This is a genomic window from Priestia sp. FW507-14D1A, assembly GCF_058781295.1.
This window is the reverse complement of sequence record NZ_JBYSWQ010000005.1, coordinates 38,996-96,666: the sequence shown is the minus strand read 5'-3', so window position 1 is coordinate 96,666 and position 57,671 is coordinate 38,996. Positions and strand designations below refer to the sequence as shown.

The 57,671-nt window shown below is 37.7% G+C and carries 58 protein-coding genes (1 of these 58 cut by a window edge); 12 read left to right on the top strand and 46 right to left on the bottom strand.

Translation table 11 applies throughout. The annotated features are described in order from the left end of the window. Positions 1 to 78 carry the 3' end of a hypothetical protein gene (locus AC3WJG_RS18070; protein WP_013056795.1) on the top strand. The gene continues 135 nt to the left of window position 1, outside the view, so 78 of the gene's 213 nt are visible here — the last part of the coding sequence; its start codon lies off the left edge, out of view; it ends in the stop codon at positions 76 to 78. 60 nt (positions 79 to 138) lie between these two features. On the opposite strand, the gene AC3WJG_RS18065 is transcribed toward AC3WJG_RS18070, so the two are convergent. The 4 genes from AC3WJG_RS18065 to AC3WJG_RS18050 all read right to left on the bottom strand — a co-directional run bounded on the left by AC3WJG_RS18065 (position 139) and on the right by AC3WJG_RS18050 (position 2,652). Further along, entirely contained in the window at positions 139 to 573 is a 435-nt protein-coding gene (locus AC3WJG_RS18065; protein WP_013056794.1) for a MerR family transcriptional regulator, read from the bottom strand. 523 nt (positions 574 to 1,096) lie between these two features. Further along, positions 1,097 to 1,705: a class I SAM-dependent methyltransferase gene (locus AC3WJG_RS18060; RefSeq protein ID WP_098333280.1), complete on the bottom strand. Its 609-nt coding sequence runs from the start codon at positions 1,703 to 1,705 to the stop codon at positions 1,097 to 1,099. A gap of 60 nt (positions 1,706 to 1,765) precedes the next feature. After that, entirely contained in the window at positions 1,766 to 1,942 is a 177-nt protein-coding gene (locus AC3WJG_RS18055) for a hypothetical protein (protein WP_169305171.1), read from the bottom strand. A gap of 95 nt (positions 1,943 to 2,037) precedes the next feature. Then, positions 2,038 to 2,652, bottom strand: a complete 615-nt coding sequence (locus AC3WJG_RS18050; RefSeq protein WP_028408728.1) for a poly-gamma-glutamate hydrolase family protein — start codon at positions 2,650 to 2,652, stop codon at positions 2,038 to 2,040. A gap of 391 nt (positions 2,653 to 3,043) precedes the next feature. On the opposite strand from AC3WJG_RS18050, the gene cyoE reads away from it, so the two are divergent. Beyond that, positions 3,044 to 3,961, top strand: a complete 918-nt coding sequence (cyoE, locus tag AC3WJG_RS18045) for a heme o synthase (RefSeq protein WP_013056789.1) — start codon at positions 3,044 to 3,046, stop codon at positions 3,959 to 3,961. A gap of 24 nt (positions 3,962 to 3,985) precedes the next feature. Here cyoE and AC3WJG_RS18040 read toward each other — a convergent pair whose 3' ends face one another. Continuing rightward, complete coding sequence (locus tag AC3WJG_RS18040; protein ID WP_337134040.1) at positions 3,986 to 4,924, bottom strand: carbohydrate kinase family protein; 939 nt, start codon at positions 4,922 to 4,924, stop codon at positions 3,986 to 3,988. A gap of 1 nt (position 4,925) precedes the next feature. Beyond that, positions 4,926 to 5,135 (bottom strand): cysteine-rich CWC family protein, encoded by a 210-nt coding sequence (locus tag AC3WJG_RS18035; protein ID WP_337134041.1) that lies wholly within the window; start codon positions 5,133 to 5,135, stop codon positions 4,926 to 4,928. A gap of 162 nt (positions 5,136 to 5,297) precedes the next feature. On the opposite strand from AC3WJG_RS18035, the gene dsdA reads away from it, so the two are divergent. Beyond that, positions 5,298 to 6,656 (top strand): D-serine ammonia-lyase, encoded by a 1,359-nt coding sequence (gene dsdA / locus AC3WJG_RS18030; protein WP_098658461.1) that lies wholly within the window; start codon positions 5,298 to 5,300, stop codon positions 6,654 to 6,656. A gap of 31 nt (positions 6,657 to 6,687) precedes the next feature. Here the strand turns inward: dsdA and AC3WJG_RS18025 are convergent, their stop codons facing one another. The 3 genes from AC3WJG_RS18025 to AC3WJG_RS18015 all read right to left on the bottom strand — a co-directional run bounded on the left by AC3WJG_RS18025 (position 6,688) and on the right by AC3WJG_RS18015 (position 10,019). Next, positions 6,688 to 8,070, bottom strand: coding sequence for a PH domain-containing protein (locus AC3WJG_RS18025; protein WP_251626176.1), 1,383 nt, complete (start codon positions 8,068 to 8,070; stop codon positions 6,688 to 6,690). Further along, on the bottom strand, positions 8,063 to 8,545 hold the full coding sequence (locus AC3WJG_RS18020; RefSeq protein WP_013056785.1) for a PH domain-containing protein: 483 nt from the start codon (positions 8,543 to 8,545) through the stop codon (positions 8,063 to 8,065). Before AC3WJG_RS18020 ends, AC3WJG_RS18025 begins: the two co-directional genes overlap by 8 nt. Before the next feature lie 142 nt (positions 8,546 to 8,687). Further along, a complete protein-coding gene (locus AC3WJG_RS18015; protein ID WP_014460373.1) occupies positions 8,688 to 10,019 on the bottom strand; it encodes an NAD-dependent malic enzyme in 1,332 nt (443 codons plus the stop codon). Between the two features lie 309 nt (positions 10,020 to 10,328). On the opposite strand from AC3WJG_RS18015, the gene AC3WJG_RS18010 reads away from it, so the two are divergent. Further along, the gene (locus AC3WJG_RS18010; RefSeq protein ID WP_028408734.1) at positions 10,329 to 10,907 is read left to right on the top strand and encodes an LOG family protein; all 579 of its coding nucleotides are present in this window, start codon (positions 10,329 to 10,331) and stop codon (positions 10,905 to 10,907) included. 29 nt (positions 10,908 to 10,936) lie between these two features. Here AC3WJG_RS18010 and AC3WJG_RS18005 read toward each other — a convergent pair whose 3' ends face one another. Then, positions 10,937 to 12,148 carry a cytochrome P450 gene (locus AC3WJG_RS18005; protein ID WP_098658462.1) on the bottom strand — a complete coding sequence of 404 codons (1,212 nt, stop codon included), beginning with the start codon at positions 12,146 to 12,148 and terminating at the stop codon, positions 10,937 to 10,939. A 285-nt stretch (positions 12,149 to 12,433) separates the two neighbouring features. Here AC3WJG_RS18005 and AC3WJG_RS18000 point away from each other — a divergent pair, with 285 nt between their 5' ends. Next, positions 12,434 to 13,165 carry a ZIP family metal transporter gene (locus AC3WJG_RS18000; protein WP_028408736.1) on the top strand — a complete coding sequence of 244 codons (732 nt, stop codon included), beginning with the start codon at positions 12,434 to 12,436 and terminating at the stop codon, positions 13,163 to 13,165. Positions 13,166 to 13,248: 83 nt separating this feature from the next. Next, a complete protein-coding gene (locus AC3WJG_RS17995) occupies positions 13,249 to 13,797 on the top strand; it encodes a DUF4825 domain-containing protein (RefSeq protein WP_028408737.1) in 549 nt (182 codons plus the stop codon). A 20-nt stretch (positions 13,798 to 13,817) separates the two neighbouring features. Here the strand turns inward: AC3WJG_RS17995 and AC3WJG_RS17990 are convergent, their stop codons facing one another. The 12 genes from AC3WJG_RS17990 to AC3WJG_RS17935 all read right to left on the bottom strand — a co-directional run bounded on the left by AC3WJG_RS17990 (position 13,818) and on the right by AC3WJG_RS17935 (position 25,786). Continuing rightward, entirely contained in the window at positions 13,818 to 14,720 is a 903-nt protein-coding gene (locus AC3WJG_RS17990; RefSeq protein WP_098658463.1) for a GNAT family N-acetyltransferase, read from the bottom strand. 149 nt (positions 14,721 to 14,869) lie between these two features. Then, complete coding sequence (fucP, locus tag AC3WJG_RS17985) at positions 14,870 to 16,219, bottom strand: L-fucose:H+ symporter permease (protein ID WP_098658464.1); 1,350 nt, start codon at positions 16,217 to 16,219, stop codon at positions 14,870 to 14,872. Positions 16,220 to 16,307: 88 nt separating this feature from the next. Next, entirely contained in the window at positions 16,308 to 16,754 is a 447-nt protein-coding gene (locus AC3WJG_RS17980; protein WP_492588488.1) for a glucosamine-6-phosphate deaminase, read from the bottom strand. A gap of 12 nt (positions 16,755 to 16,766) precedes the next feature. After that, entirely contained in the window at positions 16,767 to 17,033 is a 267-nt protein-coding gene (locus tag AC3WJG_RS17975; RefSeq protein WP_492588452.1) for a hypothetical protein, read from the bottom strand. 108 nt (positions 17,034 to 17,141) lie between these two features. After that, complete coding sequence (locus AC3WJG_RS17970) at positions 17,142 to 18,101, bottom strand: shikimate dehydrogenase family protein (RefSeq protein WP_098525134.1); 960 nt, start codon at positions 18,099 to 18,101, stop codon at positions 17,142 to 17,144. Positions 18,102 to 18,120: 19 nt separating this feature from the next. Continuing rightward, complete coding sequence (locus tag AC3WJG_RS17965) at positions 18,121 to 19,074, bottom strand: phosphotriesterase family protein (protein ID WP_098525135.1); 954 nt, start codon at positions 19,072 to 19,074, stop codon at positions 18,121 to 18,123. Continuing rightward, positions 19,074 to 19,736 (bottom strand): bifunctional 4-hydroxy-2-oxoglutarate aldolase/2-dehydro-3-deoxy-phosphogluconate aldolase, encoded by a 663-nt coding sequence (locus AC3WJG_RS17960; protein WP_098525136.1) that lies wholly within the window; start codon positions 19,734 to 19,736, stop codon positions 19,074 to 19,076. The genes AC3WJG_RS17965 and AC3WJG_RS17960 overlap by 1 nt, the downstream gene beginning before the upstream one ends. Next, on the bottom strand, positions 19,720 to 20,685 hold the full coding sequence (locus AC3WJG_RS17955; RefSeq protein ID WP_098525137.1) for a phosphoglycerate dehydrogenase: 966 nt from the start codon (positions 20,683 to 20,685) through the stop codon (positions 19,720 to 19,722). Before AC3WJG_RS17955 ends, AC3WJG_RS17960 begins: the two co-directional genes overlap by 17 nt. 19 nt (positions 20,686 to 20,704) lie before the next feature. Next, positions 20,705 to 21,289 (bottom strand): glucose-6-phosphate isomerase family protein, encoded by a 585-nt coding sequence (locus tag AC3WJG_RS17950; RefSeq protein WP_098525138.1) that lies wholly within the window; start codon positions 21,287 to 21,289, stop codon positions 20,705 to 20,707. Positions 21,290 to 21,311: 22 nt separating this feature from the next. Further along, positions 21,312 to 22,820: a xylulokinase gene (xylB, locus tag AC3WJG_RS17945; protein ID WP_337134042.1), complete on the bottom strand. Its 1,509-nt coding sequence runs from the start codon at positions 22,818 to 22,820 to the stop codon at positions 21,312 to 21,314. 107 nt (positions 22,821 to 22,927) lie between these two features. After that, on the bottom strand, positions 22,928 to 23,686 hold the full coding sequence (locus AC3WJG_RS17940) for a GntR family transcriptional regulator (RefSeq protein WP_098658466.1): 759 nt from the start codon (positions 23,684 to 23,686) through the stop codon (positions 22,928 to 22,930). 240 nt (positions 23,687 to 23,926) lie between these two features. Continuing rightward, the gene (locus AC3WJG_RS17935; RefSeq protein WP_221840424.1) at positions 23,927 to 25,786 is read right to left on the bottom strand and encodes an N-acetylmuramoyl-L-alanine amidase; all 1,860 of its coding nucleotides are present in this window, start codon (positions 25,784 to 25,786) and stop codon (positions 23,927 to 23,929) included. A 472-nt stretch (positions 25,787 to 26,258) separates the two neighbouring features. On the opposite strand from AC3WJG_RS17935, the gene AC3WJG_RS17930 reads away from it, so the two are divergent. Then, positions 26,259 to 26,639, top strand: coding sequence for a plasmid mobilization protein (locus AC3WJG_RS17930; RefSeq protein WP_028408740.1), 381 nt, complete (start codon positions 26,259 to 26,261; stop codon positions 26,637 to 26,639). A 56-nt stretch (positions 26,640 to 26,695) separates the two neighbouring features. On the opposite strand, the gene AC3WJG_RS17925 is transcribed toward AC3WJG_RS17930, so the two are convergent. From AC3WJG_RS17925 to AC3WJG_RS17870, 12 genes are all read right to left on the bottom strand, one after another. Beyond that, entirely contained in the window at positions 26,696 to 26,875 is a 180-nt protein-coding gene (locus AC3WJG_RS17925) for a DUF8096 family protein (RefSeq protein ID WP_025752091.1), read from the bottom strand. 99 nt (positions 26,876 to 26,974) lie between these two features. Further along, complete coding sequence (locus tag AC3WJG_RS17920) at positions 26,975 to 27,973, bottom strand: N-acetylmuramoyl-L-alanine amidase family protein (protein WP_337134043.1); 999 nt, start codon at positions 27,971 to 27,973, stop codon at positions 26,975 to 26,977. Between the two features lie 96 nt (positions 27,974 to 28,069). After that, positions 28,070 to 28,606: a hypothetical protein gene (locus AC3WJG_RS17915; protein ID WP_337134044.1), complete on the bottom strand. Its 537-nt coding sequence runs from the start codon at positions 28,604 to 28,606 to the stop codon at positions 28,070 to 28,072. A 136-nt stretch (positions 28,607 to 28,742) separates the two neighbouring features. Continuing rightward, positions 28,743 to 30,065, bottom strand: a complete 1,323-nt coding sequence (locus tag AC3WJG_RS17910; RefSeq protein WP_098249864.1) for an LLM class flavin-dependent oxidoreductase — start codon at positions 30,063 to 30,065, stop codon at positions 28,743 to 28,745. A 1-nt stretch (position 30,066) separates the two neighbouring features. After that, on the bottom strand, positions 30,067 to 30,789 hold the full coding sequence (locus AC3WJG_RS17905; protein WP_034275907.1) for a riboflavin kinase: 723 nt from the start codon (positions 30,787 to 30,789) through the stop codon (positions 30,067 to 30,069). 165 nt (positions 30,790 to 30,954) lie between these two features. Then, positions 30,955 to 31,728, bottom strand: coding sequence for an amino acid ABC transporter ATP-binding protein (locus AC3WJG_RS17900; protein ID WP_337134045.1), 774 nt, complete (start codon positions 31,726 to 31,728; stop codon positions 30,955 to 30,957). Further along, a complete protein-coding gene (locus tag AC3WJG_RS17895) occupies positions 31,725 to 32,435 on the bottom strand; it encodes an amino acid ABC transporter permease (protein WP_028408745.1) in 711 nt (236 codons plus the stop codon). The genes AC3WJG_RS17900 and AC3WJG_RS17895 overlap by 4 nt, the downstream gene beginning before the upstream one ends. Positions 32,436 to 32,462: 27 nt before the next feature. Continuing rightward, entirely contained in the window at positions 32,463 to 33,161 is a 699-nt protein-coding gene (locus tag AC3WJG_RS17890; RefSeq protein ID WP_337134046.1) for an amino acid ABC transporter permease, read from the bottom strand. Between the two features lie 74 nt (positions 33,162 to 33,235). After that, the gene (locus AC3WJG_RS17885) at positions 33,236 to 34,057 is read right to left on the bottom strand and encodes an amino acid ABC transporter substrate-binding protein (protein WP_098249866.1); all 822 of its coding nucleotides are present in this window, start codon (positions 34,055 to 34,057) and stop codon (positions 33,236 to 33,238) included. Between the two features lie 73 nt (positions 34,058 to 34,130). Continuing rightward, complete coding sequence (locus AC3WJG_RS17880; protein ID WP_025752083.1) at positions 34,131 to 34,397, bottom strand: glutaredoxin family protein; 267 nt, start codon at positions 34,395 to 34,397, stop codon at positions 34,131 to 34,133. Between the two features lie 26 nt (positions 34,398 to 34,423). Further along, positions 34,424 to 34,948 carry a GNAT family N-acetyltransferase gene (locus tag AC3WJG_RS17875; protein WP_098249867.1) on the bottom strand — a complete coding sequence of 175 codons (525 nt, stop codon included), beginning with the start codon at positions 34,946 to 34,948 and terminating at the stop codon, positions 34,424 to 34,426. 10 nt (positions 34,949 to 34,958) lie between these two features. Next, positions 34,959 to 35,489 carry a hypothetical protein gene (locus tag AC3WJG_RS17870; RefSeq protein WP_028408749.1) on the bottom strand — a complete coding sequence of 177 codons (531 nt, stop codon included), beginning with the start codon at positions 35,487 to 35,489 and terminating at the stop codon, positions 34,959 to 34,961. A 327-nt stretch (positions 35,490 to 35,816) separates the two neighbouring features. Between AC3WJG_RS17870 and AC3WJG_RS17865 the strand changes: the two genes are divergently transcribed. Further along, positions 35,817 to 36,842: an LLM class flavin-dependent oxidoreductase gene (locus AC3WJG_RS17865; protein ID WP_098249868.1), complete on the top strand. Its 1,026-nt coding sequence runs from the start codon at positions 35,817 to 35,819 to the stop codon at positions 36,840 to 36,842. 398 nt (positions 36,843 to 37,240) lie between these two features. Then, positions 37,241 to 38,062: a Cof-type HAD-IIB family hydrolase gene (locus AC3WJG_RS17860; protein WP_028408751.1), complete on the top strand. Its 822-nt coding sequence runs from the start codon at positions 37,241 to 37,243 to the stop codon at positions 38,060 to 38,062. A gap of 47 nt (positions 38,063 to 38,109) precedes the next feature. Here the strand turns inward: AC3WJG_RS17860 and AC3WJG_RS17855 are convergent, their stop codons facing one another. Further along, positions 38,110 to 39,453, bottom strand: a complete 1,344-nt coding sequence (locus AC3WJG_RS17855) for a 2-hydroxycarboxylate transporter family protein (protein WP_492588449.1) — start codon at positions 39,451 to 39,453, stop codon at positions 38,110 to 38,112. A gap of 143 nt (positions 39,454 to 39,596) precedes the next feature. Continuing rightward, positions 39,597 to 41,306 (bottom strand): NAD-dependent malic enzyme, encoded by a 1,710-nt coding sequence (locus AC3WJG_RS17850; RefSeq protein WP_098249869.1) that lies wholly within the window; start codon positions 41,304 to 41,306, stop codon positions 39,597 to 39,599. 496 nt (positions 41,307 to 41,802) lie between these two features. Here AC3WJG_RS17850 and AC3WJG_RS17845 point away from each other — a divergent pair, with 496 nt between their 5' ends. Further along, complete coding sequence (locus AC3WJG_RS17845; protein WP_337134048.1) at positions 41,803 to 42,207, top strand: hypothetical protein; 405 nt, start codon at positions 41,803 to 41,805, stop codon at positions 42,205 to 42,207. A gap of 27 nt (positions 42,208 to 42,234) precedes the next feature. Here AC3WJG_RS17845 and AC3WJG_RS17840 read toward each other — a convergent pair whose 3' ends face one another. The 7 genes from AC3WJG_RS17840 to AC3WJG_RS17810 all read right to left on the bottom strand — a co-directional run bounded on the left by AC3WJG_RS17840 (position 42,235) and on the right by AC3WJG_RS17810 (position 52,163). Continuing rightward, entirely contained in the window at positions 42,235 to 43,725 is a 1,491-nt protein-coding gene (locus AC3WJG_RS17840) for a peptide MFS transporter (RefSeq protein ID WP_028413598.1), read from the bottom strand. A gap of 528 nt (positions 43,726 to 44,253) precedes the next feature. Then, on the bottom strand, positions 44,254 to 45,618 hold the full coding sequence (locus AC3WJG_RS17835; protein ID WP_098249871.1) for an allantoinase: 1,365 nt from the start codon (positions 45,616 to 45,618) through the stop codon (positions 44,254 to 44,256). Positions 45,619 to 46,141: 523 nt separating this feature from the next. Then, positions 46,142 to 47,569: a sensor histidine kinase gene (locus AC3WJG_RS17830; RefSeq protein WP_098249872.1), complete on the bottom strand. Its 1,428-nt coding sequence runs from the start codon at positions 47,567 to 47,569 to the stop codon at positions 46,142 to 46,144. Continuing rightward, positions 47,559 to 48,233: a response regulator transcription factor gene (locus AC3WJG_RS17825; protein ID WP_028413601.1), complete on the bottom strand. Its 675-nt coding sequence runs from the start codon at positions 48,231 to 48,233 to the stop codon at positions 47,559 to 47,561. Before AC3WJG_RS17825 ends, AC3WJG_RS17830 begins: the two co-directional genes overlap by 11 nt. A 318-nt stretch (positions 48,234 to 48,551) precedes the next feature. Further along, entirely contained in the window at positions 48,552 to 49,427 is an 876-nt protein-coding gene (locus AC3WJG_RS17820) for a peptidylprolyl isomerase (protein WP_098249873.1), read from the bottom strand. Between the two features lie 25 nt (positions 49,428 to 49,452). After that, complete coding sequence (locus AC3WJG_RS17815; protein WP_028408758.1) at positions 49,453 to 50,454, bottom strand: acyltransferase family protein; 1,002 nt, start codon at positions 50,452 to 50,454, stop codon at positions 49,453 to 49,455. A gap of 296 nt (positions 50,455 to 50,750) precedes the next feature. Beyond that, a complete protein-coding gene (locus tag AC3WJG_RS17810) occupies positions 50,751 to 52,163 on the bottom strand; it encodes an amino acid permease (RefSeq protein ID WP_050689988.1) in 1,413 nt (470 codons plus the stop codon). A 361-nt stretch (positions 52,164 to 52,524) separates the two neighbouring features. Between AC3WJG_RS17810 and AC3WJG_RS17805 the strand changes: the two genes are divergently transcribed. Next, on the top strand, positions 52,525 to 53,178 hold the full coding sequence (locus AC3WJG_RS17805; protein ID WP_098249874.1) for a GntR family transcriptional regulator: 654 nt from the start codon (positions 52,525 to 52,527) through the stop codon (positions 53,176 to 53,178). A 179-nt stretch (positions 53,179 to 53,357) separates the two neighbouring features. On the opposite strand, the gene nhaC is transcribed toward AC3WJG_RS17805, so the two are convergent. Next, positions 53,358 to 54,764, bottom strand: a complete 1,407-nt coding sequence (gene nhaC / locus AC3WJG_RS17800; protein WP_060747390.1) for a Na+/H+ antiporter NhaC — start codon at positions 54,762 to 54,764, stop codon at positions 53,358 to 53,360. A 328-nt stretch (positions 54,765 to 55,092) separates the two neighbouring features. On the opposite strand from nhaC, the gene msrA reads away from it, so the two are divergent. Then, positions 55,093 to 55,998, top strand: coding sequence for a peptide-methionine (S)-S-oxide reductase MsrA (gene msrA / locus AC3WJG_RS17795; RefSeq protein WP_337134049.1), 906 nt, complete (start codon positions 55,093 to 55,095; stop codon positions 55,996 to 55,998). A gap of 3 nt (positions 55,999 to 56,001) precedes the next feature. On the opposite strand, the gene AC3WJG_RS17790 is transcribed toward msrA, so the two are convergent. Together AC3WJG_RS17790 and AC3WJG_RS17785 are read right to left on the bottom strand one after the other, a co-directional pair. Further along, positions 56,002 to 56,697, bottom strand: coding sequence for a YqjF family protein (locus tag AC3WJG_RS17790; protein ID WP_098967240.1), 696 nt, complete (start codon positions 56,695 to 56,697; stop codon positions 56,002 to 56,004). Between the two features lie 19 nt (positions 56,698 to 56,716). Then, a partial coding sequence (locus AC3WJG_RS17785; protein ID WP_217598776.1) for an NAD(P)/FAD-dependent oxidoreductase occupies positions 56,717 to 57,671 on the bottom strand: 955 nt, incomplete at its 5' end.

Genomic DNA, 57,671 nt, shown 5'->3' with positions numbered 1-57,671 from the left:
AGTGGAAAAGCCGATGGGATACAGGCTATTTTACTTCTTTTAGGGGTACAGCTAGAAGAAAACACTTCACAATCGTAAATCAATGCCCTATAAAAACCGTAAAAGCAGACGCACTCTTCTGGTGAATGCGCCTGCTTTTTATGATTCTTCCTGCTCAAATTTTACAATTGCAGTCTTAGCACGATCTCTCAGTGACAGAAGGTCAGACTCTACTTTTAAGATGTTTTTCTTTTTCTGTTCAATCAGCTTGAGCTGCTCTTCTACCGTATGTAATACTTGCTCTAACTTTTCTTTTTGTTGACTTGTTCCTTTCACTTGCCTATAATCCATCTTTTGTATTTCAAGAGTATCACTTAAAGCAAGAAATTCCTGTAATTCTTGAAGTGAAAAACCCATGACTTCTTTGGCATTCGTAATTTTCTTTAAAAATTCTACATGTTCTTCGGTGTACAGACGAAATCCACCTTCACTTCTTGGAGGTGCTGGCATCAGTCCGATTTGTTCATAATAACGAATTGTACGTTTTGTTAAACCGCTTTGCTTCGCTACATCATCTATTTTTAGTTCACTCATTTTTAAATCCCCTTTAATCAATTCACAATGTCAACTTTTCATACTTGTTACTATTATACACTAACGTTAGATATCTCAAAACAAATCTGAACAGCTGGGCACTTATTTAAAAATAAATAAGCAATTTCTTTACCCTTTTTTAGAGTAAAAAAATTGCTTATACAGTATATGCTGGGTTCTTTTCTCTAAAACCTTATCATAAATGCTGTTCTTGTTAATTTACGATTTAGCATACAAATTAATAAATTTGTTTTTGAGAGTTCTTATTTCTATCCACTAAATGTTTATTAACTTGTATGTAGCCTTCTCTTTCTGTACTAGCCCCGCCTGCGCTGAGTACACCGATAGCCACGCATGCTATCCAACCTAATTTCATTATAACAGAAAGCGCTTACATAATAAAGTGTTATGCTTTAATTTCTAAAAAGTTATAAATAAAATCAGCAGGTATTTTTCCACCTCCTGCTGATTTGTTCAATAGAACCGTCAAGATACAGCTTTATCAAACAGTAAATAGTTCGTCTTAATAAGCTACTTTATAAATCAAAAACCGTTCATATGGGTTTTTACGATCCAACTCTGGCAGCATTACCTCTTCTTTTAAAATGAAAGAAGGGTGTTTTTCGAGGTGATGAAGATAATCCTCCGAACTATAATATAAAATCAAATCAATCTCGCGTTTATTCTCTTCCCACGAAAGCAAAATATTGTTCACTACTTGGATAAAAATTTGAACTGAAAAAGGATTAAAAAAATAAAAGCAGTTGTCTAGCGGATGAATCTTATATTCCTGGGCTAAACAACACTGAAAATGAATAGGATGTTTGCGACCCTTGGCTTTTTTTAAATAGCCCCTCTGATTATCTATGGCCTGCTCATAAAAGTGCTCGTTCATTTCTACCCCTACAGCGGTGGCATTGCACAGGTAGTTCACATAAAAATTTAGCCTTCCTTTTCCACACCCGAAGTCGACAATTCTATCGCTGCTTGTTAGCTCATACTGAGTGAAAAGTGTTTCTAATGCACTATAAGGCGTAGGTTCATAACGATGGTAATGAAATGAATCATTGAATCCCTTTTGTTCTCCCGTTGTTTTTATATTTAATAAAGCGTCATAATATTGCTCATTCATGGCCAATCTCCTGTTTATAGTTGTTGAAAAAGAGAAGGACAGATGTCCTTCTCTTTTTTCTCACTCTACTTTCACACGCATTTCTGATATTTTAAGACCAATCTCTTCGATTAACTGCACAGCTTCCGCTCGTTTTTGATCATCTAATGTGCTGATTCCCCGTACGTCTACGCTTTTTAAATATTGATAAGAGGCTTTAAGACGTTCTAGGGTATCTTCTTGGTCAAATGTTTTCATGATTATCTCCTCCAGTATATGTAGTTACTATATGTATACCACAAACATGTCCGTAATAAATCTAACCTGTTTAATAAATACTAAACGTATCTGTTTTATCTAAGAGGAAATGCGCTTCTAATAGCTGATATATACTCAAAAAATTCCTGGGTTTTCGAATTTTTACGTTCATTTCTCGTGTTAGTTGCAAAAAAAGCTTCTCTTTGCGCTTTACTTATCTCAATTTGCACACCCATCCTCCTAGCTGTTTTATTGGTTATATTTCTAGGGCTTGTACCGGAAAAAGGGTCTTGATCTGATAAAATTTCTGTGCTAAAACCTTTGGAAACAAGCGCCTCATACACTTTGGATCTTAATGCTTTGTCAGCACCGCCGATTTTAGTGTGTTTTTCACTTTTATCATTGTATCCATGAAAAGATACGGCATAGTCTTCTTTCGATATAATAGTTAACGCATGAGGTTCATCAAAATGAGTGGATGTGATATGAAGATCGGCATTTCCTGATTTCTTTAACCCTTCAAATATATAGTACGAGTATTCGTTTCCTGCTAGCCCAACAGCAAGTTCGGATGTTCCAGTTTCGATACCTCCGCCGTGTATCGCAAGCATAATAATGTTAGAAGGTCTGATTTCGAATTGAATTTTGTAGTCTTGGTTGTATACTTCATGAGAGGCAAGTTCAGAGAAGCTAGCATATTTATCTGGCATCATATATCCTCCTTGTGAATAAGACATAGTAAATAAACTTATTAGTTCTTTCTTTAATGTACCACATCTTTTCTTTCATCACATACTATGTGATTGCAATTACCAATAAATATGGTACGATTAAGTTCGAGTTTCTTGCTCGTTAAAAGTTCACCAGATAGTCAAAATTTTCATTTTTAAGCATTCCATTTTTATCTTATAATAAAGGATGTACTTATTTTTAATTGGTAATTCGACATTATTCTTTGTTTTTTTAAAAAGTTCAAGGAATGTTAACAAATTTTACGAGCAACCTTGATGTAATTACGATATTTTTTTGTTAAAATAGTTTAGTTGATTAATAAAGATTAGGTTTATTCATGTAGGAATAAGCTCAAAAAGGAGAATTGCTGTGAAAAATACCGAAGTTATCACAAAGGAATCACTTCCTATCAATCAGTATTTTTCCCGGGAAGTAATCAGTGCTATTATAAAAACTGGGATTATTAAATCGAACTCACTAGGAATGGTTGCTGGGCTTTGTCTCGCAATTGCTGTTAATGACTTAAGCTTTGTGACACAAATTCCTATCATTATTTTGGCTTTAATTGGGACATCCTTTGTCGTAGGAGGAGCTGGGGCAGTTAATAACTTCTATGACCGTGATATTGATGCGATCATGAAACGTACGAAAGACAGACCGACGGTAACAGGAGCGGTCAACCCTAAATTTGCTCTATGGCTAGGACTGGCTTTATTTGTTATCGGTGTAGGCATTTTATTTTTAGTTTCTAACATGGCCGCCATTATGGGTATTTTAGGATTTTTCTTTTATGTAGTTCCTTATACTATGCTTACAAAACGTACAACTATTTATAATACCGAAGTCGGAAGTATTTCTGGAGCTATGCCTCCAATCATTGGCTGGGCCGCTATCTCACCAGACTTATTTCATCCGGTAGCCATTGGATTGTTTGTATTTATGTTTTTATGGCAGCCTCCTCACTTCTACGCTATTGCGATTAGAAGACTTGAGGAATATAAAGCCGCAGGTGTACCAATGCTTCCTGTAGTAAAAGGGATCCGTCGTTCCAAAGTCCAAACGCTTGTATACCTAGTTATTTTGCTAGCGGCATCTTTCTTATTTTTATCGTTTAGTAAAATTATCGCATTTACAATGTTTGGTTTAACACTAGTGTGGATGCTTCTTGGGATTGTTGGATTTAAAAAATTAGAAGATACAAAATGGGCTACTTTAATGTTTGTGTTCTCATTGAACCATCTTACGATTATTTTTGCCCTTATGATTATACTGTCATTTTTTAAATAATAAACGTTCAAAAGCAGGTAGCTATCAGCTACCTGCTTTTATACTAGATACATCTTTTGCTTTAAGCGAAATCATTCCTCCGTACCTTGCCGAAACTGCTCCACCTAACGCGTTAGCAAACATTGTGTACTGCTTCTGTGACTCCTCACTTTCAGGTAATCCTTTTTCGTGAACACACCATAAAATTCCTGCCATAAATGCATCACCCGCTCCCGTCGTGTCTATCACCTGCACTTCTTTTGCACTCACATGAAGCGTTTGATTTGCAGTAACGGCTACTGCGCCATTTTCTCCCTGAGTGACCCATACGTACGGAATATGATACGCTCTCAGTTTTTCTAGGCTTTCTGTCAGGTCTGCTGAATTCATCAAAAATAGGAGCTCATCTTGAGAGATTTTCAAAATGTCTGTTTCGGACAAAAACGGTGTCACGATATTTCTACATGCTGCTTCACTTTCCCATCTTTTCATTCGAATATTTGGATCAAACGCTACAAGCATACGATGTTTTTTTGCGAGCTTCACAGCTTCTTTTGTAGTTTCCTGGGAAATTGGATGAAACAACGTACCTGATCCAAAATAAAAAATCGCTGCCTGCTCAAATAAAGTCTCCTGCAGCTCATGTTTATACACTTGCTCATGAGGTGTAGAATCTATGTAGGAATGGAAGTAGCGATCTCCTTCTTTACTTTTATGTACATACACTTCACAAACTTTTTTAATCTCCGATATTACACAGCCGCTTTGATTCACTCCTTCAATTAAAAGATTCTTTCTTACAAAATCACTTGTTTCGTCACTGCCCAACTTGCAGATATAATATGCTTTTGTTCCTAACTTCTGAACTCCGACTGCTACATTAACCGTTGTACCTCCTAAAAAAGGGGTAAAGCTAGTGTTAAATTCGTTTTTAGCAATATAATCAATAAATGCCTCACCGTATGAAATAATTCCTTTTTTCAAGTTAATCCTCACCTTCTTTCTTCTGTCTCCCAACGCATTTGACACATACACACGCTTTTCCTCTGCTTTCTAAAGGAATTTGTTTAAACAGATCAGGGGTAAAAACTTTCTGCATACACCAACACTTTTCTATTTCTCTATCTTGTACAGAAGCACAGTTATTTTTTTCTCCGCAGATAGGACATCTGCTATCATCGCCTGAAAATGCCATGAATTCCTCTCCTTTTTTCTATGCAGTTGTATAGATTATCTTTATTAGTATACAAGAGGTGGTTAAAATGCGCTTTCTGCTTTTTGATATTTTCTTTTTCAACTTCTTCTATTCCTGGTACTATACATATAAAGGAAATAACATATTGCGAAAGGAGCCTTTATGACGACAAATTTATTTCACCAAAAACCCCTTGCTACATGGATGCATGAATATCCTTTATTAACACCTTTAATCAATAAACGGGAAATACTTTGGATAAATCCTTATATAAAACCTGCTCAAGAAGCACTTTCTTCTCTTTCTTTACATACCAAAGATATAAAAGATGCAAAAGAACGACTTTCTCGCTTTTCTTCTTTTCTTCAAATCGCTTTTCCTGAGCTGAAAGCATCAAAAGGAATCATTGAATCACCTCTTCAAGAAGTTGCATACATGAAAGACTATTTAAATCAACAAATGAATAACATGCTGCAAGGAAAATTATTGATGAAATGCGATCACGCTCTTCCCATATCAGGTTCTATTAAAGCAAGAGGCGGCATTTATGAAGTATTAAAATTTGCTGAAAGTCTTGCTATCAAAGAAGGACTGCTTACCGAGGAAGACAGCTACGCTCTTCTAGCTGAAGACCGATGTAAAAAGTTATTTTCTTCTTATTCTATTGCAGTAGGATCTACCGGTAATTTAGGTTTAAGCATTGGTATTATGAGCGCTACTCTCGGCTTTAACGTCACTGTCCATATGTCAGCGGACGCTAAAAAATGGAAAAAAGATCTGCTTCGTTCTAAAGGTGTAACCGTTATTGAATATCAGTCTGACTACGGAAAAGCCGTGGAAGAAGGACGAAAGCAAGCCGAAGCAGACCCCGCCTGTCATTTTATTGACGATGAGCAGTCTAGAGATTTATTTCTTGGTTATTCCGTTGCGGCTTTACGTTTGAAAAAGCAGCTAGCCGAGCAGCAGATTCAAGTAGACGCCGAACACCCTTTATTTGTCTATTTACCTTGCGGAGTAGGCGGAGGTCCTGGCGGTATTACGTTTGGATTAAAAGCAATATACGGTGATCACGTTCACTGCTTTTTTGCTGAACCTACTCACTCTCCTTGCATGCTGCTTGGATTAATGACCGAGCTTCATGATGGCATTTCCGTTACGGATATTGGACTTGATAACGTAACAGCTGCCGATGGACTAGCTGTAGGAAGGCCATCTAGCTTTGTAGGCGAAACGGTAAAATCGCTTATTAGCGGAATTTATACCGTAGAAGATGATCAGCTTTTCCGATTTATTTATGAGCTAGCCAATCGTGAAAATATGTATATAGAACCTTCAGCAGCGGCTGGTTTACAAGGGCCTCTTCACCTGATGAAAAGCGGGTCTTCCTATATACAAGCGCAAGGACTAGAAAACGATATGTCAAAAGCTACTCATCTTGTATGGTCAACTGGAGGCAGTATGGTGCCAGTTGAGGTGATGAACAGCTATTACGAGCAAGGGAAAAATTTAATGAATAGATAACGTCAAAAGGCATGGAGAACAATGATGTTCTTCATGCCTTTTTAGCCGAAGTAGCTTGCAGAAAGATAGGATGCCAAATCTCAAATGGAAAATATCCGGACTTATAGCTGCCGCTTGTACCCATAGTTGCAATTTTTATTTTCCTGTATCCTTTTTTCCATAAAAAGGTTCCTGCAAACACCTCAATTTCTTCTATTTTCTTCCTTCTAATAATCGTTGTTTTTCGTGTTAAAAACTGCGATCGAATACTGACAAATACATCGTTCATCATCAAGCCACCTTGGCGATAGCCCAACCAGTGAATAAGTACGTATACAAGGCATAGCACAGCAATAATCCACACAAACATTGATTTCCAAAAGCTAATGCCAATCCCTGCTGCCGCAAATAACAAGGCCGGTAATAGTAATGGATACCACGCATATTGAATCGCTGTATTTCTTGGACACCTTACATATTCATAGTGCGGCACATATACGTTCATTAACGCTGCAATCTTTTTTTGCTGGATAAACGGGTGTAAATAGACCTTTTCTTTTAAATCAGAGGTTACGACGTTTAACGAAACGGAAGACCATCCAAATAAGCGTCGAACCAACCCTTCCTCTATCGTAACAGCCTGTATTTTATGAAAAGGAATCGTAAGGGATTTCTTATTTAACAATCCGTATTTAATATGTAGATAATGATCGTAGCGCTCTACTGTAAAACCGCCAAACCGTATTACATATAAAACAATAGACAGCAAATAAGCAAGCACCACAATTACAGCCACTAATACAAATAAACCAAACATCGATTGATGAATCACTTCTTCGTAAGCTGTCTTCACCCAGCGGTTGATATACGTATCAATATACTGATAGAGAAAACCAAGAGCAGCAAATATATACCCAAAATTCCCGGAAAACGCAGCAGCTAACGCCAGCTGTTTCACCGACACTTTCATCGTACGTTCAGGACTTTTTTCCCTTATTTCCGGCTGACTCCCCGAAAGCTTTAACGTATCTTTAAGATGGTGCGCTTCTTTTAGTGAAATACCAGATAAATCAATTTCAGCATCCGTACCGCTGCTGGCCGTGTCAATACGAAGCCGGGCTAAGCGAAGAATTCTAAAAACAAACGGCTGATCTAACTGAATCGATTGAATGCGATTTCGTTGAATAAATCGTTTTTCTTTTTTAAAAATCCCTTTATACAGACGCACTTCCGTTTCCGTTACTTCATAACGAAATTCCTTCCAAGTAAAAAAAGCAAATAAAGCAACTACGCCTCCCGCTAATAGCGTTGCCCACCAATATGTAAACAATAGGTGCCGATTGACGATAAATACAAACACAAAAGGCAGGATATTATTTTTTATATGTTCAATAAATGCTATTGCAATATATAGCGGATGCAGCCGCTTACTCATCTTCATCATCTACCTCTGCTAGTCTAGCAATATACTCTCGCAGTGCTTCAGCATCTCTTTGTACAAGTGCAGGAATTTCGACGCTTCCAGCTGCTGTAATGATTTTAACAGATGCCAAGTCAAATTTTCGAAAAATCGGCCCTGTCAATGTTTCAACGTGCTGCACTTTCACAAGCGGAATTTTCGTATGATACCAGATGAATAGCCCTCTTTGTACATCAATTTGAGTATCTGTGACTTCATATGAATATACATTCATATATACATTTGGAGCTATAATTGTATATATGATAAAGCTCACGACTAATAGTCCAGCTGATATCCATCCAATAATTGACCACCAATCAAAAAAATGAACGAGTAGAAAATAACCCGCTGTTGCAAGAAGCCATAGGCTATGCGTAAAAATGGATTGCCAGCGCATCGCTTTTTTAGCCTCGAGGGGCAATTTGCCCTTTAAATGTTCAAACTCCATAAAAACTCCTTTCTCTACCTTTTTTACTATTTCTATTACTATATTACGTTAAAAAAGGAAAAAAGTTTCATAGTTTGCTATTTTCTTATTATTTTTTGATAAAAAACAAACAAGGCTGCCTATTTCGAGGCAGCCTTGTTTGTTATCGATAAACACCGTCTTTCTCTCCGTGTACAACAGCAGCTCTTTCAACTGCTTCAGATACTGCTTCATGTACAGCTAGATTAAGAGGATGAGGAACTAAATCGCCTGGACGCGTTGAATTTGCAATGGCTTCAGCTGCAGCTACAAGCATCGTATGCGTAATATCACGCACCCCCGCATTTAACACTCCTCTGAAAATACCTGGGAAGCCAAGTACATTATTCACTGACCTTCCGTCAGTAGCGTAAATAGCTCCTGCTTCAAGTGCATCTTCAGGTTCAATTTCTGGCTTTGGATTAGAAAGTGCTAGAATGATTTGCCCTTTTCGGATCCATTCTTTTTGTATTAAGCCAGGTACACCTGTTGTCGCAATAACAATGTCACAGTTCTCCATAAGCTCTTCTAATGAATCCGCTACTTTTCCACCGTAGCTGACTAAGCGCTCATTCGCTTCAGGAGACTTATCAGCTCCTATCACCTGTTTGACACCGTAAGCCATGAACATTCTGCAAGTAGCGATGCCGGCAGCTCCTAAGCCGATTTGTCCTACTTTTGCTTCTTTCAAATTCACACCTGTGCTGCGACAAGCTGAGATAGCTGCTGCTAGCGTCACAACTGCTGTTCCGTGCTGATCATCATGCATAACTGGAATATCGAGCTCTTCTTTTAAACGTTCTTCAATTTCAAAGCAGTGAGGCGACCCTATATCTTCTAGTAAAATGCCGCCAAATCCCGGTGAAATATTTTTAACCGTTTGAATGATTTCTTCCGGCTCATTTACATTCAACAAAATAGGGATAGCGTTTACATTGGCAAGTTGATCAAATAACGCAGCTTTTCCTTCCATAACAGGCATTCCTGCAACTGGACCAATATTTCCCAACCCTAGTATAGCGGTACCATCTGTTACAATCGCAACCGTGTTTCCAATGCTCGTATAAATTTTAGCTTTGTCGGGCTGTTCTTGAATAGCACGGCAAACGTTTGCTACACCTGGTGTATATACTCTTCTTAAGTCAGCGATCGACTCAATTTTCATTTTGCTTTTCATTTGAATTTTGCCGCCTTCATGCGCATGAAGAACTTCATCTGATACTGTATGTAAAGTAATGCCTTCTAAACTGCGAACCGCTTCAAGCAATTCCTCAAGCTGGTCTTCACTTTCTACTTGAACCGTAATGCTTCTCATGGTGTAGTTATGTCCTACTTTAACGGTTTCAACCTCGCCAATGTCTCCTCCAACATTTCCGATAGCTGTTGCTACTCTTCCTAAGTTTCCTGGTACGGTCGGTGTTTGTACCATTAATGTGCGTATTAAATTGTTCATCATATCCCCATATCCCCCTTGTCTTAATCCTGCAAGTGCGTATACTTACTAAATGAAGCGTTTAAAACGGTCAAATTTCCTATGAGTTCATGTTACCTACTTATCTTACAAGTAGATCCATACGTACTGTCTTTTCCATTAAAAGAAGAACAATAGATAACGCTTTCAAACAGACGTTTCGCTTTGATTATAAGCAAAGTTTTTAGAATAATCAAGCGATGACATTGTGAAAATTCATAAATTATTAAGAAGGAATTTGTTCTTCATAAACAGAAAAGACTTATATAGAAAAGAAACAAAGGAGTGAAGCAGTTGAAATCAATTTGTATATTTGCAGGATCAAGCGCTGGAATAAAAACCGAATATAAAGAGGCAGCCGTCTCGCTAGGACGCTACATGGCCCAAAAAAAATACCGGCTGATTTACGGAGGCTCACGAATGGGCCTGATGGGAGAAGTCGCAAATGAAATGCTTCAGCATGGAGGCGAAGTCATCGGCATTATGCCCCGCGGTTTGTTTAGCGGTGAAATTGTTCATACCGCGCTGACAGAACTCATCGAAGTAGAGAGCATGCATGAGCGAAAGGCAACTATGCACGAGTTAGCTGATGGTTATATTGCGCTTCCTGGAGGTTTCGGGACATTTGAAGAGTTGTTTGAGGCTCTCTGCTGGGCTCAAATTGGTATACATAAAAAACCAGTAGGGTTATTAAATGTGAACGGCTACTACAACCCGCTTATGCAAATGGTTCAGCATGCCGTAGATGAAGGGTTTTCTACAGATTCTGCTATTCGTCTCATCAATATTTCTGATACTCCTGAACAGCTTATCTCTTCAATGGACACGTACACGTCCCCTTCAGAGGACCAAAAATGGAACACTGAACGCTAAAAAGCAAGCGCATAATTTGCGCTCGCTTTTTAAGCTTTATTAAAAGTAATCTCATATTTTTTTACGCCAAAAACAAAAGGGCTGCCTATTGGCTTTAAAGACTGATTCTCAACTTTTAAAAACTCGCCTTTCTCTAGTAACTTAGTAAAAGCAATTTTCCCTTCCATTCTTGCTAGCGGTGCTCCTAAGCAAAAATGGATGCCGAATCCAAAGCTCACGTGAGGATTTGTTTTACGATGCACGACAAAAGTGTCAGGCCGTTCAAACTTAGCTGAATCCCTATTTGCACTTGCTGCCCAGCTAATTACCTGCTGCCCTTTTTTAATCTTACACTCTCCAAGTTCTACATCTTCAGCAGCTATGCGTCCAATCGCTTGAATAGGAGGATAATAGCGAAGCGTTTCTTCTACCAGGTTCGGAACTAGCGATATGTCTCGGCGAACTTCATTCTGCACGTCTACGTCTTCTGTCATATACCGAACTCCGTTCGTAATTAAGTTTGTGGTTGTCTCATTGCCTGCTACTAGCAATAAAATACAAAACCCCAGCACTTCCTCTTCTGTTAAATGCTCGCCGTCGATTTCTGCTTCTAAAAGAAGCGAAATGAGATCTTCTTGTTTATTTCGCTGACGCTCCGCGATAATTTCTTTAAAATACCCTTGTAAAAAAATCACGCCTTCATTACGCTTTTGCATCATTTTTGCAAAAGCTTCGTCTGAATTATTTTCAGCACCGCTCACTAAGTCATCGGAGTATTTTTTAAACAGTTCTCGGTCTTGAATTGGTACTCCTAGCAGCTCTGCTATTACAATAATCGGGAGTGGTCCAGCAAAGTCTTCTACTATATCAAACTTTTTTTTGCTGCTTACTTGATCTAATAAATAATCGGCAATCTCTTCAATATGACCCTCCAAGTGCTGAATAGCTCTTGGCGTAAAAGCTTTGTTTACTAAGTTTCGTAACTTTGTATGTTTTGGAGGGTCCATCATTAAAATACTTTCTTGGCGTTCTTCCATTGCTCGTTTGGATGAAAAAAGCGACGGTTTTTTTAAAATATACTTTACTGTTTCATAATCAAATACATCCCAGCAGTTTCGGCTTTCATCATAACGAATAGGGGCCTCTTGACGCAGACTGTTATAAATATCAAATGGGTAAAGCTGCTGTTCAACGGATTGGATTTCTTGCATAGGAATCAAGTTAGCATAGCGATTTTCTCTTTTTACTGCTTTTGAATTCATCTCGTATTCCTTCTTTCGTTTAAAAGTGACCTCGTTAAGTTTTTTAATCTTCTACAGATCAAAGAATTTTTTTCCATCTTTGTATCTTTTGATCAGACTATCACAAGGTTTTTTCACTTTCAACGGACATAATCAGAAAATTTTGTCAATTATACAGAAGACTTATTTTATTTAAGGCCTAAATCAGTTATTATTTTCCATTTTTTTAGTTCATTTATCGCGTTTCATAATAATCATAGAGATGGTTACACTACAAGTAAGTACGTAAGAAAGTAGGGATCTCATGTGATAGATGCCCTTATGTGGGGTGGTGTCTCAGGCTCAGCTGTATTAATTGGAGCTATTATAGCTATTTTTGTACCTTTAAAAAAACAGTTGACTGCTTATATTATGGCTTTTGGCACGGGCGTTTTGTTAGGAGCTGCTGCTTACGAGCTAATTCAAGATTCGGTAAAAGAAGCGGGAATCATTGCTTCTTCTTTAGGCTTTTTAACAGGCGCAGCACTTTTTACTCTTCTTGACATCTCCTTAGCTAAAAAAGGCGCTCACAAAAGAAAACGTTCGGACCACCTTGTCCCCGCTAGCTCGGGACTAGCCATTTTTATTGGTACCATTATGGATGCTATACCTGAGTCACTGATGATTGGCGCAAGTTTGATTGAACAGCACCACGTTAGCTGGCTGCTTGTTGTTTCTATTTTTATCAGCAATATACCCGAAGGAATCTCCGGGACAAGCGGACTGCTAAAAAGCCAATATAAGCAAAAGAAAATTTTTTCATTATGGCTTTCTGTCTTCTTTATATCGGCTCTTTGTTCTTGGATTGGATATCTATTTCTTCAAAATGCTACCCCAAACATGATGGGTTTTATTGCCTCATTCGCCGGTGGTGGAATTGTGGCAATGGTTGCTTCGACGATGTTGCCAGAAGCTTTTGAAGAAGGTGGTCCTGTTATTGGTTTTATTGCTTCATTAGGGTTATTAACTTCTATTATTTTGGATTATCTGTCTTTTTAGTGAATAAACTTATATTTTGTATGAAACAAAATATATAGGCCTTTCGTCTTTACAAGTAGATATAAACAAAAGGAGTTACCATTATGAAAAAAATATATGCTTCTCTTACACTTTGCACAGTACTCACTTGCCTATCAGGGTGTGCTTATGCACCTCATAATAATCTGTCTGCCGAAAGAGTCTCTGCTTCATCTATTCAACATACTTCTTCTTCAAAACATGAGGCTTCAGTAGAGGAAATTACAAATAAGCTTCCGGGACACGTTTATTTAAAAGGTATAGCCTTTCAAGATACGCAAAAACCTTATTACTTAGCAATTAATTACGCTGCAATAAATAATAATCAGCATACGTTTGAAAAAAGCTGGACGTCTGTTAAAACCAAACGCATACTTTTACATAACGCAACCATCTTACTTTCTGCCGTACAAAATGCTGACAGCGTTCACTTTACTATTAATACGACTGTTCCTCAGACAATCACCATTACTCGAAAAGAGTTAACGGACTTCTACGGAAGAGATCTTTGGAATTATAATGACGTGAAACAAGTATGGAAAGAAAAATTCGAAGGACAGCAAGAAAAAATCGAGGAATTTTATGATGCACATCCAATTACAGAAATGCAGTAAAAGCGGCCCACGGCCGCTTTTTAAAGTTGTTTTTTCATAAACACCTGCTCAAGTTTGATTCCTTCATCTGTATATAAATCTTGAAAACCAAATGATTTTAACATTTTCACGAGTAAGCTATTTCTTTTTTCAGGTACATTATATGTATTGTAAGCAATTGGTCCATACATATTAAAAATGGTTGCTAATAAAAAGCCCAGAACGTCCTCTGAATTTGAGATATGTTCCTTAACACTTCCTTGATAAAAAGTAACGGAATTCACGATGCCTATGGAAGAAAAATTCTTTTGAAATAACAGATAGCCAACTTCTTCGTTTTTTTCATTCAACGCAATAAACGATTCTCCATCACGAATACAGTCAAATTGATTTTTCCACGGAACGTCGTATGTATAAAAGGGTAGGTTTTGAATATCTTTTGCAAGTCTTCGCTTTAACGAATACGTAAGCTGATTCTTCTTTTTAAGTAGAGAAGCGTAAAAACTACCTCTATGCTTTAGAAATAAAAGCGTATCTACAATCTCATATCCGTATTTCTGATAAAGATGAATGGCTTTTTCATTCACTTTAAATGCTTCCAGACTGGCTTCCACTACTCCTTGCTGCTGGTAGCTTTCAAGTGTAGCTTTTAGTAAGCCTTCTCCAATTCCCATTTTTCGGTAAGGTAGGGCTACGCTTGTACCTCCATTCCAAGCATGTTTTTTTCCCTTGACCTTTTTTATTCCATTTAACATAATTCCAGCTGGTGTATTATTATAAAAAGCCATAAAAGAATGGTCGACAGATAGCTGATCGAAACCAAATCTACAAGTGAATTGATCTAGTGACAGCTCAATCGGAAGATAATAATCTTCAAAACCCTTATTAAATGCTTCTAGCGCATCAGAAAAAGAACACTGGCTTAGAGGCTTAATTATAATCACGGGACATTCCTTCCTTTTTTAAAAAGATAGTAATAAATAATTAAAGTAAAAAAAGAAAACTGCTTCCAAAGCAGTTTTCTTTTTAACTTAAGGCAATTTACATTGTATTCGATGAAAAACGTAAAATTCCTTGTTTATAAAATCGATTTCTATTTAGCTGAATTAATTTGATCTTCATTCATTAGTTTTTTTACTTTCTCAAGTTTGTTTACACCACTATAAAAATAATATCCTACATAGATAAAACATGCCGTCGGAACTAAAAAAGCGAGTTGAAGCGACCCTGTTAAGTCTGATACAAGTCCTTGAACGGCAGGAATAACAGCTCCTCCTACAATAGCCATAACTAGAATAGCTCCTGCGACTTCCGTATGCTGTTTTTCTTCTACTATTTCTAACGTTTCACTATAGATTGTTGCCCAGCATGGACCAAAAAGCATGCTTACAGCAACAGCTGCATATACAGCCATCGTACTGGATGCAAACGACGTATACGCAAGTAAAAGCGTACCAATGATTGAATAGATAACCAACACTTTTTTGGCTGAAAAACGTGTCATCAATAGATTAGCTACGAATTTCCCAACAAAAAAAGCAATAAAACTATAGATCATGAAATTTGATGCGCTTCGCTCATTAATTTCAGAATTAAGGTCTAAGGCCAATCTGATGGTAAATGACCATACAGCTACCTGCATCCCTACGTATAGAAATTGGGCTATGATACCTTTACGAAAACGCGAATTCCCCCCTAAATACTTTAGCGTTTTTATCAATTCGCTTTTTTGCCCTACCTCGTTCTTCTCTATTTGAGCTTTACATGAAGGATATTTCGTTATAAGAAAAAGTACCAGTACGGCAATAAGAACTAAAATCATATATTTATAAGGCTGCAGCGTATGCTGTAACATTTTAAGGCCAAAGATATGTGCTTCTTCCGAGCTCATTTTAGCAAGCTGATTATCAAGGCTTTCCCCTTCTTGAAATATTAAATACTTGCCAAGTACAATTCCTAAAAGAGATCCGATAGGGGTAAACGTCTGACTGATATTAAGGCGTAGCACTGCGGATTCCCTAGGTCCCATCATGGAGCTATACGTATTAGCTGATGTTTCAAGAAAACCTAAACCAATGGCGATTGCAAAAATTGCGCATAAAAACATAGAATAGGTAGCCATATGAGAAGCAGGAAAAAACAGTGAACAACCTATAATATAGAAGATTAGTCCTGTAATAACAGCCAGCTTATAATTTGTTTTCTTAATAATTAACGAAGCTGGAATAGCAATTAAAAAATATCCCCCGTAGAAAGCACTTTGCACAAAAGCCGTTGCAAAGTCGCTAAGAGTAAACACACTTTTAAACTGAGCAATTAAAATATCATTTAAACTCGCGGCTGCTCCCCAAAGTGGGAAAAGAATAGAAAGTAAAATAAATTGAAAGATAGGCGTTCGATTAAGATACCCATTAGGCATTTGAACTAAATTTTTATGTTTCATTGTAAAGCCTCCCTATTATCACTCATCATTTCTTTACAAATCCACTTGCTTCTGTGTTCACCTATGCTGTTAAAATACTCCTTGACATCTAAAGTAACGCGGCTGCTTCTTTGTCTACAATAACTGTGACGTTAGGATGTAACTGAAGAAGAGAAGAGGGACATCTTGTTGTAATATGTCCATGTAACGTTTGATAAACAGCCTCTGCTTTTTCATGACCACTGGCGATAAAGATAATGTGTCTTGCTTTTAAAATATCTCCTACTCCCATTGCTATTGCTTTTTTAGGGACATCTTCTATATTCGAAAAAAACCTAGCGTTGTCTCGTATCGTTTCTTTGGTTAACTTAGCAATATGTGTAGCCCCATGCAAGTAATCTTGAGGCTCGTTGAAACCAATGTGCCCATTCCTTCCAACCCCCAATATCTGTACGTCAATCCCGTTGGCTTTTATTAATTTCTCATTGTATTCTTTCACTGCTTGATCTTCGTTCTCAAATATACCTAAAGGAATATGCACCTGCTCTGCTTTGATATTTACGTACTTTTAAAAATTTTCCCATGTATAGTACGTGTAACTTTGGAAATGCTCTGGCTCCAAACCGATGTATTCATCTAAATTGAATGTTGTTACATTTGAAAAATCTACTTTTCCTTCCTCGTATAACTGAATTAAATTTTTATACGTGCCTAGAGGTGTTCCTCCTGTGGAAAGGCCCAATACTAACTCTGGATTTCCTTTTATACATTTAGCCGCTTCAACAGCTGCCATGTAACTCATTTCCTCATAATTTTCTGTGCGTATAATCTTCATAAGAGGCACATCCTTCACCTTTTTGTAGTCTTTTTTTGTTAACGCTTTCATTTTTAGTTATCTCTGTTTTATGTAAGTGAAGAGGAGAAACATTTCCTCCTCACTCCCTTATTTCCCACTTAATTTTGATTGATTAAACTCACTTGAAATTCTTTCAATTTCAGTAAATTGCTCATTGTTTAGTTGAATTTGGAACACTTCTGATATTACCTGAGTCCATCCATGTATGAAATAAATCCATCCGTCTTCAACATATAATGACTGCGTATCTTTTTGCGACAAGGCTTGATGCATAAACAACAAATCCCCTCGATAATTCAGTTCCCACACAAGACTATTGTGAGGAAATAGCGCCTCGTTGCTTAGCGGAGAGCCTGGTCGATCTTTTCCAAGCCCTGTTGCATTAATGACTAGAGAATAGGGCTTCAGTTTAGATAACACTTTATCATTTTTAAATGGCTCGTCTACTGTAAGATACTGAATAGGTACATCCGTAGACATTTCCGAGATAATTTTCTGCATTGAATCTAACCTCGGTTGGCTTCGGTTTGTTACATAGATAGCAGATGGCATGCCATTACGTTTTGCATCCTGGATTAGGTTTGAAGCAATGGCGATGGCACTTCCGCCAGCTCCCATAATAAGGACATCCCCCTTATGTTTGTTCCAATAATCTTTTGGAAGAAAACCCTCCATGGCTAACCCGCTAGAGATATGATCCTTAGCATGTCCAATCAGCTTTCCGTCTCCTTTGGAAATACTTGATAACTCTCCAAATAAAAGCGCATAAGGATCAAGCTCATCGAACAAGTCTTTTGCCGCATGATATAGATCAATTTTGTGTGTTGTGACCAATGCTCCCAGCGACAGAGGATCATTCTTTAAAAAAGTTACCACTTCACGGTACACTTCACGGTTTGCATGAATATCAATATCAATTCCTTTAATCTCCGCATCGATACAAAGAGATTTAGCCCATAAAGGAAATAGCTTCATGATAGAGGATTGTCCTGTTGTAACGCCAATAAAATAAAAGGTTGGTTTGGTTGCATTTACTAGATTTAACATAGTGTCCTCCTTGATTTTTCTAAACGCTTAAAGCTGCGAGCGGATTATCCAGAACTAAGGTACTAATGGTTTTATCTGAAATCCCACTTACTTTCAACTTTGGAATAAAGGTTTTAGTTAAGTAATCAATTCCTATTTCTCCCCCATATGCTTGCAGCCTCGCTCTGGTTGTATCGAGGCTAATTAAAAGAGATTCTTGAAAGCCACTATTCAACATGTGGTGAATTAACTCAATTTCTTTATCGTCGCTGTGATATTTAAAGCGTCCAATCGTATCGTACTCAAGGTAGACACCCGTTGCCGCTACTTCTTTATGCAACCCGTAGTCATGATGAGTACGATCGAGATGACAAAGAATTATTTTTTTAGCTGCTACCTGTTTATCCGTCAAAAATTGAATAATTTCAAACGGATCGGATTCTTTTTCAATATGAACCATAATTGGGACGTTTGTTAAAAGCGACGCTTCGGCAGCTGCCTCAAACTTCATTTGATAATAGGGAGTTAACCCCTTTTTATCGACGGCAGTTTTAATTAGCCCTGCCTTTGCATCAACTTTTTTAGTAGGCCTCTCTATTCCATTACCTACATACATTCCTTTTTGGATTTCAGAAACAAAAAGCGCTGTAAGGATTTCTGCTGATTCATTATGGATCCAATGATCTCGCCAATAGAACATGGATTTATGAAATCCTGTCGAAGCAACAATATGAACACCCGTTCGTTTAGAGACTCGTATCAGGTCCATTGCTATGCGCCCCGCGCCGATCGGCTGTGCGTCCACTACAAGAGAGCGCGCAGGCAGTTTCTTTACTTCACTTACTGTAACATCGACATTATCAATGCATAAATCTGAATTAGTACTCGCTGCATAACCTTTTTCAAGCATAAGGTGCTCATGCGGTTGAACATGTACAATTTCGTTTGAATCCACAAAGCCTAAAACAGTTTGTATACGACGTGAATTTTTCATTATCTAATACCGCTAAGCGTCAATTTAGCCTGCTGCGCTTTACGCATCAACAAAGAGGCATATTCACGAATTTTTTGGGAATCAAGCGAATCCCCACCTGCTTTTGTTAAATTAGATCCTACTCCTACAGCGATTGCTCCCGCTTGAATCCAGTGCTCAATATTTGTTTCGTTAACGCCTCCAGTAGGCATAATATTAGCTTGAGGCAAAGGCCCTTTTACATTTTTAATATGAGCCGTTCCTGCTAAGTCTGCTGGGAATAATTTAAGGATTTCGCACCCTGCTTTAAGCGCAGTAACCATTTCTGTCATTGTAAAAGTTCCGGGCATAACAAGAGTTTGATATTGATGGCTTACCGTAATAATGTCCATGTCCAAGTGAGGAGTCACAACAAAATCTGCTCCTGCTTGAAGGGCACTAACCGCCGAATGAACATCCATGACGGTCCCCATTCCTATGTAAACGGACTGAGAGGCACATTCACTTTTTAATTGACGTAATACATCAATTGCATTTGGAACCGTCATCGTTAGTTCGATTGCCTGTATTCCGCCATCAATTGCAGCTCTAGCTGTCGTTAACACTTCCGCTTCTGTACCTCGTAAAACTGCCACAACACTACTTTTACAAATACCATTCATAACTTCACGTTTGCGTGACATGCTGGTTCCCTCCTTGCCCTTTTGAAATTTCTCGCTGAAAGAATTTAATTACGCTATGCGTTGACTGCAATGTCATACGCTCGATTGCCTCTTTACTGGCCGCTGCATTATGAGGGGTTAAAACAGCATTATCTAACTCTAGCAAAGGAGAATCTGTAGGAGGCTCAACGGAAAATACATCAATGCCCGCTCCTAGTATTTTTTCTTCTTTTAAAATATGAAAAAGATCAGTTTCATTTATGATTCCGCCTCTTGCGGTATTAATGAGAATTGCCTCTTTCTTCATCTTCTTCATCATTTGATAGTTTAGAAGGTTGGTTGTTTCAGGCACAAGAGGCATATGAACAGATACAACATCGCTTTTTTTTAACAATTCATTTATGTGGACGTAGGTTGCACCATATTCAGCAGCTGCCTGCTCATCTTGAAAAACGTCATAAACGAGTATGTCCATTTGAAATCCTTTAGCACGGCGGGCAACAGCCTTTCCTATTGCACCGAACCCTAAAATACCTAGCGTTTTCCCATAAAGTTCAACCCCTACGTTTTTTGTCCACTGTCCTTTTCTGAGCCTTTGGGAAGATAGTGAAATTTGTCTGGCTACAGACAGCATTAAACCAAACGCGTAGTCTGCAACAGCTTCATGATTCACACCGGGAGTATTCACGACCACAATTCCTTTTTGCGTTGCATATTCTTTAGGAATATTATCAGTACCTGCTCCGTATTTTGCTATAATTTTAAGCTCCGAAGCATGGTTTAAAACTTCTTTGCTAAGATGGTCAGTTCCTATGATTAATGCTTGTACATCTTGTATGAGCTCTATAAACCTAGATTCAGAAATAGGGCCGACCTCCCTTATAACCTCAAACTCCTCTTCGCGCCATTTATTCATAATGTCTTCTGTAAACATCCCATATGACCGAGGGGTAATTAATACTTTAAACATTTGGTTTTCTCCTTTTTTGTTATTTTACCGCTTGTATATAGCGAGGGTTTTCAATATATGTTGGCTTGTCGTTTTGTTCAACTAACGCTTTTACAAATCCTTCTGTCTCAATACCTCCGTAATCATGGCCTGCATCTCCGGGGTAAGCTGCAAAAAACACAAAAGGTTCTTCCCCCGTATTAACAGTGCGGTGAGCCCATTCTGGTGCCACATATGCTACTGTTCCCGGCACCATTTCTAGGCTAGAAAACTCTCCGTCTTTTGTTTGCATTAGCAGCTCACCTTTTCCTTTAAGGCAAAAATAAATTTCAGCCCTATCTAATACTTCGTGATAATGTCCCTTGGTCATAAAATACTCTTTTCCTACTTTGCCTGGATGCAAAATAGTTACGCAATGCTGAATGTGAGGCATTGTCTCTGGAACTACTACATTATAAACCTCGTAAATAAGCGGATTTTTCTTAAGTTGATTTTCAAATTCTCCCTCGTCTAAGTACATGCCTTTCATATCCGATAAATGTCGAATAATGACTTTTCCTTCTGGATTTAATTTACCTGTTTCAAAATCTAATTGTGTAGCAAAAGGTTGAAATAATGTACTCATTTATCATGCATCTCCTCTATTTTCAATTAAAAACTTTTAGCTTTTGGTAAACTGGTTTTAGCTGTTCATACGTTTCATTAAATACCGAAAAAAACTCTTGATACTGTTCTTGAATATCTGGCTGCGGATGGTGAATACCTACTCTCTTCACCCATTTTTTAGCCTCTTTAAAATTATCCACTACCCCTACTCCAACGGCTCCAGCCATCGCTGCCCCCATAGATGTGGCTTCATCTAAATAGTTAGGCACATACACATCAAGCCCGTAAATATCTGCTAGAATTTGACGCCATAAAGTGCTTTTTGCTCCGCCGCCTAATACCCACATCCGGTCAATTGGTGCTCCTTCTTTTTGAAAAGTATCAAGTACAATTTTCAAGTTATATGCCACTCCTTCCATGACGGAACGGGCAATGTCTCCTCTTGTATGAGTAATGGACAAACCAGCAAAAGCTCCCCTAGCATCCGGATTCCATCTCGGTGAGCGTTCTCCCATTAAGTAAGGTAAATAAATTAGCCCTTTTGACGTAGGGGGCGATTGTTCGGCTTCACTATTCATAAGTTCATAGCTTTTGTTGGAATTTTGATAAAGTAACTCTGTAATCCATTGCATAGATCCCCCACCGCACTGCATTGTTCCATTAGGAGAATATTTAGTAGAATCAAGGTGAACCCATGTATACGTTTTCATTTCAGGATCGAAAATAGGCTTGTTTGATGCCGTTGCAATCCATGAAGAAGAGCCAATGTAATTAAAAGCTTCTCCTTCATCCATAACGCCCACGCCGGCAGCTGCACAAACTCCATCGCCTCCCCCTATTACAACAGGAGTTCCTTGAAGTAAGCCTGTTTCGGCTGCTGCCTTAGCTGTTACTGACCCTACTACATCAGTAGAAGCATACAAATCTGGAAAAAGCTCCGGCTCAATTTTCCATGTATTTAAAATGTCACGAGACCATACTTTATTTATTAAATCAAAACAGTTAGTTCCGCATGCATCTGAATAATCGGTTGCAAATATACCTGTTAGTTTATAAATAAGGTAATCTTTCGCTTGTAAGATTTTATATGCTTTTTTAAAGCGTTCCGGCTCATTTTCCTTGACCCATTTAATCTTTGCTCCAGAATATGATGAGCTAATGCGATGTCCTGTGATTTCATAAACATTTTTCATACCTATTTCATTCTCAAACCGCCGAGCCTGATCGGCCGCCCGCATATCTGCCCATATAATGGAATTACCAAGAGGGGTTCCCTCTCGATCTACAAGCAAGCAGCCGAGCATTTGCCCGCTGAAACTCACAGCGGAAATTTCTTCGCGTTTCACTCCACTTTGCTCAAGCAAAATTTTTGTTGTTTCACAAACGGCTTCCCACCAGTCTGATGGATTTTGTTCAGCCCATCCAGCTTTAGGATAGAAGGTTTTATATTTATGGAGCGTACTGTTAACCAACGTTCCGTCAGTCTTATATAAGGTTGCTTTATTTCCCGTTGTTCCGATATCATGAGCAATAATATATCCATTACTCATACCCATCCCTCCTTCAATCGCTCATAGACTAAATCTATCATCTTGTAATGATGTAATTACCAGTTAGCGCAGAGAAATGAACAAGTTAAAAAACTCGTTCAGCTTTCTTATATTCTTTCGTATTTTACCTCTACTGTAAACTTGTTTAAATCTCCACGGTAACGCCCTATAGAATACTCAAAAGGCTGAGAATCTTTTTGAAACGCCGTTGTTTTTGTAATTTGAACAGCAGACATCGGAGGAATATTTAAAGCGCCAGCGTCCTCACTCGTAGCATTAACAGCCTCTATTACACGCTTAGCATGACTGATATGAAATCCATATTTTGATTCAAGCGTCTTGTACAAAGACTGAACCTCTAAATCTTCATCAAGCAGACCCGATGCAAGAGATGCTGGAATATAGGTCGTTACAAGGACGTATGGATCTTCTTCAATATACCTTAGTCGATCAATTCGGTAAAAGAACTGATATTTATCTCCAAAAATCTCTTGAAGAGTGGACGTTTTTTCAACAATCTCTTTATTTAACACTTTTGTGTCAAAGGAAAGTCCTTTACGCTCCATTTCATCTCCAAAACTACTCAAACTTTCCAAAAACATTTGGTCAATCTTCTTTGGTGCAACGAAGGTTCCTCTACCGTGCTCTCTTCTCAAAAAACCTTCAGCCACCAGTTCATTTAAAGCCTGCCTTACAGGTGTTCTACTTATCCCATAAGTATCAATTAGTTCTCGTTCAGAAGGAATTAATTCATCCGGCTTATAAATTCCTTTTTCAATTTTTTCTTTAAGTACTTCTTTCAGCTGAAAGTATAGAGGCAAAGGTCTATTTTTTTCTACCACTATTTTATTCGTATTGTCTATCACAATGCACCTCTTCTAAAATTTATTTCTTTTCTCCATTGTAAGACAAATGAATTAAAAAATAAATTTTATTTACACTTACAACTCATAATGATGTAATTACCAGTTGAATAATCTTATTAAATCACTATAAGGAAATGCTGTCAATAAAATTCTGAATTTTTTATAACATTTTATTAAAAAAAGAAAGAGACCTACCGTTTGAACACACCCTGTCTCTTCCTTTTCATTTAACACTCTATTCTATTGTCTTTTAACCTCTACATCCGACGCTTTCACAAACGCATAGCGGTGATTAAAATAAATTTGATAATATTCGTCTTTTCCAACAATCATTTTGTGATCGTTTGGGTTTGTTGTAAAAGTTGGGGCATAGTAATAGTCACTCCTTACTTTTTCTACCCCCACGTACACCTGCTCCGGAGAGATTGTATACTGAAGCGGGACCATGCCTTTAACCGGTATATTAGAAGGATAGGCTGAAGCTTCCGGGAAAGCTCCTCCGTACACTTGAATGCTTTCTTTTCCTGGTTTTGGCGTTAATAATATGCCTGTACCTTTACTTGTATTTTTATGATGGGGATTATAAAACCACGCTTTTTGCCCTCCGTACCAAATCGCTGTCCATTCTCCTTTTGTCTCAGCTACTGCATACGTTTGGCCAGTTACAGCTTTGCTTCCCCAGTCTAACGTTTGTTTCGTTCCAGGCCCTGAAGCTGCAGGCTCATTCAGTAGCGGTGAATCATTGCTGGGAGCTTGATGCAAATACACAAAGTTGGCCGGCTGCTTTGGTGCATCTGATACTTCTGGCTGATTGTTTTGAAAGACTGGATTAATCGTAACGGCTAGTTTGTTTGTATGCTGGCGCTCGACTGGGCTTCCTACTAAATCCATGTAGTGCCCCCAATCCCAAAACGGCCCAGGATCTGAGTGCATACCTGATTGAGCTTTAGGAGACAAACCCGGCACCTCATCATGACCAATAATATGAGCTCGGTCTAACGGAATATTATATTCTTTGGCAAGGTGGCGTACGAGTCTTGCCGAAGAACGGTACATTTCTTCCGTAAACCACGTGGATCCTTCAAGCGCAAACCCTTCATGCTCGATTCCAATACTGTGTGTATTAAAATACCAGTTTCCTGCATGCCATGCTACGTCTTTGTTATTAATCATCTGTGCGATGTGACCATCACTTGAACGGATTACATAGTTTGCAGCGGCTCTATTAGGGTTAGCAAACAAATCAATCGTTCCATCATAACTTACTTCTGTATCATGAATAACAATATAGCGAACATCTGATTTTTGGCGATTTGCAATATCATAGTTTCCATAATCTGAAGGACTTTCGCTGAATTTCCCGTAAAAAGCAGGGATGTATTCACATTTTAAAGATGCCGGACAATCCGCTTTATTCGTATTGGTATTTTCAGCATGAGGAATCGACATATCTATATTTTGAGGGGAAATTTTAAGATGCTGTCCGTCTGACGTTGTATGCTCTGCTCCTTTTTCCAACGTTTCATATACATCATCGGCAAATACTTGAGCGTTTTCTTTATCCTGAGAAGAACTGTAAGCTGCGACTGCTTCGTACCATTTTTGATCAGTGGACGGTACATTTCCGTTTTTGTCTTTTGCAATAAAAGCCAGCACAGCAGCGCCACCGCGAATATTTTGCACAGGATCTTTTTTTAATCTTTCTTTATCGGACTTAAGCAGCTTAGCAGCTAAGGTGAGCGTTTGCTGTTTATCATATGCTGGTTTTGAAGGCGAAGCTCCGTTTCCTTTTCCATCTTCTAAAGAAGGGATGTCTGTTAAATGCATAAGACCGTATCCCCCGGCTGCACTGGGTTCTCCGTTATGATTTTCCCAGCGCGACTTGTTGTAGGAAATTGCTTTTAAAAGCGAAGCTGGCACACCAAATTCTTTAGATGCTTGTGCAAATGCTCGCTCCAAAGAATCTGACTGATTCTCTGCAGCCAAAGCGACTACAGGCTTTTGCAGCATATGAAGGGGCATATAAGCTGTACATATGACACCAGCCGTAAGCATGGCTACCCCTATCTTATTTAGTTTTAATCTTATTTTTAGTTTCAAACGTATTCCTCCCCCGTAAAGTATGTAAATGAGGTCAATAAAGACATAATATGACTTTACCTCGTTCTCAACCATTTCGTCTTCTTTCTTTCTATTCCCTTGAGACAATAGTCTAGAAGATTCGACAGAGTTACTAGGAGGAAAGATGTGGTACGAGGAAAAAATTATAAAAATCATCCCTCTTCTTTAAAGCTGCGCTCTCAAAAATGGTTGAGTACAACAGCGGTCCATTCATCCCTTTTGCTGCCTTTTTAATAAAGTAGCAATATTGTATATAATGACATTCCTTCTATAATTAAACTATTACTAAACCAAATTTCTTAATTTACCAGTTTTTTAACAGACTGTACGTTCGACATTTTAGTAACTTTTCACCATAGTTAACCATGGAAAAGGTTGCTATTATTAAAGACAAGAGAATGTTTACATATGATTGAACGCAGCAAGAACTGCTCTTGAAAGGAGATACCTTATGAGAGGACACAGCATTCCAGCAATTAAGTTGAATGAAGAAGAAAAAGAAAAATTAGAGGAACTTATTGAACACTATAATTTAAAACGAACGTCTCTCATTCGAAAATTTATTATGGATGGAAAAGTTAAGCCTCCTTTAATCGGCAAAGAAGCAGGTGTGGAACTATTGGTTAACCTGCGAAAAATTGAGTCTGAACTAAGCCGGCTAAGCAATAATATGCATCAAATTGCAAAGTACTTACATAAACCAAAAGATAAGCAAAACCATTCACAGAACCTTGAAGACATCCTATTAGAAATGATGAAAAAACAAAAACATGTACAAGAAGATGTAGAGACTATTTCAGAGCAGCTTAGCGATCATTTATACGTTAAATAGAGAAAAAACGCTCTTTTCATTTCAGAAAAGAGCGTTTTTTATAAAGAAGTAGGGATTTAAATGCTTTTTTTCATGCCGCACTTTGCGCATGTACGGATAAAAATAAAGTCTTTTACTAAGCTTTTAAATTTCACATGTCCACAGTTATCGCATCTGCCTGCAACTTTATCCGGAAACTCCTCATATACATATACTTTTGTTAAATCAATCGCTTCTTGTTGCTCTTCCATTTCCATCACACCTTTATGCATCTTTACGATTCAGCTCTTTATATTCTATCAAAAATAAGTAAAATTACTAGGGTAAAAGCTTCAAAAAACAAGAAGGTTTTTTCACTATTTTGTTATCCGTTCAGCTTTGTACCACCAATTTTCTCTATCTAAAAATGCTTTTACATTCAGTATTTTTTTATCGCGAAGGGTAATGATGGCTACCGCAGCTCCTTCTTTGGAAAAGGTTACAGCTGTTTCTAATTTCTCTTTTGTCACAAACACTTTTAATGTTTCCATATTCTCTTTTGTTAATTCCGCAGTTGTGATGGTTTCTCCTTCAATGATTGTATCTTTTTTTCCAATAAAATATTGTCCATCCATCATCCAGGCTGCACGCGTTTCACCATAAACTTGAAAGAAGGTATTCTTTTTTAAATAACCTGTTCTCTCCGACATATTTGCATCCTTATACGTCTCCGTATCCTCGGTTGTTTTTATCCATAAAGGTTTATATAAAAAAGTAGGCTTTGGAAAACCTTCCTCGTCAGAATCTCCCACAGGATTTGTAGATTTAGACTCCAGGTTTAAAAACTGCGCAACCCCTTTTGCATATGCCACCCCCATATCTTTTAGAAATTGAGGATTTTTTAAGAGCTTTGCATCATGTTCTGTATCAATAAACCCGATTTCAGTTAGTACAGACGGCATATAGGAACGTCTTAACACACTATGATTAGCCAATTTCCTGCCTCGGTTAAAGTGATTGTATTTAGTAAGAACAAATTTCACATGATCGTGAATATCGTTTCGTAACACAATGGTTTGGTTATTTATATTTTTGCTATAAATAAAATCTTCATATCCCGTTTCGCCACCCGAATTTATATGAATAGATAAGTATACATCAGCACCCCACGCATTGGCTTTGTTGACCCGTTCATTTAATGACAAAAACACATCGGTTGTACGTGTTGTACAAAGAGAAAATCCTTGATAGTGAGTAGAAAGAAAAGAGATGATGTACTGTTGAACAGCTAACACTAAGTCTTTTTCATATAACCCGCTGGCGACAGCCCCTAGATCTGCCCCTCCGTGACCTGCATCTAAATAAATTTTTTTCATATAACCTGTCTCCTCCTTATCCGTAGCATATGCATGAATAAGCGAAGACGTTTGTTATACAAAACTACTTTTATGTATAAAGCTTTTTGCTATAGCTCATTTAGAAGTCTTTACAACTGATTTACCATAGCTAGTAACATCAAAATATGTATTTGATCCATCGTCTTCATTGATCACAACATCTAAGTCATGAAAATAACGATGAAGTTCTTTTAACAGTGCTTGATCTTTCGTCTGCTCTAGCTGTACAGCGAGCTTCTCCATATGCTGAAAGTCTTTCTTTAAAACAGAATCTTTTACTTCAATCGTGCCAATCGTATTGTTAATGGCTGTGGCTTCTTCTTGTACTGCAGACCAGTCTGGATGCTCAATGGCACTCCACCCCGTCAAATCATTTAGTACGTCATGATGTTCAGCAATAAAGTCTTTTGCCTGCTGATCGCTGCTTTCCAGTTTATTAACTTTTTGTTGATCCACTTTAATGGCGCTTGCCTGTATACTTTGCTGTGATAAAAAAGGAATTTTTCCGTTTTGGTACAATATCCACCCTGTCGCTCCTCCCCCGACTAAAAAAACGGATAAAGATATCGAAATGATCATACGCTTCTTCTTACTTTTATGTCTTTTTTCCATTTGACTCCTTTCCGGGTATTCAAAACCCTTTAGGCCTTATGAACTGAAACGAATAACCTACAAAAAGAATTTTACCATATTTTTAATATTAAAAATATTAAAAAAAGAGACTCCTTCGAGTCTCTTTGAATCCACTTCAATTAACTTTCACCTGTGTGTAGCGATTTTTAGGAACATTCAACTGCAAGTTACTTCTTAACGTATTCCCTTCGTATTCTGTACGATACAAGCCTCTTTCTTGCAGTATCGGTACAACGTGTTCAACAAAGTCATCTAAGCCATGCGGAACGCTTGAATGAATAATAAAGCCGTCAGCTCCTTTTTCTTCAAACCACTGTTCCATCAAATTAGCGATATGCTCTGGCGTCCCAATAAATTGTGTTTTAGGTGTAGCAATTCGCAGCGCTGCTTCTCGCAGTGTCCACTTATATTTTTTGGCGTTTTCTTTAATTTTGTCAGTTGTACTGCGGAAACTATTACTTCCTATATCTCCTAAGTCAGGAAATGCATCATCTAATGGAAACTGTGAAAAATCAAAATGATCGAAAAAGCGTCCTAAGTAGTTTAGCGCATGTTCAATTGTCACCAATTGAGAAAGTTCTTCATATTTTCTTTCGGCTTCTTCGTTTGTACTACCAATTATAGGACCAATTCCCGGAAAAATTAGAAGTTCGTTTTCATTGCGTCCTTGCGCTGCGGCTCTCGATTTTACATCTTGGTAAAAAGCTTTTGCTTCTTCTAAATTGTCTTGTCCCGTAAACACTGCGTCAGCCGTTTTTGCTGCTAAATCTTTTCCGCTTTCAGAAGATCCTGCTTGAAACACTACGGGCTGCCCCTGAGCTGAGCGCCCAATGTTTAACGGACCTTCTACAGAGAAAAATTCGCCTTTATGATGTAATCGGTGTAGCTTTTTCTCCTCAAAAAATTGTCCGGTTTCTTTATTTCGAATAAATGCATCATCTTCCCAAGAATCCCATAATCCCTTTGTTACTTCTAGAAACTCTTCAGCTATTCTGTAGCGTTTGTCATGAGTGGGGTGCTCTTTTCCATAGTTAAGCGCAGATCCTTCTAATGGAGACGTGACAACATTCCATCCCGCTCGGCCGCTGCTAATATGATCAAGTGAAGCGAATTGTCTAGCCACCGTAAACGGCTCGCTATACGAAGTCGATAGAGTGCCGACTAAACCAATATGAGAAGTGACAGAAGCAAGTGCTGATAGAATAGTAAGAGGTTCAAAACGATTCAAAAAATGCGGAAGCGATTTTTCATTGATATATAACCCATCGGCAATGAATAATAAATCAAATTTTCCTTCTTCCGCTTTTTGAGCCTGCTGCTTGTAAAAACCGAAATTAACGCTGGCATCTGACAAAATTTCAGGGTGTCTCCACGCCCCCATATTTCCTCCAACTCCATGAATAATAGCCCCTAGCTTTAATTGTCTTTGATGTGTCATATTACCATTCTCCTTTTTCATACCCATTCATAAATTCTCGTAATTGATTGGTTAAACCACCTGCTCCAAAGCGAAGGACTCCTTCTTTTTCTGTCTTTCTTCCATTTCCTTCTTGTGCAAATTGCAAAAAAGCGATAACGTGAACTCTTCTAGGGTGAATATTTTCAATTCCTTCGTCATAAAACCATTGATCAATTGTATTGTAAATCCCTTTATTGACTCTGAATTGACTGTGGCACCAATTAAAAAACTGGAGATCAGGCAGATTTAAATACCGCGCTTGCCCTAGCTTGGAAGCTGTATGTTCACTAGATACATAGCCCATATGTTGAAATCTTTGCTTTGCTTGTAGCGTATCAGCTTTAATTTGATGCTTTAAAAATTCAATAGAAGGAAATTTTTTCTCTCCTCGCACCCGAAAGATCACGTCGCATTGAACTGTCTCTCCATAAATAACGTCGTTAAAATCCAGAATATGAACCTCAAATGTTTTAGATAGTTCCGATCCAAATGTCGGCTTAACCCCTACATTCATAACTCCTATATGTTCAAGTCCCCGCAGATGAACGAGGACACCATACACGCCATTTTTTAATTCCTCATGCTGAGTATCTATATTAGCTGTTGGAAACCCTAAGTGTCTTCCTTGCTGCCTTCCAGGTACAACCTGCCCTTTTATAATAAGTTTTTTGCTTGTTTTAGCTTTTAATGCTCCTCTATTCACTACGTTCACCCTTCTTCCCTTAAGTCTAGTAAAAAATAAAAGGTTCTTTGCACAATGTCACACATTGTGCAAAGAACCTCTAGTGATCTAGTCGGTTTGTTTAATTTGATGATTTTATCATATACTTATTATTCCTATGAGTCAAGTTGGTTTTCAATTAAAATATTAGATTGTTTTTTCATAAATATAAGAGTAAGGAGAATGCGTTGGGTTAATACGCTTAAAAAATTGCTTTGTTCGATCTTCTTTTGGGTTTAAAAATATGTCTTCAGGATGACCTTGTTCGACAATCTTTCCTCCGTCCATAAATACCACGTGATTAGAAACTTCACGGGCAAAACTCATTTCGTGCGTAACAATGATCATTGTAATTCCTTCTTTAGCAATTTTACGGATAACAGACAGTACTTCACCCACCAGTTCAGGGTCCAAAGCAGACGTTGGCTCATCAAATAAAATGACTTCAGGGTTTAAAGCAAGCGCTCTAGCAATGCCCACTCGCTGCTGTTGACCTCCTGATAACTGACTTGGATAAGCATTTGCTTTTTCAGCAAGCCCAACTTTTTCAAGGACGTCTAAACTGCGTTGTTTCGCTTCTTCCTTTGGCAGCTTTTGAACAATAACTAGCCCCTCCATAATATTTTCAATAACGGTTTTGTGTTTGAACAAATTGTACTGCTGAAAAACCATCGTTGTTTTTTGTCGAAGAGTTAAAATGTCTTTGCGGTTTGGCTTTTGGCACTGAACCGTAAATTGATCAATCGAAACTTCTCCTTCATCTGCTTTTTCTAAGAAATTAATGCAGCGCAAAAACGTAGTCTTTCCAGAACCACTCGGTCCTAAAATGGTCACAACGTCGCCTTTTTTAACAATTAAATCAATACCGTCCAATACTGTATTATCACCAAATGTTTTTTTGATATTTGTTAATGCAATCATACAACCCCTCCTCGATTATAAACCGTTAATTTTCGTTCAAGCAGCGCTGTTATCCCTTCTATTAACATCGTCAGCATCCAATAAATAAGAGCAGCAGCAATATAGGCTTCTAAAAACTTGAGATTGTTCGAAGCTACGATATTAGCAGCACCGTTTAGCTCTTTTTGCGATACGATGAATGCGATAGAAGACGTATGCAAAAAGCCGATGAAGATATTACATAAATTCGGTAAAGACAAAGCAAACGCCTGTGGAAAAACAATTCGTTTCATTGATTGAAAACGATTCATCCCAATGGCATACGCAGCCTCAATTTGTCCTTTTTCTACAGCTAACAAACCAGAGCGAATAATCTCTGACATATAAGCTCCCGCTGTAAAAGACAAAGCGATTAATACAAATACGACAATAGGAATGCTGTTTGCATTGAAGCTCCATCCATAGTAACTCGATAGTTTATTAATAAATAGCGGGAACCCTAGGTAAATAACCATAATATGAAGAATAGCAGGCGTTCCTCGGAAAAATGATACGTATACGTTGGCAATTGGCGTTATTATTTTTACTGAATTGATTCTCACAGCCGCAACAGCAATGCCAATAAGCAACCCGCCTAGTAACGGACCGATGGTAATAAGGAGCGTTAAAGGTAATGCCTTTAAAATTTCTACAAATGCTGTCCATATAAACGGTACATCAATAATCATGTTTACACCTCTTTTAGTAAGCTCGTTTTATACATGAACAGGCTGATCATGTTTTTGCAGCTTCTGTTCTGATTTCACAAAAAATTTCTCTAATATAATCGCTACCAAATAATAAATAATGGCAAGTGCGATATATACCTCCACTGCATGAGCCGTTGCAGCGATAATGGTATCTCCTCTTCCCATCATATCCATCACACCAATGGTAAAGGCTAAAGACGTATCTTTTAAGGACCCAATCACAAGATTTCCAAAGTTAGGAAAGGCTACAACGAGAGCTTGCGGCAGCACAATTCGAGTGAACGTTTGTTTTCCCGTCATTCCTATACTATAAGCTGCTTCGGTTTGCCCTTTATCTACACTATTAATGGCACCGCGCATCATTTCAGAAAAAGACGCCGCCGTGCTCAGTGAATACGTGATAATAACAAATACAAGCGGAGCCATTCTTGAAACGTCAATATGAATCAATTGTAAAAGGGCAGGTATTCCATAAAAAACTAAAAATAATTGAATTAAAATAGGAGTTCCCCTCATAAAAGAAATATAAACTGCTGCTATTTGGCTTAACATCGGCACTTTATAAATACGAGGCAGGGCAATAAACAATCCCAAGGTACTACCAATCACAAGTGAAGCAATCAAAATCCAAATTGTAATATGCAAATAAGATAATAATTGAGGAATAGAGGTGAAAATCAGCTCTATATCAAATGCTTTTCCCATCTTTTTCTCTCCTTTGTTTCCCTCTGCAGGTAGCGAAAGGACCCAAGTTCAAGGCTTGGGTCACAGCAAGTGCTTTAGTTATTTCCAGCTGCTTTTGTATAATCTTCTCCCAACCATTTTTTACTTAATTTTGTCAATGTTCCGTCTTTTTTTATTTCTTTTAACGCTTTATCAACGTCTTTTTGTAAACCTGTTTCATTTTTACGAAGCATAAAATATACTTTTGAATTTGAAATAGCAGGCCCTACAACTTTTTGCTCTGCGTCCGCTTGTTTATTGACAAAGTCAACTGCAAACGGCGTACTAATCGTGGCATCCGCACGCCCTGTTTTCAGCTGCGTTTTTGTGTCATCAGATCCTTGGCCTGAATAGACGATATTAATTTTATTTCCATGTTCTTTGTTATACTTATCGATTAAGTTAGCAGAATTACTCGTTGCTCCTACAATTACCTTTTTACCGCTCAAATCTTTAATTGATTTAATAGACGTATTTTTTTCGTTTACAACTACATGCAGCGGAAAGATATTATAAGGTTCTTTATTAAAAAGGAACTTTTGTTTTCTCTCTTCATTCACTTCCATCTGATGGGCTACTAAATCAATTTTGTTCGATTCTAAGCTCAAAAGTAAATTAGAAAAATCCATTGTCTTAAATTCGAACTTATAGTTTGGAAGACGTTTGTCTATTTCTTTAACAAGCTCTACGTCATACCCTGTTAGATTTCCTTTATTGTCAAGAAAGCAAATGTTCGGAAATTGCGTACCCGTTCCTACAATAATTTTTTGTACTTTGTCTTTGCTTGCGTTAGCCGCTGTTTCTTTATTTGGTGTTCCGCAAGCGGCTAGTAATAAAAGAAGTGATAAAAAGATAGCTGTCAGCTGTAGTTTTTTCATGTGTTTTGTCCCTCACTATGTCTCAAAATAATTTGTTGTTTTAATGAATGAATGAATAAAATAGATGTTCCAGCTATTTAACGATTGGTGAATAGTCTTCAATCAATTTTTCTATTTGTTCATAATCTTTTTCAATTACTCCTTTAAACTGCCCCTCGTCTCCAATTTCAACGACCGGTACATGGCGAATACCGTATTTAATTTCAAGCAAATCCCGCAAATAATCTCTTCCTTCTACATCGATACTTTCATATTGATATCCTTTCTCATGAAAATATGCTTTTAGTTCCTCGCAATGATGACAACCTTTTCGATTCCATAATAAAATTTTTACTGACATGGTTTTTCCTCTTTTCTTTTAAATGATTAATTAGCTTTTTGTAACTCCTTGTGTTTTTCTAACTCATATCTTTCAGGGTGTAAGATCTTCCTTAAGAATACGCCTTTTCCTTCTTCTCCTTGATCGACTTCAAAAAAGCGCTCATACCCTTTCCTTTCATACATAGGAATCAACCACGGATGTTGATCAGAAGTAGCCAATGTAACGGCAGGTTCCCCCAATTGATCCCGAATAATTGTTTCTTCAACCCATGTTAAGAGTTTAGAACCTACTCCTTTCTTTTTAACCAAAGGATCTACCGCAAACCACCATAAGAAAGGCCAGTTCGTTATTTCTTTATACGTTCTTGCTGTAATCGTAGCTACGATTTTTTTATCACTTTCCAGTACGTAGCAGCGGCTGTTTTGAATGTTTTCTTTGACAAGTTCAATCGTTGCCGTTGCGGCTGGAAACTTAATTCCTAGCTTTCGAATCGGCTCGTATGCTCGAAGCGTTAAATCCAACAGCTCTTCAGCATCTTCTACGGTTGATAATCGAAATAATTCACTCATTTTCTTCACCTCATTTTATAAATGTTTGAAGAGATAGATCGGCTTTATAAATCAGCTCATCCACAGCTTCCTTTAAACGACTTTTGGCATTTGCATTGTTGATGCCTGTAAAAGAGACGTATTCATGCAGCAAAAAAAGACTGCTGACCCAATAAGGTCTACCTAAAAAAGACGCTAAAAGTTTTAAATCATACTTAGCTTTTAGTAACGAATTCACATTTTCACCAATAAGAATTGGCAGAAGTATTTTTTTATGCAATAAATCTTCTGGCAATATTTTTGTTAGCCGTTCAAAAGACTGTACGTATGTTTCATTTACTCCAGATAACAGAACGACAATACTTTTAGCTTGGTTCACTTTTGAAATAAATCCCTTTACTTCTTTCTGTGCTTCCTGCTTCAAAGCGTGTACATCATGATACAAAATAGTTTCTGCGTGCACTCCTCTTGAGGTTAAGCAAGCTTCTAGCTCATCTTTCACTGAGGCTATTTGTTGATAATTATGAGAGCTCCCGTTATATAAAATATATACATCGCTCACTTTCTTCCCCTCCTTTTTACAGCAAAAAGGCTCCTGGAGTTTCCTCAGGAGCCTTTGGTAGACCAATCAGCTTTAACTGTTTCTTTGATAAAACCGGAGAATGAAGTGAAGTGTCTTTGAAACATACTCACTTAATTCTCATTTATTCAAGTTGTTTTATCGGCTTTTCTGTTTGATGATTCAACTATATAGCCTCAAAATGGCAAAGTCAACTTATTTTTCAAAAAATATTTTTCTTTTAAAAAACTCTTTTCATCTGGAAAATCCTTTGCTAAAATTAATCCCAATTATTCTTACCTTTTTTATCAACTTTAAGGAGTGTTTTCAGTGAAATTAAGTATTTTAGATCAAAGCCCCCGTTATGAAGGTGAGCGTGCTGAAGATGCATTTCAGCATACTATACAATTAGCTCAGCTAGCAGAAGAACTTGGCTACCACCGCTTTTGGGTAGCGGAGCATCACGACTCTGAACATGTTGTAGGATCATCACCTGAAGTGTTAATTTCTCACCTGCTCGCTAAAACGCATCATATCCGTATCGGCTCAGGCGGTGTTATGCTTCAGCACTACAGCCCTTATAAAGTAGCAGAAAATTTTAATGTTTTAGCCTCATTATCTCCAAATCGCATCGATCTTGGAATCGGTAGAGCACCAGGAGGACTACCTCATTCTACTCAAGCCTTGCAACAAAACTCTCAGCCCACTAAGTCCTTAACAGACAAACTGATAGAACTTAAGCAATACCTAAACGATACGCTGCCGGAAGATCACCCTCTTTACGGTTTAAAAGCCTATCCAAGGCCGGAAAAATCAGCAGATATGTTTTTACTGGGAGCAAGTGCTTCAAGCGCAGAGCTTGCGGGTTCATTAAACCTTCCTTATGTATTTGCTCAATTTATTAATGGTGATCAAAAAGTGCTAGAAGAAGCAATTTCTGTCTATAATCAGCACGTTTCATCTCGCGCCCGCTCGCTTGTCATTGCCCTTTCCGTCATCGTAGCGGATACCGTAGAAGAAGCAAAAGCATTAGCATCCAGCACAAAAATATTTAAAGTATACTTACAAAATGGGAAGTCCGCTACATTAGGCTCCAAAGAAAAAGCTGAAGAATTTGGTCAGCAGTCCAAAGAAAGCTATCGAATTGAAGAAAAAGAAGCAAATGTTATACACGGTACAAAAGAAACCGTTCGTCAAAAGATTCAAGCTTTGAAACAGGAATTTTCTATTGATGAATTTATTATTCTTACTGCCATTCAAGATTTTGAACTAAAAAAGCGATCTTACACGCTCTTAAAAGAAGCATTCAATGAAGGAGATGTGCAGAGAACTAATCACACTCTAGCTGCTTACTAATCCAGAAGCTGAGACAAAAGTATTTTAGTAGAAGTAAAAAACGCACTAATAATCAAAATTACCGATTATTAGTGCGTTTTTTTTATTGATAAGAAGAACGTACCTTTCATGTGTTTAGTTGCTTCTGGCTGGTGATTGGAGGGCAAAGCGAAGCCTTGCACGGAAATCAACAGCGGTGTAACAAGTCATCCATACTGGATCTTCTATCCCATGTGTTCGTCTATAGATTCGAGTGATTTAGTTATGTCTCAATTTCTTTGTTTTATCTACTTACCAGCAGTTCAAACAAAGTATACGCATCCCTCTCATTTTTTCAAAAAATCATTAAATTGAATCAAACGTTTTTTTATAGTACCATATGAAGATATGAGTCTAGTAGAAGAAGGGAATTTAAAAATATGCCTTACAAAATGATTGTTTTAGATTTGGATGATACACTATTATGCGATGATCACACTATTTCTCCGCGCACAAAAGAAGCATTAATGAAGGCGCAAGAATCGGGAGTGAAAGTTGTACTTGCTTCTGGACGACCAACTTACGGAATGGTTCACATCGCCAAGGAACTGGAGTTAGAAAAGTACGGAAGCTTTATTTTATCGTTTAATGGGGCAAAAATCATTAATTGCCTAACAAATGAAGAGCTATTTAGCAGCACATTATCTCCGAGAACCGTTGCACGTCTCGACGATATTAGCCGCGAAGAAGGCGTTTTAATTCATACGTACGTTGGAGATGAAATTATAACTGAAGTAGAAAATAAATTTACGGATATCGAAAGTGACATTACAGGTCTGCCGATCCGTGTTGTTTCATCTTTTACTGATGCCGTTACAGAGCCTGTTGTAAAAGTACTCATGCTTGCAGAACCGGAAATGCTGGTTCATGTTGAAAAGAAACTTCAAAAGCAGCTTCAAGGAGAGCTAAGCGTAATGCGATCTAAACCATACTTCCTTGAATTTACAGAAGAAGGCGTCACAAAAGGGACAAGTCTTCACTTATTAATTCAACAGCTTGGCATTACACGCGATGAAGTGATTGCTATTGGCGACAGTTATAATGATCTTGCCATGATTGAATTTGCAGGACTTGGGGTAGCAATGGGAAATGCTCCTGAAGATATTAAAGAAAAAGCCAACCACGTAACAGATACAAACATGAACGACGGTGTGGCAAAAGTTGTGGAAGAATTTATCTTAAAACCTGTTAGCATTTCATAAGACAAAAAAGCAGCTCGTACGAACCGAGCTGCTTTTTTGTTTTGATTTTATACTCCTAACAGTTTCATAAGAAGCGTCGCTAAAATAACAGTGGAAGCGCCTCCAAGTCTTGTTGCTACTTGAGCAAATGGCATAAGTGACATACGGTTGGAAGCTGATAAAATCGCTACGTCTCCCGTACCTCCTAAACCGCTGTGACAGCCTGTTACAATTGCAGCATCCACTGGATGCATTTTTATCATTTTACCTACAAAATAACCCGTTGCTACCATAGCAATAACAACTGCTGCACATACAACTACATAACCTGGTGTAACAATTTTCACTACATCTTCAAGAGGAATATACAAAATTCCTAGCCCCACCATTAACGGCCATGTTAAGCTCGTAGAAATGAATTTGTACATATGGTAAGCACCTTGCTCCATCTTAGCAGGCATTACTTGTAAACATTTGACTAGCGTTGCCGCTACGATCATTAAAACTGGACCTGGAATTCCTAAAAACTTATGTGCTAAGCCTCCGAAAATAAAGAAACTACATGCAATTAAAAGGCCTGCGCCCATTAACGAAAAATCTACTGGTTTCTTGATATTTGTATCTTCTGAGATGCCATCTCCGCCTTTTGTCTTCACAAGAACTCCATTACCTGTTAATTCTGGCTTTTTCTCTCCTAGACGTTTCATTAAACCAGCACATACGATAGCAACGATGTTTCCGATAACAGCAGCTGGAATCATTTGCGACACAAAAGATTCTGCTGAACTACCTAAAATTTGAGAATAAGCAAGTGAAAGTGGTAAAATACCTTCACCAATCCCTCCTCCAATAATTGGTACAACAATATAGAAAAATGTATGTTTTGCTCCGTAGCCAAATAACATCCCAACAGCTACGCCTGCAGCTACAGCGGCTAACGTACCTAATACAAGCGGTACGAACATACGTGTAAAGCCTTGAATTAAAACTTTACGGTTCATACCAAGGATACTTCCGGCTACTAAACAAGAAATATAAAGGTATAAAAAGTTTGATGTTTTCATCAAAGTTGTTACCGCTTCCATAGATGCGGGATTTAAAACATTATAAAAAACTAATACGGAAGGTACAAGCAGTGATAAAATAGCTGGTCCACCAATATCTTTTAAAATCGGAATTTTTAATCCTAAATCACCAAGCAGCATTCCCATTACCATAATAATTGCAAATCCGCCAATCATATCTGGAGGAAGCTCGTTGTAAACGGCTGCGCCATATACAATTAATGCAAGTAAAACGTATAGCGGCACAGGAATAACTCCTACTTTAATATTGTTGATTCGGTTCCAAAAACCCTTATTTTCAGGCTGTGAATCTTGAGTAAACGTTTCCAATTTACGTGCTGTATTCATCTCATAACCCCCTGTGGTTCTAATATAGAGAATCATACACAAATTTCAAAAAACTATATACGTTATGTAACTTAAGAATTCTTTTTGCAACTAAAAAAAGCACAGCTTCTTTTTTCAGAAGCTGTGCTTTTTCTATCTAAAAATTAAGCATTTACTGTTTCTAAAGCTTTAATTTCTTTGTATGTTGGTTCCCACATTGCCGCTTTTACTGCCGCTTTAACATCTGTTGGAACTTCTTTTGCAACGCCATCTTTAATTGCTGCGTTAGCAACCGCTAAAGCAACGTTATAGGATACTTCACGTAATTCTTCTACGCGTGGTAGTAATGAAGCACCCGGCTTGCTGCTGTCTACCATTTGAGCTACAGCATGTGCACATGCTGCAAACATGCTGTCTGTAATAACTTCTGCTTTTACCACAATTGATCCAAGACCAAGACCAGGGAAAACAAAAGCATTATTAGATTGACCAATTTCATATTCCACACCATCGTAGTTAACTGGTTCAAACGGACTTCCAGTCGCTACAAGCGCTTTTCCTTCTGTCCAATTTAATAGGTTTTCAGGAGTAGCTTCCGCAAGCGGAGTTGGATTTGACATTGGTAAAATAGCTGGGCGTTCTACATGCTTCGCCATTTCTTTTACGATTTCTTCTGAGAATGCGCCTGCTACACCAGACGTACCAATTAAGATTGTTGGTTTAACTTGTCTGACAACTTCTAAAAGAGAAATTTTGTCTTCTTCACGGTTCCAGCCCTTCACTTCTTCTGCTTTTCGTGCATAAGGCGTTTGGAAACCTAATAAGTCATCCATGTCATCTGTTAAAAGGCCTCGGAAATCAACTGCCCAGAAGTTTTTGTATGCTTCTTCTTCTGTAATACCGTCTAATACCATTGCGTCACGAACTTGATCGGCAATACCGATACCTGCTGTACCCGGTCCAAAGATTAAAACGCGGTGGTCACGAAGTGGCATTTTAGACACTTGAACTGCTGAGAAAATAGCGGCAAGCGTTACAGCACCTGTTCCTTGGATATCATCATTAAACGTTAAAATTTCTTTTCCGTACTTGTTAATAATGTTACGAGCATTTACATTACCGAAATCTTCCCAGTGTAACAGTGCATTAGGGAATATTTCAAGAGATTTTGAAATAAATTGATCTACGAATTGATCATAGCGTTCACCGCGGATACGTTCATGACGGTTTCCGATATATAAAGGATCATTTAATAATTTTTCGTTGTTTGTTCCTACATCAAGAACAACTGGAAGCACTCTGCTTGGATCGATTCCTGCTGCAGCTGTATATACCGCTAATTTACCGATAGCAATATTAATACCGCCAACACCCCAGTCGCCAATTCCTAAAATACTTTCTGAATCTGTAATAACCATTAAATCAATGTCTTCACTATTTGCATCGATATTTTTAAGAGCTTCTTCAATGCCCTCTACATTATCGATTGATAAGTATACGCCACCCGGACGGCGATATTCGTGGCTGTACTCTTGGATTGCTTGTCCAACTGTTGGTGTATAAACAACAGGAAGCATTTCTTTTAAGTGATCTTGCAATAAACGATAAAATAATACAGCATTACGGTTTTGTAAATCGTTTAAATATACATTCTTACCAAGGTTATCTGGCTGAGCTAAAAATTGCTCATATGCACGTTTTGCTTGCTCATCTAAAGTTAAAGTCATCGGAGGAAGTAAACCTTCTAATCCTAACGTTTTGCGCTCTTCTTTTGTAAAAGCTACCCCTTTGTTTAACATTGGAGCTCCTAAAATTTCTTTCCCGCGTAAAGTCGTTTCGATTGTTTCATTATCTGCAAAAAATACGTTGCGCATACGACTATCTTCCTTTCTGTAGACTTGTATGACAAGCATACAAGTTGGTTAGATTTAAGTAATTAACATCTTATATGGATATTACATATTATTCAAATGTCCGTTAACTTTTTATGAATAGCATGCTAATTCATTTGACAATAGTATATTTTATGCCTATCTATTTCTGCTGTCAACTATTTTAGTAGAGCAATTTTTTAGTTATAAAGAGGTGGAAATTTCTGAATTTAATATCTTTTATTAATTTTCTTTTTATATAGGTATTAAGAACCTTATTTACAATGGTTCTTTCTTTTTGAGAGTTAAAATGGTTCTTTAATATGGAAAAAATGTTTAATTATAAAAAATTTATTTTAAAATAATTTCAGTTTACCTTTAAAAGAATACTTTTTATTTTTTTGTCTATGCTGATTAGTAAATTACTATGAATATTCTTTCTCTTCTCTCTATACATATAAACTACATAGTTCTTTTTTATAATAATGGAGGTTATTGCATGCTAAAACCAGATACAGCTATTATTTTTGGATTTCTTATCGAAGAGGCGTCCAGTCGATTAGACGATCAAGAAATTAAAGAAATTGCGGCTAAAGAGCTAGAAAATGGAGAATTGGTTTTTGAAGAAGCAAGTTATTTTTATAAACGCTTTTTTATTCCGGCTTCCTCTGAATTAAGACAAGCTCTTCGCCGAGAGGTCTTATCACTTCATTTAACATTAAATCAAATCAAAAATGGGCATGGCAACGGATCCATGTCTAAGATTGCTCATATGCATCAAATTATTGCAGAAACTGAAAAATCAACAAACGAACTAAACAGACTTTTAAATCTTGCATTTTACGAAGGTGAAGACGATCAGACATACGCCTCCTTCATGAATATTTTTTCAAATAAATCATAAAAAAACCGCCCTTGAGGACGGTTTTTTTTATTGAACACCTTTCATTAAACGCTGAATTTTTGGCGAAATCATTAGTACAATTACACCTAAAATGACCGACACTCCACCCAATGCAGCAAAATAAACAACTTGCGAAATGTTTTCATAATATTGAACAAGCTGAGCATTGATTGCCTGCGCCGCTGCGCTTGTTAGGAACCATAAACTCATCGTCTGAGCAGAAAACGCTGCAGGTGCTAGTTTTGTTGTAGTTGATAGCCCTACTGGTGATAAACAAAGCTCTCCAACTACAACTAAGAAGAAGCTTAGCACTAGCCATAGCGGGCTCGCTAACGTTTCATTTCCATGAATGCTAGCCGGGATAACCATGACAAGGAAAGAAAGTCCTGCAAATAAAAGTCCTAATGAAAACTTCTTTGGTGTAGAAGGTTGTCTGTTTCCTAATTTTACCCAAATCGCTGCAAAAACTGGCGCAAATATAATAATGAATAGCGGATTTAACGATTGGAACCAGCCAACTGGAATTTTAAAACCACCATACGTTAGCTGCGTATGATCTTTTGCATACGTTGCTAAAATTGTTGACCCCTGCTCTTGAATCGCCCAGAACATTACTCCAGAGATAAAAAGAGGAATGTACGCTAATACGCGTGAACGCTCATCAGCTGTTGTCTTGGGGCTCTTATACATAACAACAAAGTAAATAATAGGAATAACTATCGCTAAAATACTTACAAATAAAATAACACCTTCAACAGTTAAAATACCCGCTAAAGAAGTCAGTACAATAAAGATTGCCAGTACAACTACAGCAAGTGCAATGGTACCAAAAACTTTTTTGCGTTCTTCTGGTTTTAATGGGTTTGGAACTTGTCTGCCTGCACGACCTAGGTTTTTGCCTCGTGTAGCCATAAATACGATTAGACCTAAAAGCATTCCTACTGCCGCGATTCCAAAACCCAAATGGTAGTTATACTTTTCACCTACTGTTGAAACAACTAGCGGCGCGATAAATGCTCCAGCATTCACACCCATATAGAAGATACTAAATCCAGCATCTCGACGGTTATCAGTCGGGCTATACATATCGCCCACAACGCTCGAAACGTTTGGTTTTAATAAACCTGTTCCGATGATAATTAAGAACATTGAAATAAACAGCGCTGTTACACCTGCCGGCAACGCAAGCACTAAATGCCCCAGCATAATAAATATACCACCGTAAAACACCGTATTAGACGTACCTAAAATGCGGTCTGCAATCCAACCGCCAATAATTCCAGACATATAAACAAGGGAACCATAAATAGAAAAGATCGCTAAAGCGGTTCCTTGTTCCATTCCTAATCCACCGTTTGCAATTGTATCGTACATGTACAATACAAGTAGCGCACGCATTCCATAGTATGAAAAACGTTCCCAGAATTCTGTAAAGAACAAGGTGAATAACCCTTTAGGATGTCCGAAGAATCCTTTTTGAGGAACTGTTTCATACACTTTTTCTCTCTCTACCGACATATTCCTTAACCTCTCTTTCAACCGTAAACCACCATAGACAAAACTATCAAAAAATTATGATGATATAAAAAAATAGAAACAAGAAAATTTTATTCTTATAAAATGATTCTGTCAATATCAGAATTTTACAATGAGTGCATAAAATACGATTTTCCATTATAAAATTGCACCTATAAAAAGCTTTAAATCAAGATTTCTTTTCTTAAAATATCTTTTTGAAATTTTTTTTATACAAAACCCTTGATTACAAAGCATCTGATTATCTACTTTTCATACAACCAGATAATATTTTTCTTTTTGGAAATTTTTTCTTTGAATTTAAAAAGGAATTTTATTATTTTTTCATTATGCTTCCCTCAATCAAAAATATACTTTTTCAGAATAATAAAAACCTCTTTAAAAACATCTCTTTTGTTATAGTAGATACTCATTTTTCTCCTATGTATTACCTTTAATATAAGTCATCCTCATTTTTTTATGTAAAAAAAGAGATAAAAGGTTTATTTTTTACCTCTTTTTTCACTGTACCTACAATTTTACGTATTCACCGTTTACCATTTGTCCTTTGTGAAGAGGAACCACACCTTCTTCTTTAGTGTATACAATCGTTCCTCTATTAATGGTAGTTAAAATAACGCTATTAAATACTGTTCCTTCATATATACTGTGCTTATGTTTGAAAACCATTCCTTCTTTTGTCACTTTTTCAGTTTGATCCAGATCAACGATAACCAAATCCGCATCGGATCCCAGCAAGATGGTTCCTTTTTTAGGATATAAACCGAAACGTTTAGCTGGATTGGTTGATACAAGCTTTGAAATGCGAGAAAGAGAAATCCCTCTAGTGATGGCTCCCTCACTAATCATTGCTTGCAAAGAGTACTGGCCGCCTGATATTCCACCCCAAACTTTAAATAAATCATTCTGATGAGCGGTTTTTAACTCAATCGGGCAAGGAGAATGATCAGAAGAAATCATATCTATTTCCTCCGATTGGATACAAGCCCATAATTTTTCTTTTTGACTCCTGCTGCGAAGAGGAGGTGCACACTTAGCCGTTACGCCAATTTCTTCAAAGTCTTCCTCTGTAAAGAGTAAATAATGCGGACATGTTTCCAGCGTAACGTTCATTCCATTCTTCTTTGCTTCCGTAATAAGCTGCACTGCTTCAGAGCTGCTAATGTGTACAAAGTGAAGCGGACATCCCGTTTCTTCACCGTACTCAAGCGCTTGCTTTACTGCGTTTACTTCTGCTACGACCGGTCGCGTTTCTAAATAATCTTTAATAGCAGTTTGCTTTTGCTTCTGTTTAGCCTGTTCAAGCTTTTGTATTAAGTCATTTCTTTCAGCATGCAGGGCAAGCACTTTATTTAGTTTTGCAATCTCTTTCATTCCTTCGTATAATGTGAGGTCATCTGAGAAATCAAATTCAGAACCGGCTTCTGACATAAATGCTTTAAAACCTATTACACCCGAATGAGCCATTTTGGCTAATTCTTCTTTATTACCAGGAACCAACCCTCCCCATAGACCATAATCTACTACTGACTTTTGATCAGCCAGCTTTTTCTTTTCCCACAGCGCTGCTTCTGTTACGGTAGGAGGAACGCCGTTTAAAGGCATATCAAAATATGTAGTGCAGCCTCCCGCAGCCATAGACGCTGAACCGTAGTCAAACCCTTCCCAATGGTCTCGGCTCGGTTCATCAAAATGCACGTGAATATCAATCATTCCAGGCAGAACATATTTGCCTTTAGCATCTACGTATTTTTTTGCTGGTGTGCTAACACCTTGCGCTATTTCTGCAATCTTTCCTTTTTTAATCCCTATATCCGCTGTTACTATTTCGTCTTCTAATACGACCGAACCATCCCTAATAATTAAATCGTACATGTTATCAAACTCCCCTTTATTTAACTACTCCGTCTTCTTATTAAACGAAGCAGTCTGCTATTGTTCTATCATGCATTGTTTCCTTCAAAAAGTCTTTATCCTTGTAAAGAAACCTGACACATAGACTGGTTATTACGCTAGTAAATATAACTGAATTATCTGATTTTAACACTCGCTATTTTGTCTAAACTTTTCTTTTTTATTTGGTCACTTTCACTAACTAAAAAGAGATTGAGATATAAATAAATGAATGGTCGAACAAATTGAATAAAGGGACCAGTATAGATCGCTTGTGACACTGCTGTTGATTTCCGTCCAAGCCTTTCGTTTCTGCCGGCTCTCACCTCCTGTTTCGCTTTTCCCGCAGGAGTCTTCGCCTTGCCTACCAATCAACAGCTAGAAGCAACTACATACGTAAAACCTACGTTCACCCTAACCATAAAAAAATCCGAACGAGTTTGATTCCCCATTAAGAATCAAGCTCGTTCGGATCTTGCTTTAACTAATTTTGTCACAGCCTCTTTTAACTCTTTTTTACTTTTTGTGACATTGGCAACCTTACTGTAAATGTACTTCCTTTTTCTTGTTCACTTTCTACGTCAATTTTTCCTTTATGTGTTTCTACAATCCATTTAGCTATGGCTAGGCCTAGCCCGTGACCTCCCATTTGACGGGATCGGGATTTATCAGCACGATAAAAGCGGTCAAAGATTCGATCCTTTTCGTCAGGATGAATTCCAACTCCTGTATCACGTACTTTTAATATACATTCACTCCCATGCTGAACTACTTGAATGTTTACACTTCCATGAGGAGTCGTATATTTAATAGCATTGTCTAACAAAATGTAAATCAGCTGAGTTAGACGCTCTTGATCTCCAGTTACGACTAATTTTCCGGGCGTATCTAGCTGTAAATCAATAGGTTTGGAAATGGCCAGAGTTTCAACAGATTCCATTACCTTTTGCACCGCGTCTGTAATATCAAAGGGCATCATTGCTTTTTCTACTTTATTAGAATCTGAGCGTGCAAGCGTAAGTAAATCACTGACGAGACTCGTCATTCGCTTCACTTCAGCTTTCATATTATTAATTAATTTTTTAGAGAAAGGATCTTCTGTTACTTCCTCCTGCATTTCTAAAGCGTTGATAGAAGAAAGCATAACGCTAAGCGGCGTTCTTAACTCATGGGACGCATCCGCCACAAACTCTTTTTGCTTTTGGAAAGCTGTTTCAATTGGGACCATCGCACGTTTTGACATTAAACGGCTGATATAAATGGCTACTCCTACAAACAGTACGGTAAGGCTCAGCATAATAATAAGGAGCCACTTTAACAGCTGATAAAGAAATGAAACGTCTTTTCCAATATAAAGCATCCCTAAAAATTGGCCTTTATAAAAAATAGGTTCACCCGCCATCATCAAATCAATATCTATTTTGCCTTCCCCGTTTTGCCCTTTTACTCCTTCAATGTGTTCGAAACTAGGACGCGGGGCTTTTATTCGTTCTTTCCTCACTTCATTTTCAATAGGGATCCACCCATCAATTAAATCTAATAAGTTAGAGCGAAGCCGCTCGCTCGCTTCGTTTCCCATAATAAGGTCCCCTTCAGGACTGATGACATAATAAAAAAATTGATCTTCACCGGCTACAACAATGTTTTTGTACTCTTCTTTTGACTGTTGATTCGAGCTGTTTATCGCTTGTTTAATTAAGATGCTTTGGACAATTCGAGACTCTTGCTTTAGCATGCTATTTAAGTTTTGCTGCTGACTGTTGGATACAACCACATATACCAATGCATAAACAATAAACACGAATAATAGCAGAAACAGCATTAGCAATGCGCTGTATCGGAATGTTAAACGATTTTGCGTCTGGCTGAATAAATCTTGCTTTACTTTTTGTTTTACTTTCTGTTTAGCCCTCGTAAGAAGTTTAGCTTTCAATTTTGTAGCCTACTCCACGAATGCTTTGAATAAGATCTTGTTTGTTGAATTTCTCTAGTTTTTTCCGCAAAAGTTTAACCGTCGCATCAATCGTTTTAATCGAAACATCTGATTCATATCCCCATACCCGGTCTAAAATAATATCTCGAGAAAGAACTTGTCCTTTGTTTTTCACTAAAAAATCTAGCAGTTGAAATTCACGAGGACTTAATTGAATAAACTCCTCGTCAAACTGCACGGTTTGACTTGCTCTTTTTAATATCATGCTGGCAATCTCTACTTCTTCTTCTAAGATTGGTGCATAATTACGACGAGCCAAAGCGCGAAGCCTTGCAAGCAGCTCGTCAATTTCAAATGGCTTAATAACGTAATCATCCGCTCCCGCATCTAAGCCTTGTATACGATCTTGAACCGCATCTTTTGCTGTTAACATAAGAATAGCTCCAGCGTATCCTTCTTTTCTTAGACGTTTACATACATCGATTCCGTCTCCATTGGGCATCATCCAGTCAAGAATTAACACATCATAATGCGCTTCAGATGCATAATCATATGCATCATTCCCTTCCGTCACCCATTCGACGTTATAGCCCCCTTTTTTCTTCAGCATATAACTAACTAATTCACCTAGCTGCAAATCATCTTCTGCTAGCAGTACGTTCATTCTGCGTAACTCCTTCCTTCATTTGATACATTTTCCTGCATCCTTTTGTTTACTTTATTATACAAAAAGAATCAGCAGAAACAAGCTGCCTCTACTGATCACTTTTCATTTTAATTTTCCCTATCTGTATTAAGAATGCCTAACGATTTGATTTGAATATGAAGGATTTGATCCATTAACAGTTTCTGTGACCTTTACAACACGCCGGCATATCTCAGCTCGTACACCTCTGTGCTTCAATTGCTCGACGATTTTTTCTAACTTACTATAAGACGCTGTTTGTTTCATATCCATCCCCTCATTTCGTTAAGGTATTATTTATGAATCAAGTTTGTTTGTAATATCATACTTTTTCTTTAGCTTTTGTAACCAAGTTGGATACTCTGTTTGGTATTTTTGATCAAGCAGCGTTTGCTTGATTTTTGCTTTACTATTTTCATATGTTGCTTTTTGCGCTTCTTTTTTGCCTGTTACTTTAATAATGTGATAACCGTATTCTGTTTTAACAGGATCACTTACTTCATTTACCTTCATTGAAAATGCTTTGTTGGCAAAAGCTTCGACCATATCGCCTTTTTTGAAGTATCCAAGGTTTCCGCCATCTGATTTAGAAGCTGTATCTGTTGAATATTCTTTTGCTAGCTTCGCAAAATCTTCTCCTTTGTCAAGCTTAGCCTTTACTTCTTTCGCTGTCTTTTCGTCTGCTACTAAGATGTGGCTAGCTTTCACCTGTGCTTCTGTAGCTAGTGAATCTTTATTTTGATTAAAGTACGATTTCATTTCACTATCTTTAATATTAATAGTCGACTCAACCATTTTTTTTGCCTCAATATTCGTCTTTAAATCTTTTTTCAGCTCTGACAATTTTACACCGCTAGATGCTAATGCTTGATTTAATGCATCTTCTCCCCCGTACTGACTTTTAAGGTTTTCTAATTCAGCATTAATTTCTTTATCGGTTACTTTAATATTTTGTTTAGCTGCTTCTTTTGAAATGACTTTTTGTTCAATCAATGAATCAAGGACACTTGATCCTCCTTGAGCAAGAAGAGCATCGTACAGCTGATCTTTTGTGATTTTTTCATCACCAACGGTAGCAACCACCTTTGATTTATTCATTGCTACGGCACCGATAGCTACTGCAGCAATAACCACAACGGCTGCAATAATCATAATTATTTTGTTTTTAGACATCGTTAAACTCCTTTTCCATTTCTCATTACTTACCTAAACTTAAACTTTTGCGCCTTGGTAACGGTTTAAGCTCAATTAAAGGTCTTGCAATAGTAGATACGTATTTACTCGACAACAACCACGCCACTCCACAAGCTCCAATTAGAAGGATACTGTATCCTTGTACACTTTCTATCCAGTCTCCAAAAGAAGATAGGCGGATATATTTAATCAGAAACCCATGTAGCAGATATACATAAAAGGTTTGAGCACCTCGAGATGTAAAGGACATCGTTTGTGTAGGGATCAAAGCTAAAAAGGAAATCGTCATTGCTAAGCTGATGCTATAAAATAGCGTACGAATGGTCATTCCCTCTAATTGATTTACACCTAAAGAGGCATAAGATTTTGAACCAAATAACCACTCTTTCTCAAAATCCGGTGCTATATACTGGATCCATAGAGCAATAATCAGCAAAGTGCCTCCAGCTACTTTTTTGCAAGAAACCGACGTCAACTTTTTAAAATGTTCTTTTTTCATATAAAATCCTGCTAAGAAGAAGGGAAAGAACACAAAGGTTCTAGAAAGGCTCAACGTTGTTTCCAGCGGTTCACATAAGCCAATCATAATTCCTAAAACTGCCGCAACGGCTAAAGGATATTTGATTTTTGTAAAAATGAACAACATGGCGTTCCAACAAAATAAACTCAACAAAAACCATAGCGACCAAGCTGGCTGAAACACTGAAACTTCGAATGTGGATTCATCATAAAGTTTATAGTCGTATACCGCATAGATAAGTTGAAAAATAATATAAGGAAGTAATACTTTCTTCGTCATCTTCCACATGTATCCCTTTTTTCGGTATCCCTTTGCAAAATAGCCGCTTATTAAAATAAACGCTGGCATATGAAAGGTGTAAATAAATATGTAGAGCGTTCGTAGCCACTGTTCATCATTGATGAAGGGAGTTAACAAATGGCCAAACACTACTAATACAATTAAGATAAACTTTACGTTATCAAAATACGCATCCCGCTTAGCCATTTGACCTCCTCCTTTCTTTCGCGTTCTACGGATCTGTACGACGTGCTGCTGCGAATATCTTTTCTTTACATTCCTTACTATACATAGTGAAAATGAAAAAACAGTGAAAACCTTGCTTAGTTCTATTTTTAAATAAGGCGCGGCTAAATAAGTTTGACAAACGGCGCCTCTTTCTCTACTATATAGATACGCACCCTATCCAATTCAATTTCGCTTGTTGCGGGACACTTAACCAGTACGGATGGATAGGGTGTTTTTGTATGCAAAAAAAGCAGAAGACCTAGGTCTTCTGCTTTTTATTTTGCTATAGGCTGACTTTCGTTTTTTCTGTTTCCTTTTTTATTTTTCAAATAATAAAACAAGTAACAAAAAAGGACAAAGGGGATACCGCAGTATAATGCGATACGCTGACTCTTATCAAAAGCCAGTCCTACACAAGCAGCAAAGCATAAAACAAACGCTAAAATAGGTACAATAGGATATAAAGGAGCTTTGTAAACAAGCTTCGATACATCATTCCCTTCTTTAATATAGCGTCTTCTGAACATAAAGTGAGAAGCCGCAATAGCCATCCATACAGCTACAACCGCAAATCCAGAAATAGAAACTAATACTAAGTAAACAGTTGTTGGTGCAACTACGCTTGACAGCAAGGACAGACATGCCACTCCCATGCTGATAAGCAACGAATTAAATGGAACTCCTTTAGACGTTACTTTTCCTAACCAAGTGCTGACCATTTTTTGATCAGATAATGACCATAGCATTCTTGAACATGCGTATAATCCTGCATTAGCGTTTGATAATAAAGCTGTTAAAATAACCAAGTTCATGATATCTGCTGCGTAAGGAATACCTATTTGATCGAATACCGTCACAAAAGGACTTTCTAACACTCCTGCTTGTTTCCATGAAATCAACCCAGATAGTACAAACATGGCGCCAATAAAAAAGAAGAACGTACGCCAAATGATATTTTTAATTGCGCGAGGTATGTTCTTTTCAGGATCCTCTGTTTCCCCCGCCGTAATACCAATTAATTCTGTTCCCGAAAAAGCAAAGCTAACAGAAACCATCGTAATTAATACAGGCATAAGTCCATTTGGAAATAAACCGCCCTCTCCTGTAAAATGAGAAAGCATCGGCGCTTTTTCATGACCGCTAAGAGGAATGAATCCAAACATCGCTGCTGCGCCTAAAATAATAAATACAATAATCGTTAATACTTTAATACTTGAAAACCAAAATTCTGTTTCACCGAAAAAACGTACAGATGTTGCATTTAAACCAAATAATAAAAGAGCAAACAGCGCGCTCCATATCCAAACCGAAACGTCAGGAAACCATCTTTGCATAAGCAATCCAGACGCTGTAAACTCCGAACCGACAGATACCACCCACGTCAGCCAGTAGAGCCAGCCAACCGCAAAACCAGTTCCCGGCCCGATAAACTTCGTAGCGTATACTTGAAATGATCCCGACACTGGCATTGCTACGCTTAGTTCCCCTAGACATATCATGACTAAATACATAATTAATCCACCGATTAAATAAGCAAGGAGTGTTCCCCCAGGACCTGCTGCATTAATTGTGTAGCCTGAATTAAGAAACAGCCCCGTACCGATAACACCGCCAAGAGAAATCATAAATAAATGACGGCTTTTCATTTTTCTTTGTAACTGATTCATAGATGTTGTATTCTCTCCCATTATGTACCTCCTTTTATAGTAAACCCATCTAAAAACTTGGTTTATTTACATATTCTCTATAGTCTCTTCTCTGAAGGAGTAGGCTCTATTTCTTCGATATGTACAAATTTTGTATATTGTATACAATATACACTTCTTAAATCTTTTTTCGATTATATCATTTTTCAGATTTTTTACAACAATCAATAGTAAAAAATATTTCAATAATTCTATTTTTTATATTCTAACTAAGATTAGACGAAGTGATATGATATGATTATTTTTACACCTGTACGTTCTTTCACGCTATTTTTATACTCTTTCATCACCATGACATGATGAGAAAGAACGGCTGATGCGATATTTATTTTAGGGGGAAACAATGAACAAGGGGCCTATGATTTATCATTCATTAAAAGATCATGTATATAACTACATAGCAAGTCAAATTCAAGACGGTACACTGCTGCCTAACGACAAAATAAATGAAGCCAGCATTTGTTCTCAGCTGAATGTCAGCCGAACGCCTGTGAGAGAAGCGCTTATTAAATTAGCTTCAGACAACCTATTAGAATACAGACCGCGCAGAGGATTTACCGTAAAGGAAATTGATACACCAAAAAAACTAGAAGTATTTGAAATCGTCGGTGCTTTAGATGGTCTTGCAGCTTCCCTGTCGATTGATCACTTAACGGAAGACGATTTTACGAAGATGGATGAGCTTATTAAAAAAATTGATGTTTCGATTGCATTAGAAAATTATCAGGATTATCAAAAATACCAAACGTATTTTCATCGAGTATATTTGAACCGATGCGGTAATGTGACCTTAAAAGAACAGCTTATATCTTTGCAAGACGGATTCATCAGACAAACGTACTTTAGCGATGACAATAAAGAGCTATACACCATTTTACATGTGATGAATGAACATCACCGCCATATTCTAAAACTTCTGAAGCAGAAAAATAAGGCGGATGTTCAGCTTTACCTTCAAAATGTCCACTGGAAAATCGAATATCCAGAAATGATTTGATCAAAAAGAGGTTAAGGCATAACTAAATCAATCCAGTCAACAGCTAGAAGCAACAAAATACATGAAACCTACGTTTATCATACCAATAAAAAAATCCGAACGAAGTTGATTCTCCATCAAGAATCTTAATTCATCGTTCGGATCTTCTTTCAACTAACATACTGTTGTCGCAGCCTCTTTTATTTTGCTATAGAAGAACGTTGTTTTTCTTCGGTTACATACCAAATGAATTTCCCTGTATATCCGTAAATAACCGCCAAAATAATAGAGACAAAGCTTAGCCACATAAACGGCAGATAAGCGAATGTAGAAATCCCAAGCGTTGTAGCTAAAAATACACCGTTGTCCGTCCACGGAACCATCCCTGAAGTTAAGGTTCCCCCTACTTCCGAGTTACGGGCAAGCACTAGACGCTGTATTCTTAACTTGTCATAACTTTTCTCCATAATTTTCGGCGTTAAAATTAATGAAACATACATTGCACAACCAAATATATTCCCTAATAGCCCAACGAAAATAGTAGAAGCCGTAACGTTTCCAGAATTGACAAGAATTTTTTCGAATTTAGATAGCAGGACTTCTAAGACACCGAGCTCATCTAATAACCCGCCAAAGCCTAGTCCAAAAATAATGACAATAATGGAACCGACCATGCTTAAAATTCCGCCACGATTTAACAGCTCACTTAAAAATGTGTTGTCGGTATTAATTTTAAATCCTTCATAAGCCGTATTAAATGCGCTCGCCACATCCATATGCTGAAAGACAACTGCCCATATAATTCCTAATAATGAGCCAATGGCAATGGCTGGAAGAGAAGGTTTCTTTAATGCTAAAAGGACAATAACAGCCAAAGCCGGAATCAGCATCCACCCGCTGATATGGAATGTATCCAACAGCGAAGATTTTAATCCTTCTACCCGTCCAGCATCAAAATCTTTTCCTCCATACATAAACCCTGTTACCGTAAATAATACTGCCGTAATGACGTAAGCAGGAATATCCAACACTAACATTGCTTTTACATGATCAATAACGTTCACTCGAGCCATTGACGCAGATAAAATGGTACTGTCAGAAAGAGGAGAAAGCTTGTCTCCAAAATAAGCTCCTGAAATCACAGCTCCAGCTACTAAAGGAAGCGGCATACCTAAGCCTTGTCCGATTCCCATCATCGCGATTCCGGCTGTACCAACCGTTCCCCAAGATGTTCCTGTTGAAATCGAGGTAATAGAGCAAATGATAAGTGTAGCAAGTAAAAAGAATGTTGGATTAATAAACTCTAGTCCAAAATAAATAAGAGAAGGAACAACTCCTCCGGCAATCCATGTTCCAATTAACGTACCGACGGCTAATAAAATTAAAATAGCTTCTAAGCCGTTTGATATTCCTCTTGTAATGGCTCCTTGCAGCTGATTATACGTATACCCAAGTCGTACTCCTAGCGCCATAACAATAAACCATGAAATAAATAAAGCGAGCTGAATAGGTAAATCCAAAACAGTTGCAAATGAAATAACAACTGCTAAAAATAAAGCAAGCACAATCATTATTTCCCACATAGATGGTAAACGGGTTGTGTTCAAACTAGCTCCTCCTAAACTGGTATGTAGATTCTGGAATGTGGTATCGTTTAAGAGTAAAACGTCCTTATTTCATTCTTTAATTGTTCCTCTTACTGCTTGAACGTATGTACTTCTTTGAATGCTTAAACAATAAACTGCATCTTTTTAAGAACATAAAATAAGGTTACTCGTGTAAACAATAAGCCATTTTTTCTTTTATCCAGTGGTCATAATACCACAAGAGCGTGCTTTCTTACAAGACTAGTTATAAAGCGCTTTCTGGTTATTTATACACTTTAATACATAAATATATTTTATTTATTTTATTCAATGAAAAGAGGTAAGTAACATGAAAGAATATGCAACATTTGCGGGAGGATGCTTTTGGTGCATGGTCTCTCCTTTTGATCAGCTTCCAGGAATCAGCAGTATTCGCTCGGGCTACGCTAAAGATGAACAAATCACTTCTGAAGCTAAACAGGAAAGCGAATACGTAGAAGCAGTACAAATTGTATGGGATCCTTCTCATATTACGTTTGAAGAACTGCTTAACCTGTATTGGCAGCAAATTGACCCTACGGATTCCGGCGGACAGTTTTCAGACCGCGGACCGTCATACCGAGCCATTATTTTTTATCACAACGAAAAACAAAAAGAAGCGGCTTTCGATTCTAAAAAAAAGCTAGCCCAAAGCGGGCGCTTTAAGCGTCCTATCGTCACACCTATTTTACCTTTTTCTTCTTTTTGCGAAGCAGAAGAACAGCAGCAGGATTATTATCGAAAAAACGCATTTCACTATAAATTATACAAAGAAGGCTCGGGGCGGACTGATTTTCTGACACAGCATTGGCCAAAGGACCGCTCCTATCTAAAAAGGGTCCTAACGCCCATGCAATATTTTGTTACGCAGGAAAACGGAACCGAACCTCCTTTTACAAATTTATATTGGAATAACAAAAAACAAGGAATTTACGTTGATCTTCTAACGGGAGAAGCACTGTTTAAAACGTCAGATCAACTCCCTTCCCATACAGGGTGGCCTGTTTTTAAACGCCCTATTTTATACGGAAATATAAAAAAAGTTCCGATGCAGCATGAAACAGCACTAAAAAGCAAAGAAGGAAATAACTATTTGGGTTTACTATTAACCGAAGAAAACAGCGAATACTATCAAGTAAATTCCGCGGCTTTGCGCTTCATTCCAAAAGAGAAGCTTAAAGAAGAAGGGTATGAAGACTTTTTAATTTTGTTTTGATACTTATACTTTTTTAAAAGGATAAAAATAAGCCGTGACTTGATTCGCATAGTGCACAATTAAATCGCGATTGTCTGCCGGACGCAAAAAAGGCTGAGTAATAGAATCATCTCTTATTTCACACTCTCCTTTTTGCAGCTCCCAAGGATCATGATAAAGGTCTCCTCTATAGACATTTCCTTGATGAGTGGTAAATAAGCAGTAGCGCTCTGTAAGCCAATGAGCTAATTCTCCTTTTCCACTGCGATAGGACGGAGAAATACCTCTATATGTAAGCTTTACTCGCTCTTTTTTTGAGTCTCTGTGCGTTCGAACTGACTGAAAAGAAATATGGTTCTGAGTTTTGTTGAATGTCATAGCAGCGTGGTAATAAGGCAAATGAAAAAATTGACGAGCAATCCATACCCCTAGCGGATTGCTTGCGTCTAAACTAAAAAAATAAACGCCTTTTTCCCCTTTATATGTAACATATGTACGCACATTCAGCTCATATAGCCGTGAAAAGATGGGAACTGCGGGCGTTCCTTTAAATCGAATGTCTGTCATCGTAAAAGGCACCAGTGCAATCCATCCTTGACCATCATAGGTGTCAGGCTCTAACTGACTAGGCAATAAAGAAGCCAAAAATGCCGGATCTACAGGCCAATGAATAAACAGTAAATCTTTCCACGTTTGTTTCATTATCCAATTATTTTTCACTTCTTGGTCCCTCCTTGTTCTAGGTGTTCTTTCCCATTAATTCAGCGGCTGCCGATTTCCCTGACAAATATGCGCTCTCTAACCGTGAGTGATTCGTCTCGTCTTCCCTTCTTAAAAAAGCATCTCCTGCCACCAGTAGCGACGGCATAATTTTAGCAAAGGGCTGATGAAGAACTTGTTCAACCTCTGCATAGCGCCATTTCTTTATCTGGATGCTTTTAATATGATTTGCACTTGTCCATTCTTTTATTTCATTTTTTATCATCGGCAGCAACTCACGTTCATGTTCATCAAAATGTTTTTCTGACCAGTCTTTATTCATATATATGCTAAGAACGGGCGTCTTTGATATTCCTTTTTGCTCATGATTAATGATTCTTTGGATTGTGCTGGATGGATTCATGATTTGACCATGATCACCATACAGCATCTCTGTGTAAAGCTCCGCGATAGCAACCAAGCAGGGACTAAATTTCAGTGTTTTAAGAATAGATTGGTCCGCTTGCAGCTTACTATTATTAAGTACCTCAATAACCTGAGGAGACGGAGGTGTAAGAATGATATCAGTCGCTTCAAAAATCTCATTTTCTTCTGTATATAACTGATACCTTCCGTTTTGAAAATCAATGGCTTGAACTTTTCGATTTACATATACGCGTAGATCTTCAGCTAAATATTTAGCTAGCGCATTCATGCCATTCGGACTGTGATACCGAGGGTGATGGTCACCAAACCACTTCTTAACCTTTCTATCACCTATCCATTTATTTACGTCTTGTTGAAATTCATCGGATCTCACTGTAAAAAATTGAGCTCCGTGATCTGCTTTTCCATCCCCTACTCGTCGGGTAGCCATTCGTCCCCCTACACTTTTGCCCTTATCAAGAAGAAAGACCTCTATTCCCTCTTTTTGCAATTCAGCCGCTGCTGTAAGGCCCGTCATTCCAGCACCTACTATTCCTACTCGTCTCATT

Coding starts and splice junctions, on each gene's coding strand:
- AC3WJG_RS17900 (WP_337134045.1), bottom strand. CDS start 31,728: ATGATTGCATTAACAAATATCAAAAAAACATTTGGTGATAATACAGTA.
- AC3WJG_RS17850 (WP_098249869.1), bottom strand. CDS start 41,306: ATGCGCAACGTATTTTTTGCAGATAATGAAACAATCGAAACGACTTTA.
- AC3WJG_RS17895 (WP_028408745.1), bottom strand. CDS start 32,435: ATGATTATTGATGTACCGTTTATATGGACAGCATTTGTAGAAATTTTA.
- AC3WJG_RS17890 (WP_337134046.1), bottom strand. CDS start 33,161: ATGGGAAAAGCATTTGATATAGAGCTGATTTTCACCTCTATTCCTCAA.
- AC3WJG_RS18050 (WP_028408728.1), bottom strand. CDS start 2,652: ATGCCAGATAAATATGCTAGCTTCTCTGAACTTGCCTCTCATGAAGTA.
- AC3WJG_RS18065 (WP_013056794.1), bottom strand. CDS start 573: ATGAGTGAACTAAAAATAGATGATGTAGCGAAGCAAAGCGGTTTAACA.
- AC3WJG_RS18020 (WP_013056785.1), bottom strand. CDS start 8,545: ATGGAGTTTGAACATTTAAAGGGCAAATTGCCCCTCGAGGCTAAAAAA.
- AC3WJG_RS17930 (WP_028408740.1), top strand. CDS start 26,259: ATGAGAGGACACAGCATTCCAGCAATTAAGTTGAATGAAGAAGAAAAA.
- dsdA (WP_098658461.1), top strand. CDS start 5,298: ATGACGACAAATTTATTTCACCAAAAACCCCTTGCTACATGGATGCAT.
- AC3WJG_RS17920 (WP_337134043.1), bottom strand. CDS start 27,973: ATGAAAAAAATTTATTTAGATGCAGGTCACGGAGGGGCAGATCTAGGG.
- AC3WJG_RS17970 (WP_098525134.1), bottom strand. CDS start 18,101: ATGTTAAATCTAGTAAATGCAACCAAACCAACCTTTTATTTTATTGGC.
- AC3WJG_RS17955 (WP_098525137.1), bottom strand. CDS start 20,685: ATGTTTAAAGTATTAATTACCCCTCGGTCATATGGGATGTTTACAGAA.
- AC3WJG_RS17975 (WP_492588452.1), bottom strand. CDS start 17,033: ATGAAGATTATACGCACAGAAAATTATGAGGAAATGAGTTACATGGCA.
- xylB (WP_337134042.1), bottom strand. CDS start 22,820: ATGAGTAATGGATATATTATTGCTCATGATATCGGAACAACGGGAAAT.
- AC3WJG_RS17960 (WP_098525136.1), bottom strand. CDS start 19,736: ATGTCACGCAAACGTGAAGTTATGAATGGTATTTGTAAAAGTAGTGTT.
- AC3WJG_RS17875 (WP_098249867.1), bottom strand. CDS start 34,948: ATGAGTGAATTATTTCGATTATCAACCGTAGAAGATGCTGAAGAGCTG.
- AC3WJG_RS17860 (WP_028408751.1), top strand. CDS start 37,241: ATGCCTTACAAAATGATTGTTTTAGATTTGGATGATACACTATTATGC.
- AC3WJG_RS17995 (WP_028408737.1), top strand. CDS start 13,249: ATGAAAAAAATATATGCTTCTCTTACACTTTGCACAGTACTCACTTGC.
- AC3WJG_RS17825 (WP_028413601.1), bottom strand. CDS start 48,233: ATGAACGTACTGCTAGCAGAAGATGATTTGCAGCTAGGTGAATTAGTT.
- AC3WJG_RS17855 (WP_492588449.1), bottom strand. CDS start 39,453: ATGAATACAGCACGTAAATTGGAAACGTTTACTCAAGATTCACAGCCT.
- AC3WJG_RS18055 (WP_169305171.1), bottom strand. CDS start 1,942: ATGAAAACATTTGACCAAGAAGATACCCTAGAACGTCTTAAAGCCTCT.
- AC3WJG_RS18035 (WP_337134041.1), bottom strand. CDS start 5,135: ATGGCATTTTCAGGCGATGATAGCAGATGTCCTATCTGCGGAGAAAAA.
- AC3WJG_RS18060 (WP_098333280.1), bottom strand. CDS start 1,705: ATGAATGAGCAATATTATGACGCTTTATTAAATATAAAAACAACGGGA.
- AC3WJG_RS17815 (WP_028408758.1), bottom strand. CDS start 50,454: ATGGCTAAGCGGGATGCGTATTTTGATAACGTAAAGTTTATCTTAATT.
- AC3WJG_RS17925 (WP_025752091.1), bottom strand. CDS start 26,875: ATGGAAATGGAAGAGCAACAAGAAGCGATTGATTTAACAAAAGTATAT.
- msrA (WP_337134049.1), top strand. CDS start 55,093: ATGAAAGAATATGCAACATTTGCGGGAGGATGCTTTTGGTGCATGGTC.
- AC3WJG_RS17840 (WP_028413598.1), bottom strand. CDS start 43,725: ATGTCGGTAGAGAGAGAAAAAGTGTATGAAACAGTTCCTCAAAAAGGA.
- AC3WJG_RS17835 (WP_098249871.1), bottom strand. CDS start 45,618: ATGTACGATTTAATTATTAGGGATGGTTCGGTCGTATTAGAAGACGAA.
- AC3WJG_RS17910 (WP_098249864.1), bottom strand. CDS start 30,065: ATGACACATCAAAGACAATTAAAGCTAGGGGCTATTATTCATGGAGTT.
- AC3WJG_RS17810 (WP_050689988.1), bottom strand. CDS start 52,163: ATGGGAGAGAATACAACATCTATGAATCAGTTACAAAGAAAAATGAAA.
- AC3WJG_RS17845 (WP_337134048.1), top strand. CDS start 41,803: ATGCTAAAACCAGATACAGCTATTATTTTTGGATTTCTTATCGAAGAG.
- AC3WJG_RS17885 (WP_098249866.1), bottom strand. CDS start 34,057: ATGAAAAAACTACAGCTGACAGCTATCTTTTTATCACTTCTTTTATTA.
- fucP (WP_098658464.1), bottom strand. CDS start 16,219: ATGAAACATAAAAATTTAGTTCAAATGCCTAATGGGTATCTTAATCGA.
- AC3WJG_RS18005 (WP_098658462.1), bottom strand. CDS start 12,148: ATGAATTCAAAAGCAGTAAAAAGAGAAAATCGCTATGCTAACTTGATT.
- AC3WJG_RS17965 (WP_098525135.1), bottom strand. CDS start 19,074: ATGAAAAATTCACGTCGTATACAAACTGTTTTAGGCTTTGTGGATTCA.
- AC3WJG_RS18015 (WP_014460373.1), bottom strand. CDS start 10,019: ATGATGAACAATTTAATACGCACATTAATGGTACAAACACCGACCGTA.
- AC3WJG_RS17880 (WP_025752083.1), bottom strand. CDS start 34,397: ATGTCAGTAAAAATTTTATTATGGAATCGAAAAGGTTGTCATCATTGC.
- AC3WJG_RS17950 (WP_098525138.1), bottom strand. CDS start 21,289: ATGAGTACATTATTTCAACCTTTTGCTACACAATTAGATTTTGAAACA.
- AC3WJG_RS17915 (WP_337134044.1), bottom strand. CDS start 28,606: ATGGAAAAAAGACATAAAAGTAAGAAGAAGCGTATGATCATTTCGATA.
- AC3WJG_RS17820 (WP_098249873.1), bottom strand. CDS start 49,427: ATGTCTAAAAACAAAATAATTATGATTATTGCAGCCGTTGTGGTTATT.
- AC3WJG_RS17805 (WP_098249874.1), top strand. CDS start 52,525: ATGAACAAGGGGCCTATGATTTATCATTCATTAAAAGATCATGTATAT.
- AC3WJG_RS18025 (WP_251626176.1), bottom strand. CDS start 8,070: ATGAGTAAGCGGCTGCATCCGCTATATATTGCAATAGCATTTATTGAA.